This window comes from Paenibacillus tundrae, assembly GCF_030812775.1.
Taxonomy (GTDB): Bacteria; Bacillota; Bacilli; order Paenibacillales; family Paenibacillaceae; genus Paenibacillus; species Paenibacillus tundrae_A.
Genome location: NZ_JAUSTI010000014.1, coordinates 115,344 through 165,751 on the forward strand (window position 1 = coordinate 115,344; position 50,408 = coordinate 165,751).

Below are 50,408 nucleotides of genomic sequence, written 5' to 3' on the forward strand. Positions count from 1 at the left end.
GACGGTGTGCTGATTAACGTTCCAGCCTGCAAACAGTTGTGTGTTTGCCGTGATCGCTGTAGACGCAAAGTCGAAGATCTGTGTTTGTGCTGCGTCTCTATACCAGCTAGTAAATGTGTACCCTGTCCGTGTTGGAGCGGCTGGTGCACTCACTGTGGAACCATAATCCACCAGAACAGAGCCTACCTCCGTACCGCCTCCACTATTGAAGCTAACTGCGTACTGGTCAATACTCCACCCGGCGTACAGCTGCGTATTCCCCGTTATCGCTGTACTAGAAAAATTGAAAAGTTGTGTACGACTAGCATCGGTGTACCAACCTGTAAACGAATAGCCCGTGCGCGTTGGAGCAGTTGGTTCGCTAAGCGTGGAGCCGTGATTCACCGCGACATCCGCCACGGCCGTACCACCGCTACTGTTAAACCTAACCGTGTATTGGTTAACAATCCACTCGGCGTATAGCTGCATGTTCTGCGTTATTGCCGTATTTCCAAAGTTGAATGGCTGCGTGCGACCCGCATTTGTGTACCAGCCGTTAAATGTATGACCAGCTCGTGTTGGCGCTGTGGGTTCGCTAATGGTCAAACCATGGTTCACCGAAACATCTGCTACGGCTGTTCCACCACTACTGTCAAAGCTGACAATATACCGGCTAACACTCCAGCCTGCATACAACTGTGTATTCGTCGTAATCGCCGTATTCGAAAAATGAAATGGCTGCGTGTGCGCTTCATCGCTATACCAGCCGGTAAATGTATACCCGGTTCGTGTCGGAGCGGCCGGCTCAACGGCATGATCACCATAATACACATTTTGCGTGGCCACGCTTGTTCCGCCGCCGCTATCGAATAGAAGCTGACGTGGTGCATAGTAGCTGAATGTGATCGTTGAACGATTATTAGCCGCGTCATTGACGATCAGCGTATAACTACCTTCCTGACCGACCTGACCTCCGCTCACAAATGCCGCACCATTCAATGTGGCTGTTCCATCGCTAAAAATAATCGTCGGCGGCACCGTGTAACGCCCACCATTCGTTACTCCACTTACGGTTGGCGGTGTAAGGTCAATCATAAATTGAACCTGCGTCGAACCGTAACTGTTCGTCGCCAGCAGCGTATAGCTACCTTCCACAGTCACCGCTGTTCCGCTCGTAAACGAATGGCCATTCAGAATCGCCGTGCCAGAGGTAAATACGGGATTGACCGTGCGATTGTAAATCCCTCCATCGCTAACACCGGTTACAACAGGTGGTACAGGTTGCTCTACCTTGATTTGAACCGTCGAATACCCTGAAGCAAATCCATTCTCATTGTATGTGCGGACTGTAAAGCTATCATTACCGTAATAGGAGTTTGAAGCCTGATAAATAAAACCCATATTATCTTGACTAACTGTCCCATGCTGCGGCTGAGTGCGTAACGAAACTCCCTTAGCATTAGCACTATCGGGCACATTACCCATCAAATCCGAAAAGTTAATACGCAACGTCTGTCCAGTGGCTACGGCATAAATCGTATTTGTTCCTGCGACTGCGGAGGGCCCTCCTCCTCGATCACCACGAGAAGGATATAACCCCACACCATCTACAGTGTAATATTGAAAATTGTAAGGATTATTTCTCAAATCTGGGATAGCAAATGTACTCCGTCCATCGCCACCAAATTTCCATCCTACGAGCGCAAAAAGAGCTTGATAATTCTGTAAGCTTAACGTTCTCCCATCGCTAACACTCCAATTGGTCCGCATTGGAACAAGAAATGGTATGGTCTGTCCTAGTAAAACTGCACTATTTTGATTATTCCTGATATCCGTTCCGTTCTGACTACCCATCGATCTTGCCGCAACAGCAAAGTGTAATGGTTGATTTCGTAGCGGTGCACTAATACCGGGCAAAGTGAATTTTTGACCATCCTGTGATCCAAACACATCACTAATAACAGAGTTCAGCTGAGGATAACTCAGCGCGTTATATGTGCTCCCATCCAGCTTGAGCCAACCATCAGGCGAAAAAGTATACGGGAAGATACGCACTTCACCTGCATGCGCCATAGCAGTTCCGCCGTTTTCGCGTGCAGGAAATAATCCTGTAGTAGCTATGTAATAGCCCATTCCGTCAGGTACGGGAAGTGATGTGAGATCCGGTAACGCAAAGTCAGACTTCCCATCGCCCCCATAACTCGTACCAAGCAAAGAATACAGCGCCTGATTATCTTGAATACTCATCTTTTGTCCCGCAGCAAACTCCCAACCGCGCGGCACAAAGCTGTAGGGAAGTAGTTGTATCTCTCCTAGATAATTTTCATACCACTCTTCCGCGTGCGCTGACCGTGTTGTTCCTAATCCTGCCGATAATGCAGTAAACACTAGCACAAAGACCAGCGTGATCTTCCAAAATGCACGACAGGTATACTGAATCACTCCAAAGTCTCCCCCTTTATTCTTTTTGATATTTCCTCATGCTAAGTACAGTTCTGCCAAGCCGTAAAATGAGGTTTGTACTCTGATGTCTAATGATCTGAAGCAAAGGCGGCTGGTCTACTTCTGCTAGGTCTTGAAGAACTTGCATTTTTAGAACAGCTTACAATCCCCGTCAGCATGCGATTTTTCCGTAGCGTATAACATGATTACGCTTAGTTTACTTTATAGATCAGGAAAATAATATAGCAAATCGTTAGCTATCCAGACTTTATTTTTTTGCACATTTTTACATTTGCAATGATATTAATCACAATTACAACTCTCATTTTCCAGTACGTTACAACGCAAGTTGCTCATATCCAGCTGCATACACTTGCTCACCTGTAGAATCCCATATTATGATGGTATAAAGTCCAACAGAACAAAGGAGTATCTCTATGTCTACGCAGCGCCGTCTCGAAACTGACGCCGATTTCCAGGAAGCCATGACCTCAAAACATAAAATTCGGGTATTCAAAGATAACCACCAAATTGACTCTGGAGGTGTTATCATCCGATTTGACGAGAAGACGGTCGTTGTTCAGTCCAGTGTCAGTGAACTGGCCTATCACTCACGTACCGAATGTGAGTTGTTCGAAATTCGCAAATAGTCCTATATAATTAGCTACATTCAATACGTTATATATTTTAATATTTCAAAGCTATAACATCAAAAAAAGGTTCCATGCAGTCAACCCATTGACTGCTGGAACCTTTTTGCTAATTTATCATCTTGTTGTATGCTTCGTTTCATAAGTCTGGATCGACCCAGCCTGTTCTTACCTGTTCCGAGTTATATGCCGTCTCCAAACTGCCAGCAATTCAAACTTAACGTGCCGCAGGCATACGATTGAAATAATCGCTTCGCTGTGCGAGACATATCTGCTGTGCCCATTGCGTAGAACAATGGCGCTAGATGTTCCATGCCATAGGACGGAACGGCCGTCCGCGCATGAGGAGCCTTTTTTTCATACAAAAACAATTCTCTGGTATTCCACTGCTCTAGACGCTCCCCAAGCCAGTCATCGAACTCTAAGGCCCAGTCTTGTGGCTCATCATCCTGTGCCAGCATTCTCAGATTATGAACCGTTCCACCACTACCGATGATCAGCACGTTATCATGCCTGAGCTGCTCCAGCATACGTCCAATATCATACTGCTCTTGTGGAGAACGCAGCGAGTCTACCGATAAGGCAATAACCGGAATGTTGGCTTCGGGGTACATATGCAGCAGCGGCACCCATACGCCGTGATCCAGTCCGCGTCCTCGAACAGGTCGATGAGGCAAGTTGCTACGTGAGAATAACGCACAAATCTCGCTCGCAACATCGGTTTGCCCAGCTGCAGGGTAATGTATGTCATACATGGCTGGAGCGTATCCGTAAAAATCATGCAGGGTCTGATGAGACTCATCCATCGTCACCGAAGGCTCGGGACAGTCCCAGTGTGCAGTAAATACAACGATGGCCTTTGGAGCCGGCAGCTTGTCTCCAAGCTCGTTCAAAAATTGAGTGTAGTCACTGCTCTCCACCGCCAGAGTGGGAGAACCATGCGCAATGAATAGTGCGGGTAATGTCATTGCTGCCAACCTCCAGACACGGATAGGATGTTTACCTCTCTATTTTACCCCGAAGGAGGCGCTTTTCCAAGTTACTCCCCGTGACTTTTGACTTAGATCATCCAGTGCTGCCAATCCTGTTCGATCTTCTGACGCTCACCCAGCCACTCTCTTGTCCGGGTAATCAGTTGTTCCCGCTCCTTACCTGAAGAGAAAGTGTGGTCTCCCTGGAAGATAATCTCCTTATCGCAGCGACCTTCCTGGCGCATCCAGAATACCTTTTGATATAAGAATGCGTAGTCAACTGGAATGATCTCATCTGACGTTCCATGAACGACTAACACATCGCCGCCAAATTTGACAGCCTCTTGAAATGGTTGATGCTCTGCCAGTGACTCGAAGAATTTCGGTGTGAATTTATATCCTAGGTAGTCAGCCGCACCGTGCTTCACACCTTCATCGTACACTTCCCGTCCAGTGATCTTCACAATATCATTGAATGGATAACCTACCGAAGACCACATCACAAGATTCTTAACGCGTTTATCACGAACAGCTGTCAGCAGCGCCACTGCACCACCTAAACTATGACCAATCAAAGTCACTCGGGTTGGGTCTACATCACTGCAATTCACAGCATAGTCCAGTACAGAGCGAGTTTGAGCAATCATAGACTCCAGTCCTTCAGCCCCATACTCGCCACTGCTCTCCCCGCAGCCAACATAATCGAAGCGCAGCACCAGATACCCATCCTCAGCCAGCTCACGAGCAGTTTTGACAAAAAGACGATCCACCCCGATCCGACTACCCACGAAACCATGGCAGATGACAGCCAGAGGAACCCGCTGTTGGTGATTGGCCTCCTTAATGTCCTTAACCACTGGATAATGTATCGTGGCTGTTAATTCTTCCTCTCCATGGCGAATGCTGATCTGACGCTCCATGCCGATTTCCCCTTTCCGTTCCCTGACTATATATGTTCTCTTTTTAATTATATATAAATCCGATAAGTTTAGTGTGTATTAAAGTTGTAATAGTATATTATCATCTCAGAACCTCCACGTCAACCTGAGCCCAGTCCTCTTTTCATTGGAAAGTATAGCGCCTACAACGGCCACTCTTTATTGTTATTTTATCGACATGCACGCCGCAAATGTACACATACAAAAGAGGCTCCAACCAGGCAACCGATTTGCCTGAGATGGAACCCCCTGGAGTCACACGGATCTAAATGAAGCTCATTCATCTATGCTGCGTTTACTCGTAACTTCGCCGGAACATGGCATGTGTCTCCGTCTGTCCCTGCCACTCGTGCTCACGTGCAAAATTAGAACTCTCCCAGAAGCTTCCCTCTTGCTCATTTCCTTCTGTAAGTTCATCTGACACCTCAGTATCCTCCGTTAGTTGCTCCAAAGGAACAACCTCATCCATCACACCGCGGGAATTACTGTTCATCAGTAGTTTTCGCGTTAGATCATTGTTGGACTGATTCATCGTATTCACACTCCCATTCTTAGGTTTTCGTTTGGAAATGCTACTATTGTGGTGGAATCAGGCTTCCTTTATTCACAATTCACACAATCGCAATAATATGAGACGAGAGATCAGACATGCATACGCATAGCAATACTGAACCATGGGGAAAATAACAAAAATGGCTACATCTCACACCTCCCTCGTGCCTTCTGGCGAAAGGATTGAATGTTATGGAACAGTGTATAGAATGGATCCGTGCTCACGGTAAGCTGGTGTTATTATGCACCTGTGTTATTCTCGCCTGCATTTGGATATGGAAGAACCATGAACAGCTATTTTATAAGGAATGACTTTGCGAAAAGACAGCCCTTCCCGTATACTAAAATACCGTTAGGGTTTCCACTTCAGTGGGAACGGAAATGGGTTTAGACAGGGGGAGCAAGCATTGGGGATTTCCTATAAGAAGCTAAGAGAAATACAGAATCGGCAAATGACCGAATTGAGTCGAATGACACCGGATAACGTGAAATTGTTTAACCAGATCAGTACCATTGCGAGAAGCACTACTGCAGATGAGAAAACACAGGAAGAATGGATTTTGTCTGCGGGAAAAGAGATCGTTCAGGCTCAACAAGATGGACGCTCTGCCCATGAGCTATATGGAAGTGATTTAGAGGCGGCTGTACATACCGGACTTGGTCTGGATGAGGAAGAAGATAACGCAACCTCCGAGCAGCCAAAGAGCCTTGAAACGAATAGCACACAACCACAGCAACAGAAACAACCACGCACGCCGAAATGGTATGCGATGATTGCTTGGGCATCTGTGTCCTTTATCCTGCTGATTCAAGGCGGAGCTGGTTTAATTATTGGTTGGACAGATGGTGATATAGAGCCGTTTAGTCATATTAGTCTTTTCTCGATCATCGTGGCAGCGGTAGGTGGTATTGCCCTTGTAGAGATGCTACGCCGTCTAGCTGAGCGACCAGATGATCAAGGTGCGGATCGAAATGCTGTACCGAAAATCAATTTACGTGGGATCGTTATCTACCTTGCTGTCGTTGTGCTTGTCTTGTTTGTGGGATACCCACTCCGTGATAGCTTGCCCGTATTTAATCTCGCACCGTGGGTTAGTCTAGTGATTGGTATCGTTGGTCTGGCGTTGTTGCGCCCTCTCTTTGGTCAAAAGAAGGGGTAAGCCACAAATGTAAACCGGATACCGGAAGGTATTGTAATGGTAGTCCAGATAAGAAAAGGAGCCGTAATGGCTCCTTTTTGGTTTATCTATTTTGGATCGTCACCCGTAATGAGATAAAAGGACGAATGATACCTTTTTAACCTTAACAGGCTAAATTGTTTACGAGGTTTATCTCACGCCTCTAGTGGTGACTATCTTGATTAGCCTTCAACTGATTGCGCTGTTTGAGCTCCTTGCCGGGGGTCTCCCCGAATTCACGTTTGAACATACGGATAAAATAATTCACTTCCATGCCGATCATCTCAGCCGCTTCTTTAACACTAGATCGAGGGTGATCTTGCAGCCATTGAGATGCTTTTTGCAATCTGAGTCGCTGCATGTACTGATGCCCGGTTACCCCATGCTTCTGATGAAATAAACGATTCAGATGTTGTACAGAGTAACCTACCGCTTCCGCAACATGCTTCAACAACAGATCCTCCTGATAGTGTACATGCATCAACTCAATAGCACGAGCAAATGCCCCACTTCCCGGATCATTCTCCTTCTCTGCAGTTATTATGGAGGTTTGACACCCTTCTACCGAGCCTGCTTCGTCATGAGATACCCAGCAACGTGCGATATCCAGAATAAGCTGATATATCAAGGCGGAGTTGTTCCAGCCATCTGTGCGTCCTTGATCTGGTGCATGCCAGATATCCGTCATTCTTGACCAAAATTGTTCCATATCCTTCAGATTCCGAGGTTCCGAAGGTAGTAACCCAACGGCATGAAGCACTGATCCAGCAGACTCTCCTCCAATACCGATATACCCAAGTTCCCAGCCAGATTTGGAATGAGGCATATGCTCATAAGCTACCCCAGGTTCGGTCACAAACATTTGCCCAGCATTCACTGACCAATCTCCCTTACCGGGAATCTTCAATTTCCCCATGCCAGTGCGTGACAAAAACAGTTGATACACCGGAAACCCATCAGGTCTGAGCTGCGGCTTCTCTTCATGTGTTCCAACGCAATACAAATACAGCGGCAACCGGGAATCCGGCAAACCAGTCAAGCGAAATGCGAGCATTCCATCATTCCTTTCGGACATGTGCTTCTCGTGCCTATTCCTCCTATTATCCCTTTGTTTGTCTGACTCGACAACCAGCCTAAGGAACCTATTTGGCGACATAATCTGATGGTCTGATCCAAAACGAAAAAACTCCCTTCAGAATAAAGAAGGAAGTCTCTCTTTGGTACCTTTTTAGATTAAATACATATTTATCATTGAAACTAACGTTGGTGTAGATCCTATTGTACTGACAGATCTTGTAGTTTAACTTTATTCGATGGATCAGAGAGCGAGTTTTGGTTCGCTGTCGAATTATTAGCCACAGATAAGATATACACTGTGTATTCTGATCCAAGTTCAATTTTATTTCCTTTGGAGTCGATCGTATTGTTATCCAATACAATTTCTCCCGAAGTAGCCTCAGATGGAGTTATGGTTTTGAAAGAGCTGGTCACTGCTGAAGTCTCATTGAATGTCTCACCGTCTTTAACAACAAAAAACTTATACTCCGAAATCCCTGCTCCTGGCACTGTAAACTTCACCTTGAGGCTCGCAGTTCCCGTACTGGTATTTTCGGCATTTGCTATAGTAGCTTTTTCAACCGGAACCTGAACAGGTGCCTGTTTCTTTGCATTTATTTTCAATGAATTAGAAACCAAGCTTGACTCAAGTTTGCTGTCAGATGATTCGGACAAGATGTACAACGTGTAAGAGTCTCCTGGCACAATTTTCTGACCATAGACATCAAGTAAGTCACTTCCAAGTGTAATAGGATTACCTTTAATTTCCGCGTAATTTTTAGTGTTTGATTTTGCAATTGTCGTCGCCATACTGACACTCAATTCACTTCCAGCCGGAGCAACCATTACTACGTAACGTCCAATCCCTTTTTTCGAATCTGGTTCCCTATATGTTAAAGTAACATCAGTTAAATCCCCATTAGCTTGATCCACATCTTTAACTTTAACCTCCGTAATGGTTACGGCTCCAACTCTTGTGTTGTCCGTCAATCTAATGGTTCCTGATGGAGATGACAACACATTAGCAATGGAGTTGTTACTACTCACTGCCAGTACGTAGACTTTATAGTCCACACCATTAATTATTGGGTCACCATCGACTGTCTTAGAATCTCTTAAGAAGTTAACCGTTAGGTTTGATCCTGTTTTGCTAACAGCTCTGTAATACGAACCACTCAGTGCATTGGCATTTCCCAGATTGAAATTACTATTCGCTCTTACCACAAAAACGCGATATTGGCTTAAATTCGTCTCATCCGTGGATCTACTGAACGTCACTTGCAAGTCCCTGCCGTCTCCATTATCCGCAACATCTGCTGCTTGAACACCAGTTGGTGCAGTCAGCGCAGTATTCTTAGTAAGTGTAATCGGTAGAGAATAACCGGACAGTGAATTCTGGCTAGAGTTCCCACTGCTGCTTACCGATAAAACAAACACGCGGTAGCTTACACCTTCTCTAATGGTTGTACCATAGACATCCCTTAGACCAGAAGAAAGTGTGAAGGTCTGATTACCTCCTGTTTTGTTCACTTGTTGATAATAAGATGACGCATTCGCTGCATTCAGCGTAAAGCTGCCTACATTACCAGAAGGAACAACGAACACACGGTACGATGATACTCTGGATTCATCTGTAGCTCTGGTAAACGAAACACGTAGATCTCGACTATCCCCATAATCACTTACATCGGCAACCGTCAGGTTACTTACCGCCCCTGCATTCCCATTGTTCGTCAATCTCAGCACGGCTGAGGAAGAAGACAATATATTGGCTGCACCATTGTTACCTACAGCCAGCACGTAGATCCGATAATCCTGTAGGTTCGTCACATTATAACCGCTCGTATCCTTCATTGAAGAAGGTAGCGTTGTCGTAATGTTATTGCCTGTTTTGTTCACCGTATAATAGAAGTTAGATGACAAATTATTGGCTGTGGTCAAGTTAAAGCTGCTGGATACCGCATTACGCACTACAAAGATACGGTAGCTCGATACCTTAGATTCATCCGATGAGCGGTTGAAGCTCACTTGAATATCGCGCCCATCTCCATAATCCGAGTTATCTTTGACCTGTGTAATGACAGGAGCTGTTGTAGCGTTAACTCCCAGTGTTAATGATGCAGACGCAGCGGACAGTTTATTGTCTGTTGTTGCCGCATTGGTGCTCACGGACAGAATGTAGACAACGTAGGCTGTGCCATTTTTGATGATTTCTCCAGATGTATCTCGCGTGGATGAGCTGAACTGACTCTTCATCGTCTGCGTATTTGCTTTATAGATAATCGTTGAATTGGAGTTACTCACTTTGTTCGCTGCGGCTAGACTAAACGAAGAAGCATCCTTCGCTTTCACTACAAATGCACGATAATACGTAATGTTCGACGTATTGCTCGGTTGCGTGAAGTTAATCTCCAGATCGCGTCCATCGCCGTAATCACTAATGTCTGCTGCACGCAAGCTAGTCACAGATTGAACGGCTGTCTTCACTGCGGATAATTTCAACGTTTGAGAAGACCAGCTGAGTGTATTTTTATAGTTATTGTTGTTATTACCTACTGTAAGTACATACAAGCGATAGGTTTCATTGGAGTTCAACAGATCCCCATTCACATCTCGCGTCTGTGCGTTGAGTGTCAACTTAGGGTTATTGCCATTCGGTGTTATGGATGTATAGTTTCCAGATGGTACGGCTGTTGCCGAACTCTCGTTGAAGCCATTCACATCACGGGTTTTGACCAGCATGACACGATAGGCTGATACAGCTCTTTCCGAGGTTGGACGTGTGAAACTTACGGTCAGATCGCGCCCATCTCCATTACTTCCGGATACAGAACCGTAAATATTCCATGCTGAATATTGTGTATCGTCTACAGGAGGTGCTTCCGTTTTCTTAATATCTACCCGCTGCATACGGGAGTTCCAGAATACTTTTTCCCCAAATGCTTCGCTCACAAATCGAATCGGAACCATCGTGCTTCCTTTAATCGTATTGGCAGGTACATCCAGTGCTACGGCTTCTCCGTTAATGTAAGCAACCTTGGAACCCAGCGTCAGTGAAACTTCCTGGTCTCCCCGCGTCGCCTTAATGGTTTTCGTTTTGTTCGTATACTGTACTTTGGCATCCAATCCTTCGAAGATTGATCTTAGTGGAACCAGTACACGCCCAGCCTTCATTACAGGTGCCTGAGCTGAAGATATCTCTGCATCATTGATATAAATGCTAATTCTTGCAGCAGCATCCATAACCGACGTTGGTAGTGCTGACATCAACATAGCTGATACCGCCAATGCTGACATCACCTTTTTCACTTGATTTCCTCCCGCTTTCCTCATATCCCAATATCCCCATTCTTATCATTAGTGAACTGCAAAATGTATTCATTTCATCACAATTAATTCCTGTAATTTCCTGTGTACATCTATGACGTTTGGACAAGTGAAAAAGTTTCCACCCATCCAAAATATATTTTTACAGAGATTCCCTTCCACCTTCTACCTCTCAAAGGTTAAAAATAACAGAACTTTTTGTCACTATTCCGAAACAACATCTCCATTCAAATCGTTTATGTTAGAACAAATGGAATTATTGGATTTCGACCTACTTACACTTTTCTAATCTACGGGAGGTTTACACAGATGATACCTTCGTACCCATCTGCCAAACGTAACGGATTGCGTTTCATCATGACAGCAACAGCTCTAGCACTGTTGATTCAATCCGGAATGGCAAGCACAACAGGAATCGCTGCCGCCGCTTCATCTCAGACTGAGGCCAAAGTAACGACTAATAGTTCTAAGGCAATCTATACAACATTTCAATCCAAGCTTAAGCAAAAGAACGGTTTAATCGCTGCAGACGCCTATCTAACGAACCGAATCACACAAGTAACGTCGCACCATCTAACCTTGATGGTATTGCAATTAGAGAATGCTCGGTTGAAGTCATTAACGACGATGACAGACCGCATGCTCGTTCCTAATGTGCAGGACAAGATGATGAAGATTTATCAATGGAACGATACTTTTACGAGTTTAATGGGGCGTACTCAGGATACCAGTCTACAGACCCTGTTAAAAGAAGCACGCGATAGCGGTTACAAACTCGTTATGATTGAAGGTTCTCTTTACCCCATCATGAACTACGCTGCCTTCCAAAAATATATTAACTTGAAGCCTGACATTTCGAGCTACATGAATATAATGGCTGCCGAAACTAAGAAGATCCCAGCAGAAGACGGTGGACTACTCATCGGGTATCAGGAAATATTGCTTCGAGCTCGTAATCAAGAGCTATTTCTAGAACATCATCCAACATCGAATCGGGTGAAGCAAGTGCAGAACCTATTTGATAGCTATACCATGTATACCTTCTACGGACTGAATAACACGCCGTTATTTGATTACGAGACGAATAAAATGGTGCCTAACGCACAGAAAGGGTACACCGCTGTCATTCAGCGACTGGCGACTACAGATAGTCCTTTTCTAGATAAGCTTGCCGCCTTCATGGATGTGGTGCGTGAAGCAAAATACGAGAAAACGACGGCTGTTGAAGCCTGGCTGGACATTAATGTTCCATTACCAAACAACTCTAGTCACTATACTTACTCCTTACGGGGAATAAGCAGATAGGTAGATAGGACTTATTCAGTTTGATTTCTGCACTTCTTGTCGCTCTTTTACCATTCAAGCTAGCTTAAATTTTGTTGTCCAATTATAACGCCACTTCAATGCTCCGTGTAGCTTAAATGTACACAAAAAAACCGCGACAGGCTTCGACCTATCGCGGTTTAATTTGGTTTTAATTTAGTTTTGATTTTAAATGTATAATTCATTTTAATTACGGTTAATTTGGCTTAACTAGAGTATAATAATTCGCTCTCCCATTCGTCTGACTACTACACCGGCTTAACCATATGGCTGTACTCATGCCCTGCAATAATAAGCACATCATCCTTGACGTAGCCCTGTCGTTCATACAGCATCAAGGCACGGCCATTATCTTGCTCTACAATCAGGGATACTTGCTTGTGCCCAAGAGTGCGCCCCTTCTCTTCAAAAGCAGCCATCAGCGCTCTCCCGATGCCCTGCCCCTGATATGCTTCGCTGACGGACAACGTATCCAGATAATACTCACCCGGACGTGTCTCTTTGACTAAAGCATACTTCTCATCCTGACTGCGCCCAGGTCGATTCCGAATCGGCTCATCCAGCAGATCTGCTTCATTTCCGTCATAGGCCACTAGAATCCCTGCCACGACTTCATCTTGTTCCATGACCGTCACATTACGATAGCTGATCCGATTATTCTCTTGCACGAAGAACTGTCGCAGAATACGCATCGCTTCCTCATGCTCACCTTTACCCGCCAAGGCATAAGCAATGTCACCAATGGCCTGGTATAGTAACGGAATAACCTGATCCACATCCTCTTTGCGTGCTGGTCGGATCATAGAACGCGGCTCACCAGCAATGATCGACATATTGGAATCATTCATCAGATTAACATATTGAACAGATTAAGATTTTTGTTCAGTTCCGTATAAGCAATACCTTTACGGTTCATGCGTTCAATCAATGGGTGGTAATCTTCCTTGTGTAACAGTTCGATGCCCACCAATGCTGGTCCATTTTCTTTGTCATGCTTCTTCGTATATTCAAACCGCGTGATATCGTCATCCGGGCCAAGGACTTCTTCCAAGAATTCACGCAGAGCTCCTGCACGTTGCGGGAAATTAACCATGAAGTAATACTTCAATCCTTCATAGATCAGGGAACGTTCTTTGATCTCCTGCATCCGGTCAATATCGTTGTTGCCGCCGCTAATGACACATACTACAGTCTTTCCTGCGATCTGCTCTCGGTACTGATCCAATGCAGCAACCGCGAGTGAGCCGGCAGGTTCAACAACAATTGCATTTTCATTGTATAGCTCCAGGATGGTTGTACAAGCCTTACCTTCCGGGACTTTCACAATATCATCGAGCGTTCCACTACAGATATTGTAGGTGAGATCACCGACCCGTTTAACGGCTGCACCATCCACAAATTTATCAATGTCATCCAGTGTAACCACTTGTTTGCGGAACATGGCTTCACTCATCGATGCAGCACCAAGCGGTTCAACACCGATAATACGTGTTTCTGGACTTACTGTCTTCATATACGTTCCAACGCCAGCAGCCAGGCCGCCTCCGCCAATCGTTACGAATACATAATCGGCATTTTCATCGAGGCTCTCCATAATCTCCATTGCCACTGTACCGTTGCCTGCAATAATCTTCGGCTGGTCGAACGGATGAATGAACGTCATCCCATGTTCATCACATGCACGCATAGCTTCAGCATAGGCATCGTCATACGTGTCTCCAATCAGTACTACCTCAACATTGCTGCCTCCGAAGCGACGTACCTGCTTTACCTTTTGGTTAGGTGTCGTGCTAGGCATGAAGATTTTGCCGTGGATTCCAAGTGCATTACATGAGAAAGCCACACCTTGCGCATGGTTCCCCGCACTTGCACAGACAATACCTTTCTCCATCTCTGCTGGAGTAAGGCTACGAATCATGTTATAAGCGCCCCGAATTTTGAAGGAACGCACGACTTGAAGGTCTTCCCTTTTTAAATAAACATTACAATTATATTTGGCCGACAATACAGCATCCCGTTGTAGAGGTGTCCGTACAATGACTTCACGCAGCACATGATGTGCGCGTACGATATCTTCCATGCCTACACCGACATGCCCGGGACTCATGGTACCCGTTGGTTCCACTGGTTTCATCTGATCTCCACACTCCACTTATATTGGCTGCAATGCTCTGGCACTGCTCTCTTTTTTTATTATTGTATCACTTTTGCTCTATTGTTGCGCCTGAGCTCACATTATTTATCATTCGTACAATTTCATCAGTAATGACCTGTGGATCTGTATACATAACCGTATGACCGGACTGATCTGCGCCAATCCATCTTGCATTGGATAGTTTGCTCACAGTCTGACGATGCGCCGCAATGAGAGCAGGTCTAATCTTTCCCTCTCCCTTGCCCGGTTTCGTACCTGAGATCACACTGACCTCAAGATCACCTAGAACTGGTGGTTGTGACAATAGTGCTGTCATATCATCCAGAAACGTTTTGCCTTCGGCAAGCATCGTTTTTGCTGCCTGTACAGTGAAATCTTCTTTGAGATGATCTGCTACAACATCATCAGGCTGAACCTTTCCAGCCTTACTTCCGAGCAAGCGATATAAGCCCGTATGAGCCATGATGGGAATAAGGAAGCCATTCAAGGCAAAGCTTTTTTTAGCTAGGCTGGAGAAATACAATTCGCAATGTTCATCTGATGGGTCAACCAGTACAATCCCTCGTAGTTGGGATGTATTAGTAGCTGCAGCAGCTCGCACAATTGGCCCGCCCCAGCTATGCCCAACAAGAATGAACGGGCCTGCTCCAAGTGCAGACAGCAAATCTCCCAAATCTTCTGCCATTCGGTTCAGACTGCGCGGAGCAGAATCTACTTCACTTCGTCCCGCCCCTGCTCTATCATATACGACTGCGCGTGCATGCTCAGCGATAACTGGCGCAACTAAGCCCCAGGTAGATCTTGATAGCCCCATACCAGATTCGAATACCACTGTCAGTTCGCCTGATCCCTTGGACATATAATGCAGCTTGCGACCATCACGAGTCTGAATATATGCACTTGAACCAAACGTATGTAAGCTAGGACGATGATCCATATTTCCCCTCCCGTTTATCTATATAGTCGTCTGAATCGAATCTAATTGAAAATGATTATCAGTTAATTATAAAATATTCTTCACTTTACGACAAGCATAGCACAGCTCACCATTCTCTTCTCTTTTCTAAATTATCCAGCTCATATTATAAAAAGAAAGAGAACCCGATCCATCATTGGATCGGGTTCGAACTTATGATACATTCATATAATACATCCACTCATCCATGGATATCATGCTGCCACAACAACGATTATGCTGGAATGCCATGATCCTTGTTGTTCAGTTTTTCCAACAGTTCGTTCATGTCCTCTTCGCTCATAGCCCCGCCACTAAAGGCAACGAGAGCACGTAGCGGCATATATTTCATCATGGCATCCATCATATCTGCATGGTCTCCAGCATCGTCACCGCCAAAGCCACTTGCTTCCTGGAATTGCTTCAATGCCTGCTCCAGTAGCTTCTTATTGGCAGGATCGCGCTGAATATCGCCAAGTGTACTATTACGTGTATACGTTGGGATAAAGGTCGCCGTCGATTCGACGGTCACTCGTGTGTGTAAATGAATGTCCCGGGAAGAACTGCCGACCTGAATCTCGAACTCTCCCGTCTCTACATGCCAATCCTTCATGTCCACATTATAATAAGCGAACGAGCGCTTATCCAGAGTGAAGCCAATCACCTTCGACTCGCCTGGCTCCAGCTGAATTTTGGAGAATGCCTTCAACTCCTTGGCTGGACGAATGACGGTGCTCTCTACATCATGGATGTAGAGCTGTACGATTTCTTTACCGGCTCTGTCCCCCGTGTTGGTTACACGAACACTTACCTGTACCTCATTCTGATCCGTCAATTCCGTCCGATTCACGGTGAGATCAGCATATTCAAACGTCGTATAACTCAGACCGTATCCAAAAGGGAACAAGGGATCAATCTGCTTGGTGTCATAATATCGGTATCCTACAAAAATCCCTTCGCGGTAATCGACCCGATCACCTTCACCCGGGAAATTAAGATAAGACGGATTATGACTGAGCTTCGCAGGGAACGTCTCTGCGAGTTTACCTGATGGGTTCACCTCACCGTACAATAGATCAGCAATTGCACCACCAACGGCTTGACCACCTAAATACGCTTCAAGCACAGCTTGTACCTTCGGCAACCATGGCATTTCAACAGGTGAACCGTTGCTTAGGACAACAATGACACGAGGCTGTACCTTAGCCACTTCTTCAATGAGGCGAATATGGTTGTCTGGTAGGCGCAGATGTGAGCGATCATACCCCTCCGATTCATAACGGTCTGGTAGTCCTACGAATACAATGGCAGTGTCTGCCTCTTGAGCCGTCTGAATTGCATCAGCCATCAATGACTCGTCCACATCATCCGCTTCAATTCGGTACCCTGGTGCATAGGTGAGCTTCACGGCTTCACCTGCCACACGGGTCATCTCATCCACAATATCATCTACTTGAGTTGGATTAATATGAGAGCTTCCCCCTCCCTGAAAGCGAGGTTTACGTGCAAAGGCACCGATCAGTGCAGCAGAACCTTCGCGTTGTAGCGGTAAGATGCCCTCCTCATTTTTCAGCAATACCATACTCTCCGAAGCGACCTTCCGCGCAAGCTGATGATGCTCCTCTTTGTCATATGTTGCATTTTCCTGCTTATGATCCACCGCTTTGAAGATCAGTGTAAGCAATCGCTCCACTGCTCGATCCAGCTTCTCCAGAGACAGTTCACCGTTCTCTACAGCATCAATGACCTTACGTTCACCAATTCCGCCGCTTGCCGGCATCTCCAGTTCCATTCCTGCCGCCAGCGCATCCGCACGTTCGTTCACAGCACCCCAGTCTGACACAACAATGCCTTCATGACCCCATTCGTCTTTGAGGATATCCGTAAGCAACCATTCATTCTCACCTGTATAGGTTCCATTGACCTTGTTATAGGAGTTCATTACCGTCCACGGCTGAGCATCCTTCACCGCACCCTCAAAGCTCGCAAGATAAATCTCACGTAACGTTCGTTCATCTACAACAGCATCAATCGACATGCGTCGCTCTTCCTGATTGTTCACAGCAAAATGTTTCAATGACGTGCCTACATCCTGACTCTGTACTCCCTTAATATGACCCGTGGCCATACGTGTGGACAACAAGGGATCTTCGGAAAAATATTCAAAGTTACGCCCACCTAATGGTGAACGTTTAATATTAACACCTGGGCCAAGCAGGACCGCCACGTCTTCCGCCTGACATTCTTCACCAAGCGCAACCCCGACTTGACGCGCTAACTCAGTGTCCCATGAACTTGCCAGCCCTGCCGCAGATGGGAAACACGTTGCTGGTACACTCGCCGTCAGACCCAGATGATCCGCACTGGAATCCTGCTTACGTAACCCGTGTGGGCCGTCCGTTACCATGATGGATGGGATACCGAGACGCTCCACCCCTTTCAGATGCCAGAAATCGAGACCTGAGCACATGCCCGCTTTTTCTTCCAAAGTCATCCGCTGTACCAATTCTTTGATGTTTCGTTCCATAATAACCCCTCCAGTTCATGATCTGTTATATAAGATAAAGCATACATGGTTTCGTAACGCACTTTCAAATGTTTACCCCATTCGCAACGTTTACATAACGGTGATGCGTATTCTTTTGTCTAAAAAAAGAAAAACAGCCTGATCTCTAAAGATCAAGCTGTCTAACTATCGCTCTCATAGAACTGTTATTCCTAATTCAATATCCGTCATCTCGTAAAGCTTCACGCTTGAGACGCAAACCATGCTGCCGCAGCTTCTGCCTCGGTACGTGTAAGCTGATGTCCCTGACGCTCCCAGTGCATGTGGACTGTTGCTCCAGCTTCGCTTAGCAAGCTCGCCAGCTCCTCCGTTTCCCGTTTAGGAACGATGGGATCATTCTCTCCTGCACCAATGTATACCGGCAAGCCTTTCAGATCAGGCAACTCAAGTCCGCGCAGTGGCACCATAGGATGATGCAAAATAGCCCCTTTGAATACATCAGCCTGATGGAAGATTAGGCTTGCAGCAATGTTTGCTCCATTGGAGTAACCAAGGGCAATAACATTAGCGCGGTCAAAGCCATATTTCACAGAAGCTGCATCAATGAACGCGCCAAGCTCTGCCGTCCGTGCGATCAGATCTGGTTCATCGAATACCCCTTCAGCCAAGCGGCGGAAGAAACGAGGCATCCCGTTCTCAGATACATTTCCACGTACCCCCAGAATACCGGCCCCTGGTGCAATCATCTCAGCCAATCCCACCAGGTCATTTTCTGTACCCCCTGTTCCGTGAAGCAGAAGCAACGTCGGTGCATCAGGCTGTGAGCCTGCTTTATAGATATGTTTCATTGTATTAATCATGATTTTGCATCTCCTTTCCATTCCCGTACTTGAATTGGTGGCAACATCTGTTCAATCTGCTCACGTTGTGGTTCGTACCATTCAGGCAACATTAATTTCTCACCCATGCTCTCTTGTGGTTCGTCCCGTGCAAATCCTGGAGGATCGGTAGCCAGCTCGAACAATATACCTCCCGGCTCTCTGAAATATACGGCGTTGAAGTACTGACGGTCAATGATCGGCGTTGGATAATAACCAGCTTGCTCCAGATCTTTCTGTACTTGTTCATGCTCGGTGTAGTCTTTAGCGCGCCATGCAATATGGTGTACCGTTCCAGCTCCACCGATTCCGCGCTGGATTCCTGTCGATTGAATGTCGATGAGTTGACCGATATCTCCGGTAGCACGTAAGCGGATGATTCCATCCTCTTCACCGACTTGCTCCAGACCAAGCATCGTTTCCAGCACATCAATTGTTTTCTCAGGTACATGAGTGAATAATACCGCACCTCCGAAGCCTTTGATTGCATGCTCTGGCGTCACACCATTAAATGTCCACTGACTAGGCTGACCTTCTTCACGTTCAACCAATTCCAGCAGCAGACCACCTTTATCGAAGAAACGAATGTACTGCTCGCCAAACCGTGTTTTATTTTCAAAAGGGATATCAAAAGAAGTAAGACGTTCTTTCCAGAATGGCAGACTGCCTGTCGGAATGGCATAGACCGTAACCCCTGTCTGACCTGAACCAATCACGCCTCTTCTTGCTTCTTTCTGAGGGAAAAATGTGATGATCGTTCCAGGCGCTCCGCCTTCATTCCCGTAATACAGATGATACACATCGGGTGCATCGAAGTTAATTGTTTTTTTCACCAATCTCAGTGCCAGTACACCGGCGTAAAAATCAACATTTTTCTGTGCATCGTCTACAAAAGCGGTAACATGGTGAATTCCTGAAGTTCTGAACATAACATCCACTCCCTTATTTTTGTTGGTTGTTCATTTGATTTTGAAGTCGTTATTTATTCTCACTGCTGTTTTATTGCAGTTTGTTCTTATTGCATTTCTTGTTACGCGTTTTATTGCTTGTTCTTACTGCTGTCCATCATTACTTTTTGTTATTTATCTTTAATTTAAGATTATTTAAATTTATATTAATCCATCCCCATCCAAATTGCAAGCATTTGTTTTAAATTTAAGATTTATGTCCTTCTTGAAACGTGTTGTGCATCTTCATTATTCTAATTTGTCCAAAACAAAAAGACAGATTCCCGATGCAATCGGAAATCTGTCTTAGTTACCCTATTTCTTCATTACGGGATAACCCGGTTCTAAAGAAGTTACATTTTGAATTTCAGTTATACCAATTTCAATCTCTTTGGTGGATTCACCAGATCCTTGTGTTCGTACTCATCCTTGATATCGCCAACGATTTCTTCCAGAATGTCCTCCATCGTAACCATACCGACAGTTTCGCCTTGCTCGTTATGCACGGCAGCAATATGAACGCGACTCTGTTGCATCTGAATAAGAACATCCTTAATTGGGGATTTCTCTGAGAATTTAGGCATGTCATGAACAAAGGTGTTCATGTTGAACTCTCGCCCTGCTGCCACACTTGTCAGCATCTCTTTGGTATTGATGAATCCGATAAAATGCGATTGATCTCCACCTGCGACAACAGGATAACGTGTATATTCATGCCGGTTTAGAACTTCGATCATGCGATCAATAGGCATTTCCTTTTCCAGCGTAACGATTTTTTCTCTACGAATCATAATCTCTTGTAGGAGACGTTCATCAAAAGCAAAGATATTTTTCAGATAGTCGAGCTCAGTCTGATTAATCTCTCCGCTCTCATAACTCTGAGCCACGATGAGCTTCAACTCCTCCTCGGAGTGAACAGTATCGTGCCCTGCTGGCTTAACTCCAAAGATACCAAGCAGAAGACGAGCAGCACCATTAAGCGCGTAGATGAACGGGTTCATGATCTTACCAAACCAGTACAAAGGTGGTGCTAACAACAGCGTCATGCGCTCAGCAAATTGAATTGCAAGCGTCTTAGGCGCCAACTCACCAATAACAACGTGCAAGAACGTGATGATGGCAAGCGCAATACCATAAGATAACACAGTAGATAAAGCCGCTGGTACTTCTAAGCGGTCAAACAACGGATGTAACATTTTCTCTACGGTAGGTTCACCTAATGCCCCTAACACGAGAGCTGTAATCGTAATCCCCAACTGACAGGCAGAGAGGTAATAATCCAGATCATGTGCGACCTTCTTAGCAAGTACTGCTTTCTTATTTCCCTCAGAGATCAATTGATCTATTCGAGACATTCGGACTTTGAGAATTGCAAATTCGGCTCCTACGAAGAATGCAGTCAGTCCGATAAATACCGCGACCAAAAATAAATTCAAGGCTATTATTCCGTCCAATGATTTCCCTCAGATGAGGGATTCACCTCCAAGTAAATTATATTTCATGTGTTGAACTCCATCATTCAAGCGTTCACTTTAAAATGGCCTTAATCAGATACACTGCTGGTCGGAACTTCAACTTCTGCCCCGTTAGTACGCTCCAGTAATACCTGCTTGATCTGATAATTATCGGTTTCAACCACCGTCCAGACATAGTCGCCGTGCTCAACGGTATCTCCGTTATCAACGCGAACTCCTTTTTGGAACTGAATCCAGCCTGCAACAGTATCCATCTCTTCATTACCTTCGAAATTCAAGCCAAACTGTCTCTCCAGTTCGTCTAATAGAACACGACCGTTAATGAGGTACTGGTTCTCACCCGTCTCTTGGATATCTGCGACTTCGTCGGCATCGAATTCGTCACGAATTTCACCAACGAGCTCCTCTAGAATATCCTCCATCGTCAGGATTCCCGACGTACCCCCATATTCATCCACGACTACAGCCATATGCACTCGTTCTTGCTGCATCTTGATCATCGCATCCTGGATACGGGTAATTTCCGAAACGAAAGGAATCTCACGAACAAAATGCGAGAGTTGATATTCTCTGCGAGTAACCATGTCAGGCAAAATCTTCTTCACATTGACCATGCCCACAATACGGTCTTTATCGCCCTCTTCGACGACAGGATAACGCGAGTAGTTGTGCTCATCTAGAATCGGAATGATCTCATCGTAGACCATCTCCTGATCCAGTGTAACCAATTCTGTTCTCGGTACCATAATATCTTTAGCTACGCGCTCATCGAACACAAAGACATTTTCCATATAAGAAAGCTTAGTTCGATTCGTCTCGTCGCCTTCATAGCTCTGACTCATAATTATCTTGATCTCATCTTCCGAATAAGCCTGTTCGTGACCTGCTGGCTTCACGCCGAATCCGCGAAGGATCACACGCGATGTGCCATTCAAAGCCCATATGAAAGGATACATAATTTTACCGAACCAATACAGCGGCGGTGAGAGCAGCAACGTCAATCTTTCCGAAAATTGAATTGCGAGTGTTTTGGGTGCCATTTCACCAACAACAACGTGAAGGAATGTGACTAGAATAAAGGCGATTGCATATGAGGCAACCGACGATACGGCAGGCGATACACTCAGATATTCAAATACCGGATATAATAGTCTCTCCACCGTCGGTTTACCCAAGGCACCAAGTCCCAGAGCCGTAACGGTAATACCAAGCTGACAGGCCGATAGATAATAATCCAAATCGGATACAACTTTTTTCGCAAGAACAGCCTTTTTATTTCCTTCCAAGATCAGTTGATCTACTCGTGACGTACGAATCTTAACAACTGCGAACTCGGATGCAACGAAAAATGCGGTTAATACAATCAAGATAACTAGTAATGCTAAATTAATAATGGTAATTATGTCCAATGATTTCCCCGATTCTCAGGGATTCACCTCCAGAAATAGTTACAGCGTTATCCATTAACCTTGTTAATTCCATAACAGCTGATATTGTTAACATGCTTCTTTCCACTGCAATTTCATGCGTATATAAAATCGATAATGATGAACTTACACAGGCTAACCATGGCTTTGTAAGTTGCAAAAACAGGAACTAAGGATGTCGTAATCAAGAAACCTTTGTACGCCAAACAGGGTTAACCCTCATGCTGTCAATGGTTTCCCCGATTTACTCCACCTTAATTCTCCATTTGGACAGTTTACAATATCGCCTTCCCAATAGATATCCACCTCCCTTCTTGTTCATTCCTGTTTCAGAAAAGTATACCACGTTCTGATCCCAACCATCCAGTTGCACGTTATGGTTTGTAGTCATTCACGATATGTATTGTTCACAAAATAGTCTATATGTATGAAGATTCAACCATCGAATTGTGTATTTATACAATATCTACCCTACGTATTTATTCCTTAAACACCTCTATTTATGCTATATCTGTAGAACGAATGTATATGTATTTTGAGATTTTACGTGTGAGCTGAACCTTCTCCCAATTTCGTATACTCTATGTATACGCAACAAAAGGCTCGCAGGATGCATACACTTTGCTATCAGCGTATTTCCTACGAGCCTTTATTATTCCTTGTTCTATTAAACCAATGCTTTGGCAGCTATATCAGACCGTTGGTGTTTACCTTCAAAACAAATGAGCTCCGCTTGCGCGTATGCTTGGTCTCTGGCCTCACTAATGTCTGCTCCCAGACCAACAACACCCAAGATCCGTCCACCATTCGTTACCCATTCACCTGATTCATTGCGTGCTGTTCCCGCATGGAACACGATAGCATCCTTGGCTTCGTCCAGTCCTTCAATGCGTACACCCTTGGTATACGGACCTGGATAACCACCGGAAGCGAGCACGACACATACAGCCGCTTCATCGCTCCAATCAATCTCGATCTCAGCCAGCTTGCCATGAACCGTTGCCCAGAAAATGTCGAACAGATCAGATTTCAGACGCGGTAACACAACCTGAGTCTCGGGATCACCAAAACGAGCATTGAATTCGATCGTTTTAGGTTTACCATCAGGAGAGATCATCAGCCCAGCAAACAGAACTCCCTGGAACGGACGTCCTTCAGATACCATCGCTTTCGCCGTAGGTTTGATAATGGTCTCGACAGCTTCTTCAATAATAGAAGAATCAATGTGTGGCAATGGTGAGTATGTACCCATCCCCCCAGTATTAGGCCCCTGATCGTTATCGAATACAGGCTTATGATCCTGAGCTGCAGCCATTGGACGAACCGTTTCCCCATCAACAAAGGCGAGAATGGACATTTCCTGACCGGCAAGGAATTCTTCAATAATAACCTTGGCACCAGCCTCTCCAAATACCTTGTCCACCATAATGCTGCGCAGCGCCTGATCCGCTTCTTCCCGTGAGTAAGCTACAGTTACACCTTTACCTGCCGCAAGCCCATCCGCTTTGATTACCACAGGAATGGATTGCGCATTCAGATAAGTCTGTGCTTGTTCATAATTATCGAACTTCTCGTATGCTGCAGTTGGAATGTTGTATTTATGAAGCAGATCCTTCATAAATGTTTTGCTACCCTCAATCTCAGCAGCATTCCGACGTGGACCAAACACTGGAATACGTGTGTCATCAAATGCATCAACAATCCCATCTGCAAGTGGATCATCTGGTCCAATGACAACCAGACCAACCTTTAGCTCTACAGCCAGCGCGGTTAGTTTATCAAATTCATGCACCCCGATTGGGTGACATTCGGCTAGCTGTGCAATACCTGCATTTCCCGGAGCACAGTAAATTTTATCTACCTTTGGACTCTTCGCCAATGCCCAGATCATCGCATGCTCACGTCCTCCGCCGCCAACTACCAGAATATCCATCGCTTCGTTTCCCCCTCATGAATGATGTTCGTTAATATAATTAATTCAACTACATTAGATTGAATTATAGTTATTTACACTGACCACTCCGATGACAGAACAACCCTACAATCGCTGTTATCCCCAGATTTTTCTGATTCCTTTTTCAAAGGGAAAATCCGGGGATAGCTTATGCTTCCGATGTAGCTTTCTGTAGAAAGCTTTCAGCCGAAGCGTATGCTTTCGAAGTAGCTTTCTTACAGAAAGCTTTTAGCTTCGCTTCTTCACGTTATTTCTGTCCTCTCCGCTCTTGTGTAAATGTTTAGTTCAATCTATATATGTTAACTGATCTATTATCCTATCCGTTCTTCTCCCAAAACGAGGATGAACAAGCGGATTCGCTTGTTCATCGTGGTTGGTATTACTGTGTAATCTTAGTGTTTGAAGTGACGAACGCCTGTGAACACCATAGCAATGCCATACTCATTTGCTACTTTGATCGACTCTTCATCTTTAATCGAGCCGCCAGGTTGAATCACAGCCGTAATGCCTGCTTTGGCAGCCAGTTCAAGGGTATCTCCCATTGGGAAGAATGCATCGGATGCTAAGATTGCTCCCTTAGCTTGCTCGCCAGCCTGTTCAATTGCAATTTTGGCTGCACCGACACGATTCATCTGTCCAGCGCCAACACCTACCGTCATGTCATTTGCCGCGAGTACAATTGCATTAGACTTCACATGTTTAACCACTTTCCAGCCAAACAGCAGTTGTTTCAGCTCTTCTTCGGAAGGTGCACGATCTGTCACCACGTTCAATTCGCTAGCTTCAATGGAATGTACATCCGATTGTTGTACAATCATACCACCATCGATGGATGTCACCACGAATTGACTTGCACGATTGCGAGCCGCATTCAATTCACCCGTTTTGAGCAGTCGAATATTTTTCTTCTTCGTCAAGATCTCAAGCGCTTCTTGTGTGAAGTCAGGAGCCAGTACGATCTCCAAGAAAATCTCACTCAATTTAGCTGCGGTATCACTATCGATAATGCGGTTAGCTGCAACAATCCCGCCAAAGATCGAGGTTGGGTCTGCTGCATATGCTTTGCCATAAGCTTCATAGATACTCTCGCCGACACCTACGCCGCAAGGATTCATATGTTTTACTGCCACTACAGCAGGCTCTTCGAATTCTTTCACGATCTGCAATGCTGCGTTGGCATCATTGATGTTATTGTAGGACAATTCTTTACCATGCAATTGCTCGGCTGTCGTTAACGTATCCTGAGCAGCAAGCGGTTTACGGTAGAATGCCGCCTGTTGATGTGGATTTTCGCCATAACGTAAATCCTGGAGCTTTTCGTAAGTAACGGTCAAACGCTCTGGCAGTGGATCACCATTCACATTGGACAGATAATCTGAGATAAGTGCATCATAAGCCGCCGTATGACGGAAAACTTTTGCCGCAAGCCGTTTGCGTGTCTCCAGCGTAGTATCACCACTGTTACGTACTTCCTCCAGCACTTGGCTGTAGTCAGCAGCGTCTACTACAACACTGACAAAAGCATGATTTTTGGCTGCCGAGCGGAGCATAGTTGGACCACCAATATCGATGTTCTCGATGGCATCTTCATACGCCACATCCGGTTTTGCAATGGTCTCCTGGAATGGATACAGATTAACAACAACCAAGTCGATGTAGCCTAAGCCGAGTTCTGCCATCTGACGTGTATGCTCTTCGTTGTCACGAACAGCAAGCAATCCACTATGAACTGCGGGATGCAATGTTTTGACACGTCCGTCCATAATTTCCGGGAATCCAGTTACATCCGAGATTCCGATAACAGGTACGCCTTCCTTCGACAATAGGCTGCTTGTGCCCCCTGTCGAAATAATCTCTACACCCATTTGCGACAGCTCGCGGCAAAAGTCCACGATGCCTGTTTTATCCGATACGCTGACCAGCGCTCTTTTGATACTCACAATATGCTCCTCCTTTAATGTCCCATAGCTTCGCGTTTCATGACGAAACACAGCCGATTTATTTCCCGAGAAATATCACAAAATGCGTACCAATATTCGACTTCTGTTATATATGTTGAACCATGGTGTTTACACGGAACACTCCGATGACAGAACAACCTTGAGAGTAGCGGTTATCCCCAGATTTTTTTGATTCCCTTTTCTCAAGGGAAAAATCCGGTGATAAGCGTATGCTTCCGATGTAGCTTTATTGCAGAAAGCTTTTAGGCGAGCGCTTCGCTTTTCCAGGTTTTTTCTGTCCTCTCCGTTAACGTGTAAAAAGAGGCAACTTATATCAAACCGGTTTGTTAACGGTGACGTGGCGTCCGTTTAATTGGATCAGACCCTGAGCAAACCAAGAAACAACTTCTGGATACAACTGTTGTTCGGCAGCGTGAATGGACTTACTGATGCTTTCCGCTGTAGCTCCGTGCAAAACCGGTACAGGATGCTGGGCAATAATAGGCCCTGTATCCATACCTCCATCCACAAAATGAACAGTCACACCTGTAATCTTCACACCGTACTCTAATGCTTGTCCGACAGCATCTTTGCCAGGAAACGCTGGAAGAAGTGAGGGATGAATATTAATCAATCGTCCAGCATAGCGATCCACCACGACTGAAGTGAGCAAACGCATATATCCGGCAAGAACGACCAGATCTATATTTTTCGCTTCTAACACTTCAACGATCTCTTTCTCGTAGGCTTCTCGTGAATCATAATTCTTCGGAGTGAAGAGATGGCAATCCACGCCAGCATCCTCTGCCCGCTGCACGACACGTGCAGCAGGTTTATCACATACCAGCAGTTCAACGGATGCATTCAGCCCACCGTTCCGCACTGCATCAACCAATGACTGAAAGTTACTCCCTTCACCCGAGGCAAATACAGCAATCCGGTAATTCGTCATTAAACATCCGCTCCTGTGAAGGTTACTCGCGCATCTCCTTCGGTAACACGGCCAATGATGTACGCTTCTTCACCAGATGATTTCAGTTGTTGCAGAGCTTCCGCGGCATCAGCTTCATTAACAACCAGCACAAGACCGATCCCCATGTTAAATGTTGTGAACATATCACGGTTAGAGACATTGCCCTTCTCCTGTAATAGGTTGAAGATCGGCAGAATTGGCCATGAGCCGTAGTCGATATCCACGTTTACGTTACTTGGCAACATCCGTGGGATGTTCTCAATAAATCCACCACCAGTGATATGAGCCATACCTTTTACCTTTACATTCTCCAGCAAGGACAACAATGGCTTTACATAAATCTTCGTAGGCTCCAACAGCGCATCGCCCAGCTTACCACCGAGCTCCTGCACTTCGTCCTGCAAACTCAGTCCAGCTTTCTCCAACAGCAGCTTACGTACCAAGGAGAAGCCGTTGCTGTGTACACCACTGGATGCAAGTCCAATCACCGTATCGCCAGGAGCGATAGTAGTACCGTTGATGATTTTTGCTTTGTCTACAATACCTACGGTAAATCCGGCAATATCGTACTCACCTTCACTGTACATCCCCGGCATTTCAGCTGTTTCGCCACCAATCAGCGCGCAGCCGGACTGATGACAGCCTTCTGCAATCCCCGCAACAATCGCTTCAATCTTCTCTGGAATGACTTTGTCACATGCCAGATAGTCGAGAAAAAACAATGGCTCTGCGCCCTGTACGACAATATCATTCACACACATGGCTACCGCGTCAATTCCAATCGTATCGTGGCGATCCATAGCAAACGCGATTTTCAGCTTCGTTCCTACGCCGTCTGTACCGGAAACAAGTACCGGCTCATCATACTTATCCTTGTTCAAGCCGAACAGAGCACCGAATCCACCCAGGTCTGTCATGACTTCCGGACGGAAGGTACGTTTCACATGCTTTTTCATCCGTTCTACCGCTTCGTTTCCTGCCGCGATATCGACGCCGGCGTTTTTGTATGCTTCTGACACTACCATCGCACCCTTCATCTGGTTCTATATTTCATTCCAAATATCGTATTTATATAAGTTCAACTAATGAATGTTTACACTTGCCACTCCGATGACAGAATAACCTCCGATCGCTGTTATCTCCAGATTTTTTTGATTCCCTTCTTCAAAGGGAAAATCCGGAGATAGCTTATGCTTCCGATGTAGCTTTCTGTAAGAAAGCTTTTAGCCGAACGCTTCGCTTCTTCAGGTTATTTCTGTCCTCTCCGTTCTCGTGTAAAAAGTTTAGTTGAACTTATATATTATTGTTTCATCTCTAATAAATGGTTCTGTACCAACTCAAACCCTGCCACGCCGAGCGTAATATACTGACTGTATTCTGCCGGTGAGAGATTGCGTATATACTCATCTCCATCGTACAAATGTCCCGCACATTGAAATATTTGCAGCTCCTTCTTCGCAGGAGTTAACGGAATGTTACCGATGATTCTCCATGTTCCATCTTTCAGATGTGCCGGTGACGTGAAGATCACGCTATTCTTTCGCTGCATATAAGGATAGACAAGAAATTCGCGATCTTCAAAGCTTACAGTTTCGTCATGCTGAATGCTCATCACGCCGAATGAAAATGCCTTTTTGAAGCGGCCTCTCAATGCACTTACGACCTGACATACAGCCAAACGCCCATCATGCATCGGAATCAGAAAAATATCGCCCTCATTATAGCTTTTTCTTCCCATAAGCCTAATCTCCTAACAACTACATCCGAATTTTTCTTCGCCATTGAAGTCGAGACGAGTTGGATAATCATTATCGAAACATGCAAGGCATAGTCCGCCCTTGTAGTCATCCTGATTATCTCCCTGAATGGATGTAATCAATCCGTCTGGACTAAGGAATGCGAGAGAGTCTGCGTTGATTTCACGGCAAATCTCTTCCACCGACAGTTGTGAGGCGATCAATTCGCGGCTATCCGGTGTATCAATCCCGTAAAAGCACGGATTTTTGAACGGCGGAGATGTAATCCGCACATGCACTTCCGTAGCTCCTGCGTCACGCAACATATTCACGATCCGGCGGGATGTCGTACCACGCACGATGGAGTCGTCAATCATAACTACACGTTTGCCTTCAACTACACGGCGCACCGCGCTCAGTTTCATCTTCACACCTTGCTCCCGTAGCTCTTGGCTCGGTTGGATAAATGTCCGACCTGTATATTTATTTTTGATCATACCCATCTCATACGGAATCCCCGTCTGTTCAGCGTATCCAATCGCTGCCGAGATACTGGAATCTGGTACCCCCGTAACCAAGTCCGCATCTACAAATGCCTCAATCGCCATACGGCTTCCCATCCGTTTACGGGCAGCATGTTGGTTCGCACCATTCATGTCACTGTCCGGACGAGCAAAATAAATATATTCCATCGCACACAGCGCTTTGCGATGTTTATGATGATCAAACCGATCTTCATGCAATCCGTCGGCATCCAGTACAAGCAGTTCGCCTGGCTCAATATCGCGGATTAGTTCAGCACCAATCGTTTCAAGCGCACAGGTCTCGGAGGCAAACAGATAAGCGTCCCCTAGCTTACCCATTGTCAATGGACGCAGACCATGCGGATCAGAAGCGACGAGCAACTTGTCGTTCGTCATAATCAAGAACGCATAGCCACCCACGATCCGCTGAAATGCATCCTTCGCCGCTTCCACCAAACCTTTGGAAGAACGGGCAATCAGATGGGCAATGACTTCCGTATCACTTGTCGTCTGAAAGATTGAACCGCTCTGTTCTAGTTCACGGCGGATTGTCGGTGCATTAACGATATTACCATTCGTCGCAACGGCCAGATCACCGTCACGGTATTTGAATACCAATGGCTGTGCATTGGTCAGCTTGCTGTCACCGCTCGTTGAATACCGAACGTGCCCGATTGAGATATCACCGGTTAGGGTCTGCATCAGATCCTTCGTGAATACTTCCTTCACGAGTCCCATGCCGCGATGGTAGTTAAACTGATTACCATCGCTTACACACATTCCCGCACTTTCTTCGCCCCGGTGCTGCAACGCATGCAGACCATAATAGGATAACGAAGCGGCCTCAGGGTGTCTGAACACCCCGAAAACGCCGCATTCTTCCTTTAATTTGTCGAGTCCTTCCTTGCCGGATCCTTCATTATAATAATCACCTGTCCACAACGGCCCTGTCATCAGTTCATGAGACATGGAATCGCATCCTCCCAGACCTGAGTCAAACCTCCTACAGGTTCGTTCACAGCTGATCTTCCGTTCAATTCAATCGTGAGATTACTTCCTTCTACACGTCCAATCACAGCTACAGGCACTCCGCGTTCACGTACAAATGCTTCAAGCTTACCTGCTTGCTCCGGCGAAGCCGAAAGCAAAATACGAGACTGGCTCTCACTGAAGAGTGCATGATCGCCGCGAAGTGCAGTTTCCACGTTCACTTGTGCGCCTACATTACCGCTAATGCAAGATTCAGCCAGTGCAACCGCAAGACCACCCTCAGACAAGTCATGTGCCGAACGAACAAGTCCGGATTGGATCGCTTCAAGCACGGTGCTAAGCAACACTTTTTCCGTCTGCAAGTTCAGCTCTGGTGGACGGCCTTCTGTCTGACCATGAACGGCGTATTGCAGCTCGCTGCCGCCCAGTTCAGCTTTCGTGTCACCGAGGAGGATGATGACATCTCCTTCGGATTTGAATGCTTGTGTCGTGATATGATCCGTGTCATGAACGAGACCTACCATACCGACAACTGGCGTTGGGTAGATGGAGCCTTTGGCGTTTTCATTGTACAAACTTACGTTACCGCCGATGACTGGTGTATCCAATACGCGACAAGCTTCAGCCATACCGTCTACTGCTTTTTCCATCTGCCAGAAAATATCCGGTTTCTCCGGGTTACCGAAGTTCAGGTTGTCCGTAATCGCGAGTGGCTCTGCACCAGAACATACAATGTTACGCGCAGCTTCACTTACCGCAATTCTTCCGCCCACTTCTGGATCAAGATATACATAACGTCCGTTGCAATCCGTTGTCATCGCAAGACCTTTGCGCGTTCCGCGAATTGTCACCACTGCTGCATCCGAACCTGGACGAACGGCTGTGCTTGTACGCACCATGTAATCGTATTGATCATAGACCCACTTCTTACTTGCCACCGTTGGCGAAGCGAGCACTTGTTTCAACGCACCACCGAGATCCGACACTTCGTCGTAACGAAGCGTGTCGATGGAAGCACTCGCTTCATAGTACGCAGGTACAGAAGATGGCTTGTCATATACCGGACATTCGTCAACCAGTGCCGTTACTGGCATATCGCCAACCACTTCGCCATGGTGGATCAGTTTCAGACGACCATCATCCGTAACTTTACCAACCTTGGCACAGATTACGCCCCAACGTTCAAAGATTTCCATCGCCTGTGCTTCATCCTTCGGCTCAACCACGAACAACATACGCTCCTGAGACTCAGATAGCATCATTTCGTAAGGGGTCATGCCTTCTTCACGCTGTGGCACCTGATCCAGATATAGTTCCAGACCGTTACCTGCTTTACTTGCCATCTCTGCACTCGAACATGTTAAGCCCGCAGCACCCATATCCTGAATACCCAGCACGATGCCTGTATCAATTAATTCCAGACAGGATTCCATAACCAGTTTCTCCATGAATGGATCACCGACTTGAACCGCTGTACGTTGGGATTCGGATTCTTCGGTCAATTCAACCGAAGCAAAGGTTGCTCCGTGAATTCCATCACGGCCTGTTGGCGGCCCAACATAATACACCGGGTTACCTACACCTTTAGCTACACCGCGCTGAATTTTATCATGATCAATCAGACCCACACACATGGCGTTAACCAATGGATTACCTTCGTAGCTCTCGTCAAACATCACTTCACCCGCAACGGTAGGAATACCGATACAGTTACCATATCCCGCAATACCTGCTACAACATGCTCGAACAAATATTTAACGCGATCGCTCTCCAGCTTGCCGAAACGTAGGGAGTTCAGCAATGCCACAGGTCTAGCACCCATGGAGAAAATATCACGGATAATGCCGCCTACACCTGTCGCCGCGCCTTGGTAAGGCTCAACTGCGGAAGGGTGGTTATGGCTTTCAATTTTGAAAACAACGGCTTGGTTATCTCCGATATCGACGATCCCCGCACCTTCACCCGGTCCCATCAGGACACGCGGGCCACTTGTTGGGAAGCGACGCAAGAGTGGTTTGGAATTTTTGTACGCACAGTGTTCCGACCACATTACACTGAAGACACCAATCTCTGTGTAGTTTGGCTTACGTCCCATGAATTCACAGATCAGCTCATATTCACTGTCCGACACACCCATTTGGGCGTAAAGTTTATGTTCTGCGACCTGTTCTGCTGTCGGTTCCTTAGCGGATAGCTGCTGCGTCATGCTTATCCCTCCATGCTTTCAAAATAGATGTAAACATACGTTTGCCGTCTTCTAAGCCAAGCAATGAATCTACTGCGCGCTCTGGATGTGGCATCATGCCGACCACGTTTCCGCCGATATTGCTGATTCCCGCGATATCGCCAAGGGAACCATTTGGATTGCTACCATACGTAAATACGATCTGGTTGTTTGCTTGCAAGCTTGCAAGTGTCGCATCATCGCAATAATAGTTTCCTTCACCGTGTGCAATTGGAATAATAATCTCTTCACCTTGCGTATAGTCACGTGTAAATGGTGTATCTGCATTGGCTACTTTCAATACGGTATCATGACAACGGAATTTCAGGGATGTGTTACGGATCAATGCACCTGGAAGCAAACCAGCTTCAGTCAGGATCTGGAATCCGTTACAAATGCCCAGAACATATTTACCTTGTTCAGCAGCTTTGGCTACCTCGTTCATTACAGGTGCGAAACGGGAAATGGCGCCGCAACGCAGGTAGTCACCATACGAGAAACCACCCGGAACCAGAATGCAATCATAAGCCGATAGATCTGTAGCCGTGTGCCATACATAATCAACCTCTTGTCCAATCGCGTCTTCTACTGCCTTGTAACAGTCGATGTCGCAGTTGGAGCCAGGGAACACAAGAACTGCAAATTTCATGAGATTAACCCTCCAATTCGTAGCGGTAATCTTCAACAACGGTGTTCGCGAGCAGCTTCTCACACATCACTTTCAATCGTTTCTCCGCTTCTGCACGATCTGTCGTATCCAGGTTCAGTTCCATGACTTTACCAATCCGTACACTTTCAACTTCATTGAATCCCATCGAATGAAGGGCTCCTTGAACTGCTACGCCTTGCGGGTCGAGTACGCTTTGCTTAATAGTGACATATACGGTTGCTTTGATCATGATCCTTATGTTCCTCCTCAGTAATGAACGGGATAAATGCTTTATGCTGTTAAAAAAATGATTGGCCTTGGGTGGTGGGCTCCGGGGCGGATTGTTCTGCAGGTCGCTGTTGTCCCCAGGTTTCTCTGATTCGTTTAGCCCGCTCTGCGGTCAAAACCCGGGGACAAAGGCGAACGCTTCGCTCCTTTACGAACAATTCCGCCCCTCCGCCTGATCCTACGGCGCTTTTTTGAAAGGCCTAAAACCTTTACGTTGCACGGTGGGTAGTGGCTGAGATCAAACCACTTTCGTTAAACGATTATAGATATCGACGTATCTTGCAGTTGTCGCCTCCACAACCGGCTCAGGTAATGGATCTGGCTGGCTGTTTTTGTCCCAATCCGTACCAGCAAGATACGTACGAACCGGTTCTTTGTCCATGCTGTCGATTTCGATATCAAGCGCATAGTTTTCTTTAGCCCAGAAGCGGGAAGCATCTGGCGTAAAGATTTCGTCGATCAAAATGACTTTGCCATCCACCATACCGAACTCGAACTTACAATCTGCTAGGATGATCCCGCGCTGATCACAGTAATCACGAGCGAATTCGTACAAGCGCAGGCTTTTTTCCTGAAGTTCGATAGCCAGCGCATCTCCAACCAGTTCCTTCATGCGATCCATTGGAATGTCTTCGTCATGCCCAACGTCGTTTTTAGCTGCTGGCGTGAAAATGGGAGAATCCAGCTTCGCGTTTTTGCGAAGTCCTTCCGGCAGTGTAATGCCGTTGACCTCACCGCTTTTCTCATATTGTCTCCAACCGCCCCCGGTGATATATCCACGTACGACGCATTCGATATCAATACGCTCCGCTTTGCGGGTAACCATGATACGGTCTTTGAGCAGTTCAGGGTCAGTCACAATGTCCCCCAAACGGTTCACATCCGTATGAACGACGTGATTGTCCATCATATCGCCCGTTAGCTCGAACCAATAACTACTTAGCTTATTGAGCACATTGCCCTTTTCAGGAACCGCAGGTTCTAACACATAGTCAAAGGCGGAAATTCGGTCTGTAACCACGATCAAAAAATGTTCACCCAGATCGTACAATTCACGTACTTTTCCTTTATATAACAAAGGAGCTTTAACGAGATCCGCCGCAGTGGACAACGCCATGTTGGCTCACCTTCTTTCAGGAGATATAAGGCTATAAACGAAAATTCCCATGGTCCATACTTCACTCCGCTGACAGAACAATCTTCCGATCGCTGTTATTCCCAGATTTTTTGATTCCACTTTTTCAAAGTGAAAATCCGGGAATAGCTTATGCTTCCGATGCAGCTTTCTCTCAGAAAGCTTTCAGGCGAACGCTTCGCTTCTTCAGGTTTTTTCTGCCTTCTCCGTTTCAGCGTGAACACATATTCAACTTATTTTTAGGATAAGTATTAGTTGTTTAAACCAAGCTTTTTGAAGATGGTATCTACATGCTTCAGGTGCCATGATGGGTTGAATGCATCTGCAATTTCTTCCTCGCTCAGCACTTCTGTAATTTCAGGTGTAGACTTCACGATGTCCTGGAACTGTCTTTGCTCTTCCCAAGCTTGCATCGCACGTGGTTGCACCGTATCGTACGCTTGCTCACGGCTGAAGCCTTTGTCGATCAGCTTCGTCATAACGCGACCCGAGAACGGTACACCGAAGGTGCGCTCCATGTTGCGTTTCATGTTCTCAGGGAACACCGTCAAGTTTTTCACGATATTACCGAAGCGGTTCAGCATGTAGTTTAGCAACATGGTTGCATCCGGTAGGATCACGCGTTCTACGGAAGAGTGTGAGATATCGCGCTCATGCCAGAGCGTTACGTTCTCATATGCAGAGACCATATGTCCGCGAATGACGCGGGACAAACCTGAGATGTTTTCACTACCGATTGGATTGCGTTTATGCGGCATTGCGGAAGACCCTTTTTGACCTTTAGCAAAAGCCTCTTCTACTTCTCGGAACTCACTCTTTTGCAGTGCACGCACTTCAGTAGCGAACTTGTCCAAAGAAGTTGCAATCAATGCCAATGTAGCCATATACTCCGCATGACGGTCACGCTGCAATGTTTGTGTGGAGATCGGTGCTGGCTTCGTGCCTAGCTTCTCGCAGACAAACTCTTCTACGAATGGATCGATGTTCGCGTACGTTCCAACTGCACCGGAGATTTTGCCGAACTGCACATTGTCTGCTGCATGACGGAAACGCTCTAAGTTACGCTTCATCTCTTCATGCCACAATGCCATTTTCAAACCAAACGTTGTTGGCTCCGCATGTACCCCGTGTGTACGTCCCATCATTGGTGTGTGCTGATATGCTAGTGCTTTCTCACGCAGAATTTCAATGAAGTTCACGATATCGCGTTCCAGAATCTCGTTGGCTTGACGAAGGACATATCCCAATGCCGTATCTACTACATCTGTAGAAGTCAGTCCGTAGTGCACCCATTTCCGCTCCGCGCCTAGACTTTCCGATACTGTACGTGTAAATGCGATAACGTCATGACGTGTTTCCTGTTCAATCTCATAGATGCGATCGATATCAAAAGATGCGTTCTGACGAAGCAATGCTGCTTCTTCTTTCGGGATGACTCCAAGCTCTGCCCACGCTTCACAAGCACAAATTTCAACTTCCAGCCATGACTTGAATTTGTTCTCTTCCGTCCAGATGGCTCTCATTTCGGGTCTGCTATAACGTTCGATCATGAATTTATATTCCTCCAGAGATTAGTTTGTTCAATCCATTGCAATCCTTCTTCGACATCCTGACAGAGCAGATTGACATGCCCCATCTTTCTTCCTGTTTTTGCTTCAGATTTACCATATATATGAAGCTTGGGAATAACCCCGAGTTCCATCGCTTCTGTGTCTGATTGACCCATCCGATCGATGATCCCTTCCAGGTGCTCGCCAAGCACATTGACCATAACCACAGGACTTAGCAGTGTTGTATCTCCAAGCGGCAATCCACAAATGGCACGAATATGCTGTTCAAACTGTGAAGTTGCACAAGCTTCCATCGTGTAATGCCCCGAATTATGTGGTCTTGGAGCTAGCTCATTCACGTAAAGTCTTCCATCCGCTGCTACAAACAGCTCAACCGCGAGCAAACCAACTGCTTGCATCGATTCTGCAACGGCCGCCGCCAATCTCTGTGCCTCCAGCTGAATTTCTGTTGGTACCCTTGCTGGAACAATGGATGTATGCAGAATATTGTCCACATGAATATTCTCGGCTACCGGGAAAGTCTTGATCTCCCCTTGCGTACTACGCGCGACGACTACCGAAATCTCGCAATCGAACTTAATGAACTGCTCCAGCACCAATTCCGCACCTGTGGAGGCAAGCTCTTCGTAAGCTTCAACCGCTTGGCTAGCCTCGCGAATAACTCGCTGGCCTTTGCCGTCATACCCACCGGTTACCGTCTTCAGCACACATGGGATACCTAGTTCTCGAACAGCCGCTTGCATGGTATCCAAATTGGTAATTTCCCGATAAGGGGCAACGCGCACACCCGCCGCTTCAATAGCCTGCTTTTCACGTAAACGATGCTGCGTAGTATAAAGTAGGGTACTTCCCTGAGGCACGTAGGATTCACGCTCCAGAAGAGCGGCAACACCAGCATCCACATTTTCAAACTCGTACGTGATCACGTCGCATTGCTCCGCCAATTTCCTAGCAGCAGCTTCGTCGTCATAACCCGCTTCAATCTGATGGGCAACTTGTCCACAAGGTGCATCAGCGACAGGATCAAGCGTTACAAACCGATACCCCATTGCCGTCCCAGACAACGTTAGCATACGTCCGAGCTGGCCACCTCCCAGAATACCAATCGTCGTCCGTCCAGGAAGCAGTACACGTTTGGCTTCGTTAGCCGCCTCAGACTGCTTATTTGGCATTATCATAGCTCATCACTGCTTTCTAACACTTCACGTTTAATTCGTTCTCTGCGAGCTTCAGCACGATTCCGAACTTCCTCATCAAAAGCACCGATGAACTGAGCGGCGAGTAATCCCGCATTCGTCGCCCCTGCTTTTCCAATGGCAACGGTAGCAACAGGTATTCCGCCAGGCATCTGAACAATGGACAAGAGGGAATCGAGACCATTTAATGTTTTGGACTGCACAGGCACGCCGATCACAGGCAACATCGTTTTGGCTGCAACCATGCCAGGTAAATGTGCCGCCCCGCCTGCACCCGCAATGATGACCTTGAATCCTCGATCGATGGCTTGCTCTGCATACTCAAACATTAAATCTGGTGTTCGATGAGCGGATACCACTTTTTTCTCATAGCCGATTTCTAACTCATCAAGCACCTCACACGCATGCTTCATCGTTTCCCAATCTGACTTACTGCCCATAATTACAGCAACTTGCACTGACATGAATACATTCAACTCCCGTCTGAGCTTTTTGGATAATATCACGTTCCAGCATTCCTTTTTGGTTCCACCCTCATGCTCATGGAACAAAAAAATCCGCTACCCGCGAAAACATACATTTTCTCCGGACACCGGACTCCAAGAAATACGTATCCCACATTTGGGCATGCCAAAAGGGGCTTGCTGTCCGCACTTTAATTCCATGCGACTCTCAGCCGTATCTCCTCGTAGTCCGGAAATTTACGGTTCCCGGGTAGATACTTCCGGGCCCTATCCCCGGCTTTATACGAGCAAATCTCTATATTGCAAAATTCTAGGTTCAGTCTCTTGCAAACTTCGTTTATAATCTAATAAAATCTTCAACAGCATTCGTTCCTACTCGACCTTATTCTCACCTGATCGACACATCTAACATTTTAACAATCCCCTACAGCGAATGTCAACTTAAAGACGAACATTTAACATATTGACAAATATAATGTTCGGGAATTACTCATTTCAAAGCATTCTACTAACCATTTCATTCCATAAAAGAAAGCCGGCTCCTCTTCAATCTCTCGAAGACTACCGGCTTTTCCATTGAAGTGTTGTACACTTCTACACTATTTAACGATAAGCACTGGGATTTGAGCATGCTGCACTACATTATGGCTGACACTACCCAGAACAAACTCGCGAATTCCGCCCAAGCCGCGACTACCAATAATAATGATATCCGAATCGTTCTCTTTAGCAAAATCAAGTAACACTTCGGCTGCAGCTCCTTGGATTAGATCCACATTAGCCGTTACACCAGCAGCCTTAATTCGCTCTTTCGCCTCATCGGTCGTTTGTACCGCAAGATTGTAATAATCATTGTTAAGAGATGGCGGTAGTGGAGCGAGACCCTCCCCAATAAATACACGCGGGAAATCAAAAGCATGGATTACATCAAGTACAGCATCTGGTGAAGCCTTGGCGAGTTCAATCGCGCGATCAAGTGCTTTATTTGAAGCTTTGGAGCCGTCATAAGCTACTAAGATTTTGGAAAATAACATGTGAATCCGTCCCTTCCTTATATATGTAGAACATCCGAAGCAAGCCTCGGGGTAACATCCTAATGCGCTTTAAAACCTTTTACTCCATGTCATTCTTTAAACGTTCCAGAGCTAAGATGAACCATTCATAAGAATAAATTTACATATTAACTTATGTGAGATGGATCGAACATGTACACTATGATCTAAGAATAATTAGCCAGAAAAAATTGGATCCAGTGACGGTTCATCTCCTACCATTACTGAAGAAAGTAACCATACATTACTGCATTCAGAAACAAAAGCAGAGGAATACCGATCGTGAAGCTCGGATGCTTCGTTTTGTGCCTTTTGCGATACATGGCGATCCAGACTCCAAGCGCACCACCAATGAATGCAAGCAAAAACAATGTACGTTCAGGTGTACGATCTCGACGTTGCTGTGCACGTCTCTTGTCATCGGACATCACCAGATATCCTACTACATTAATAAATATAAACCACAAGATAAGTCCAGTTTGCATATATTTTAGCAGTCCCCCTATCCCGGGACATCTCCCTGCCTCCATTATAATCCTAAGACTGGCACATGTTCAACGCGGGAAAGGGAACTGCATTAGACTGCCTATCTAGGACTCCTGTTTGGGTATCCCGTTTAGACTTGGTACTCGTTTTGCTGCTTTCTCCGGACGCACAGCGATACTCTCTTCACGGATACTGTCTTTATTTTGCTGATTATGGCGTTTCTCTGGTTTGTTATGCGGCATATGGGTATCACCTCCTAGGCTTACGTTGCCTGAAAAAGGAGGATCTTATACGAGGATGTGCCTACGCTTGGGAAGTGGTACGAATTCGCTTATCCTGTCTGTCCAAAAAATTGTAAAGTGCCCCATACAGATTAGCATCGTTCCTGAACGTACAAGCCGTAATCTTAGGACTTGCCTTATGAAATGGATTCATTTGTTTTAGTTCATCAATCGCCCACGCCAGACGCTCCAACAGAACAGGCTGCGCACTGATTCCTCCCCCAATGGCGAACAGCTCAGGATCTAAAATATATTGCAGATTCATAATCTGTACCGCTATATTCAGACAATAATTATTAAAGATTTCAGTAGCTTCCGGATCCTGTTGGTTGATAAACTCAAATACCGCTGCTCCATCGGTAGGATCTTGCAACCCTTTCTTCTCACCAATCTGCTGAACCATTCTTACTGCGGAACAATCCAGACCAAAATACGTAGCTTCTTTTGTCACAGGATCAATCTTACTCATGATGTAGCTTACTTCTCCTGCAGACAGATTAGCCCCTCGTTGCAGTTTACCGCCCACAATAATCCCTGCACCAATTCCACTTCCCAGCACGAGCACAATGGAGTCTTTCGCGTGTTTAACACTTCCCAGCCATAATTCTGCAAGTGCAGCACATTTCCCATCGTTTTCAATTGAAACGGTGATATTATAACGATCTGCAAGAAGCTTCGCCAAATTGACCTCATGCAAAAATGGAAAAAATCCGCCGTGATAAACAATGCCTGTTTCCACATCTATCGTTCCTGGACAACTAATTGCGATGCCCTGGAGGGAACTCAGTTCTCGCCCATCAATGATAGAGTATAGAACTTCCTCCAGTTCCTGAAGATTGGTTCTCCTAGTGGGTTGCTTGTCTTTATGTACGATATCCCCACTAGAGCTCATCAAAGCATATTTCACAAACGTTCCGCCTATATCCAATACTAAATACATCCTACCTACCCCTTGCCCAAAAGTTGATTTGAAAAAATAGTCTTGTCCCCAGCAATCACTCACTGGTGAACAAGACTGTCTGATTGTGTTATTGCTGCTGTGCTCTTCGATATTCAAGTTCAGCAATAATTTCATTATGCGGTTTCTCGAATTTGAAGAAAGCCATAATCAAGATTGAAAGAGCACTCAGAATAATAGGTAACCAAATATAACTGATCGTTATTGCTGTCAGAGCAGATTGAGTCTGTGTCTGGTTCGCTACATATCCTCCTGCACCAAGCATCCAAGCTGGGATGGCTGCACCTAGACCTGATCCTAGTTTGATCCCAATGCCTGAGGCAGATACAAGTAATCCCTGAGCACGTATTCCTGATTTCCACTCCCCATAGTCTACAGCATCCGCCATCAGAGTGAATAACAACCCCGCTGGAAGCCCCAATCCAATTGCGGAAATGACCGTTCCTGCAAGGATCATACTAACCTCAGCACCACCAAGCCAGATCATCAACAGACCGATAATATTAATGATAATTCCTGCAATTACAACTTTACGCTTACTGAAAAACTTGGTTAAGAATGGGACTAATAGTATGCCAATGAGTGTCATCATCCCAAGCGTATTGACCGTCGTCACTAGATCCTTTCTCCCTAGATTGTACGTAATATAATAGATCCCTGCGGAGAGCTTGATAATATACATTGTGAAAAATACTAATCCAAGCAGCGCAACCACGACCCAAGGTTTGTTTCCTTTGAGCGCTTTCAAACCTTCCCGTAGTGGAACAGCTTCATTCCCAGAAGCACTCTGTACTCGTTCTCTTGTGTTGAAGAAGGTGATCAAAAACATAATTACACCAACAACCGAGAAGATTGTCATTGTATAGAAGAAGCCTTTTTGCTGATCTCCTCCTCCAAAGTACGCGACTAGTGGCAGCAAGCTTAAGTTCACAATCAGACCACCGATCTGACCACCGAACATACGAAATGTATTGGCGACCGTTCTCTCTTGAACATCGCTGCTCATACTAGATAACATCGTAGTCAGTGGATTATTGACCGCTGCATACAAAACACTAGAGGCAATATAGAAAATATAAGCATATACCAGTTTGCCTGATTGACTCAGGTCAGGCCCCATGAACAACAACACTGAAGATAACGCAAATGGAATACAGAACCATAATATCCATGGTCTCGATTTACCCCACTTGGTATTGGTTCGGTCGATGAGAACTCCGAAGATGGGACTATCAATCATGTCTACAAACCGCACGATTAACATCATCGTACCTACAGCAGCAGCTCCCAGACCAAAAACATCAGTAAAATAAAAGGTGAGATACGTTGTGATTACAGTATAAATGAGGTTAGAAGCAACATCCCCTAGACCGTAACTAACTTTTTCTTTCAACGGTATTTTATGGGTCTTGCTAGATTTACCTGAATGGATCTCCGTTACCCGTCTTACGACTTCTTCGTGAACAGCCATATATGTGCCCTCCTTAATTAAGCGTTTTCATTGTTGTGAGTGTAAGCGTTCATTCCTCGCTAATTTTTTAATTCCCATAGAATTGAGAATTCGCTTATACTTATGTACTCCATATTAGAAAGCGCTTTATTTTTCTAATTGAAATATAAATCAATTCTATATATATTTATGGTATTAATTTGTGATAAATGGTATTAATCGCGTATTTAACGAGGGGGCTATACTGATGTTATCTGACCCACATCTTCAATGGATCTTCCATTCCATCTATGACTCTACCCGTATCCCAACTTTTTATATTACGGATGGTTCGGAACTGCTACATGGCTTTACCAGCACTCACACCTCTAAGTCCAACCAAACAAAGCTATCTAGAGAGCTCGTGGTTCATCTTCTCTCCATTCCTCTCTACAAGAAAATTCATCTTGCCTACATTAACAAACAAGCGGATAAATTGATCCTCATGCCGATCTCCACGAAGGAGGGGCAGGGTCGCCTCATTTTATGGCCTAATTCTCAGAAATTCTTAGATAGCAATATGATCGATCAACAACTTGATACAACTGGATCAGCGGTAGATCACAGGCAGTTAATCAGTGCGGCTATACTGGCTCACTACCTATTGCATAATGAAATGTTAGATCTGGAGCAGGTCATTGAAGACAATCAGAATGTGGTCAACAACAAAACGGAGGATGTGCTTGATCTTTCATTGCTTGAACAGCGGGAAAATGGCTTGTATCATAAATCGTATTTATCGGAGAGGAAAATTTTTGAACAAGTTCGTCTAGGAAATAAGAAGAAGATGTTGCTCTACCTGAAACAACATATGGAGATTAACGGGGTGTACGGCATATTATCCAAGAACGATAGTCTTCGGAGTAAAAAGAATCTAATTATTTCGGCTATTGCCATAGGAACTCGGGCCGCTATTGACGGTGGATTATATTCGGAGGTCGCTCTTACCCTTAGCGATACATATATACAACAAATTGAGGGTGTACCTCGGATTGAATCCATCCACCCTTTTCTCGAAGACATTCTTGTTGATTTTACCGAACGAGTAGAGAAGGTTCATCGCGCTCACTTTTCCAAGGATATCCTGCTATGTCAGGAATACATTTTCAATCACCTTTATGATGATCTCGATCTAGATGTACTTGCCAATCATCTTCAAATAAGCCCCTCCTATCTCTCCCGTAAATTTAAGGAAGAGACTGGAGAGGCTCTGAAGATTTTTATCCAGAAACAGCGCATTGAAGAAGCGAAGAATCTCATTGTTTTCTCGGACTATCAACTCAGTGAAATTTACCCCTTATTGAATTTTTATGATCAGAGTTATTTCATTAAGGTATTCCGGAAGCATACAGGGCTCACACCTAAACAGTATCGTAACCGTTTTGTAGTCAAACCATCTCAATAGAATTCAATGTGGCGATTGGTATTCTAAGGATTCTAAAATAGATGGAGGCTCCTGCACCTTTAGTTCCCTTTCTTCTCCATAGCCGCCTTCAGCAGATCTCCGAGATTGGAACCGATGGATTCCTGTTTCGCATATTGTTTCACCAGTTTTTGCTGTTCGCGTTTGTTCACATGCTTCTTGTCCTTATCCAATGTTTCGGTGATTCCACATGGCAGGCATTGTACGTATAGACCCGCTTTGCCTTCCTTGATCTCCATCTTTTTGTGACACTGCGCGCAGCGGCGGTTCGATAATCTCTTCTCTGCCGAGCGGCGATAACCACAGTCCTCTGTAGGACAAACTAAGAATTTGCCGCGTTTTCCTTTTTTCTCAAGTAAACGTGCATTACAGTCAGGGCAGTGACTATTGGATACATTATGAGGCTTATATTCGGCCTTACTGCCTTTAACCGTTGATACTAGTTCTTTCGCCATCGAACGAATGCTGTCGAGGAAGGGTCCTGGCTTGCCTTGTCCGCGAGCAATTCGCTCAAGTTCAGCTTCCCAGCGTGCGGTCAGTTCCGGAGTACGAAGCTGCGGAGCGGCAAGCTCAATTAGCTGTTTTCCTTTACCTGTTGGATGCATGCTGTTGCCTTGACGATCAATCGTATCGGAGCTAACCAGCTTCTCAATGATATCTGCCCGTGTAGCTGGTGTGCCAAGCCCATGCTTCTCCATCTGCGAGAGCAGAGCTGCTTCGGTGTACCGTTTAGGCGGCATCGTCCGCCCACTCTTCACATGACAACGCTGAACGGTTACAGCCTGTCCTTGCTGCACATCAGGCAGAAGCACACGCTCCTGGTTAGCATCATCATCTGTACGGTCATCGTCATCATCGCTATAATCTCCGCCATATACTTCACGCCATCCACTGTCTTTCACGGTTGTGCCTTTGGCATGGAATGAATCGTTGCCAACCTGAACGGTGATTGCTACAGAATCGTACCTCGCTGCTGGATAGAACAAGCTGATGAAACGACGCACAATGAGATCATACAGTTTACGTTCCTCTGGACTAAGCTGATTCAATAGCACGGTCTGCTCTGTCGGTATAATGGCATGGTGGTCTGTCACTTTACTGTCGTCCACGATGCGCTTCGTGATATTTAGGTTTTTGCGCAGCAAAGGACGTGCGATAGAGGCATAAGGACCAATAGCTACACTCTCCAGCCGCTCTTTCAACGTACCCACCATGTCAGAGGTCAAATAACGGCTGTCAGTACGCGGATACGTAACGAGTTTGTGCTGTTCATACAAGCGCTGTAGAACATTCGATGTTTGTTTGGCAGAGAAACCGTATTTTCTGTTGGCATCTCGCTGTAGCTCTGTCAGATCGTACGCTAGTGGATGCGGCTCTACCTTTTCACTTTTCTTCACTTGAGCAATCGTGCCTTTACGCCCTTCGATCCGTTGCTTCAATTGTTGCATTTCCTGTGGGTCAAAGATTCGAGAGTCCCCGCCACTTGCCCGCCAAACAGCCTGAAAACCGCTCAGTTCTACCGTCAGTGTCTCATATTCTTGAGAGCGGAAGCCGTTTATTTCATTTTCTCTATCCATAATCATGCCCAAAGTTGGGGTCTGAACACGACCAGCTGATAATTGGGCATTGAAACGAACAGTCAGAGCACGCGTTACATTCAGTCCAATCATCCAGTCTGCTTCCGCACGGCAGCGTGCAGATTCATAGAGACGATCGAATTGACTGCCTGGCTTCAGCGATGCAAATCCATCCTTAATCGCCTTATCTGTCTGAGAAGAAATCCACAAACGTTTAAAAGGCTTCTTCCACTGTGCCATCTGCATAATCCACCGAGCCAGCAATTCTCCCTCACGCGCGGCATCTGTAGCGATGACCAATTCGCCAACATCCTGACGTTTCATTAATTGCTGTACCGCTTTGTATTGATGATTCGTTTCCCGAAGCACTTTAAGCTTGGTACGCTCCGGTAGAATCGGTAGATCTTCTAGATTCCATGTTGCATACTTTTTGTCGTAATCCTCTGGCTCTGCAAGACCTACAAGATGGCCAAGTGCCCAGGTTACGATGTATTTTGGCCCTTCAATATAGCTTTTATGTTTATCACGCGCTCCCATAACTCTGGCTATTTCGCGTGCGACAGACGGTTTTTCTGCGAGTACCAATGTCTTCACTTCATATCTCTTCCTTTCTGGCAAAACGTTAAGAGGTTTTTCAAACTGACCTTTTTGAACATGTACTCAAAGTTCTGCTGTTTCTATTTTTCCATTATATCATTTCACAGTGGAGGTATGCTTTGCGCTTCTAAATCAGCTCAATACTTCTTATACCCGATACTTCATATAACATTGCTTACAACCAAATGCGTTATATATGTTATATGTATGTTACATTTTTAAGGAATATATAAATTTATATCTTTTATTAGCACATGAAAACAAGAGTATTTGTAAGAAATCCTCACGTAAAATTATTATGTATACGTTTTTTTCGATAAATATTAACATTGTAAGATTACCTAACATGCATATAGAATGTGCAAAAGCATATGTTCACAAATTACTTACACACATCAACTGAGACACAGGAAGGGAGCGTGGATGCATGACTTATCATGGATCTGTATTTAGAAAAGGTGGAGCATTGTTAGTAGCAACTGCTGTCGTCACTACAACTTGGGGAGGGACTGCGGTACCTTCAGCGTTTGCTGCAACTGCAGCTCCGACAAGTAAAACATCTACAGCAACGACCTCCACTGCCAAAGCACCAGCTACTGCCGCAACATTCGTAGGAGCCATGGAAGAAGCGGCTACACTTGCAGGTGTGCCCTTTACGATGGACAAGCTCTCCGGCACAACCATAAAGCGCAAAGATGCTGCCGTAGCCTTGCAACAATGGCTTAACCTCGACTCTGCTACAATTTCCTTCAAAGACGTGCCCGAACAAGCTGATTATGCTGATGCTGTAGCCGCTCTGAATGCTGCTGGGTTGATGAAAGGTTATACCGATACCCTCTTCCTACCTCATGCCATACTTACGGAGAACGACGTCGCTGTATTAAAAGACCGCATATATAATTACATAAAACCGTTCGTTCTGGAAGAAGCCACAATAATGGATCTCCAGACGGCGATGACGCAAGGCAAACTGACATCCAAAGAGCTCGTACAACAATATCTGGATCGTATCGAAAAATATGATGATCAAGGCGTTAGCCTCAAAGCTGTCCTGACAATAAACCCAGATGCACTGCAAATCGCTGAGCAGTTGGACGAAGAACGAGCGGCTCAAGGTGCCCGCGGGCCTCTGCATGGCATCCCAGTCTTAGTGAAAGACAACTTCGATACCAAAGATATGCCAACCACTGCCGGTTGTATCTGTCTGAAAGACTCCATTCCCGCTCACGATGCTGAACAAGTGAAGAAACTCAAGACAGCAGGAGCTATTATTTTAGGTAAAACGAACCTGCACGAGTTCGCATTTGGTATTACGACATCCAGCTCCCTAGGAGGACAAACGCTTAACCCCTATGCGCTGGATCACTATCCAGGTGGTTCTAGTGGCGGAACAGGCGCTGCAATTGCTTCAAACTTCGCTGCTGCCGGCTTGGGTACAGATACAGGTGGCTCCATCCGTATTCCGTCCAGCTTCAATAGTCTCGTAGGTATTCGCCCAACGATCGGACTATCCAGTCGTGAAGGTATTATTCCACTGGCGTTGACGCAGGATGTTGGTGGACCTATGGCTCGTACAGTTAGTGATGCTGCGATAATGCTGGATGCTACTGTAGGTTACGATAAAAAGGATGTGGCTACTGCTTACGCTGTAGGCAAAATCCCTTCCAGTTACACAGACTTCCTTGATGTTAATGGATTGAAAGGCGCACGTATTGGTATAGCTCCAGAACTGATCCCAAGCACCAAAGCAGAGGAAAAGGCTGTAGCTGACGTCATTCACAATGCCGTGGAGGAACTTAAATCACTTGGTGCTACCGCAGTTCCAATCTCCATCCCGAACTGGGCCGAGATTAATAAATACCCAAGCCTTAGCGGGTACGAATTCAAATTCCAGTTAAATGACTACCTTGATTCTTTAGGCGAGGATGCTCCTTATCACAGTCTATCTGAGATCATCGCTTCTGGACAGTTCGATAAAGCGCAAGAGCAATCCATGAAAGCGCGAGATGCACGAGAGACGTTAGAGACGACAGAATATAAGGACATCGTCCTAAAACGTACTCAAGTTACACGTGAGTCACTACTGAAAGTCATGGCGGATCATAACCTGGATGCCATTATCTATCCTACATCCACACAGGCTGCTGGCCTTATTGGTGAAGGACAAACTTCCGGTGGTAACAACCGACTTAGTCCATTCTCCGGTTTCCCGGCAATTACAGTCCCAGCAGGATTCACAGCTGACGGCCTACCTGTAGGAATCGAATTCCTGGGACGTGCGTTCGATGAAAGTACTCTCATCAAGCTCGCTTATAGCTATGAGCAAGGTACTCATCACCGTCAAGCGCCTAAGCTGACGCCGTAACTTTTTTACCGATTTAGTCCGCAGCTACTCTGCTATCATTATATTTAGTCATATGTGATTGACCAGCTTTATTATTTAAAAGATACACATACTAAACTATGGCTTATGGTAATGTAGAAATAATAATGAAAACACGCGATTAATCCATTACCCTATATGTCTGATCAACAACTCATACTCAAATTAGGGTTAAATGATATCACGGAAAAAGTATTACCGAAAAATAGAAAGCTGGGGTACTGCTCTACATTGAGCGGTACCCCAGCTTCTTCGTTATAATGTAATGACTGTTGCTTGAAACTAGGCTCTGTCTGGCACGCCCCATTTCAGGACGAGACCCGAATAAGTTAAGCCACCTCCGAATCCGAACAACGCCACTCGTTGGCCATGCTTCAGTTTTCCTTCATCCACTGCTAGCTGCAACGCAAGCGGGATGGACGCAGCAGATGTATTCCCCCGGTATTCCATACTGGTTAACGTTCGTTCCAAAGGAATCGGGCCACGCTCGCAAACTGCCTCAATCATTCTCATATTGGCACTGTGTGGCACAAACCAGTCAATCTGCTCAGGCTCTAGTTCTGCCTTCGTGATGAGATGGCTTAATTGTTCGGGAATCATGCGCACAGCCCATTTGTAGATTTCTCTACCGTTTTGAACAAGGCTCCCCTCGACCTTCAAAGGTAACCCGTTCATCTCGGACGACAAACCACTCTTATATAAATGAACCCCGCCTTCTCCGTGTGTTCCTGAGATTGCTGCCATAAAGTCGCCTTCTTCATCAGATCGTTCCACTAAAAAGGCACCAGCTCCATCCCCAAATAACACACAGGTTGTGCGGTCAGTGTAATCCGTAATTTTAGATAAAGTCTCTGCCCCAATCACGAGCACCTTGCGATACATCCCACTTGTTACCAAGCTATCTGCCATTTGCATACCATACGTAAATCCTGCACAAGCAGCATTTAGATCAAGTACTCCGGTATGCGGAATGCCAAGATTGGCCTGTACTCTGGAAGCTGAACTTGGAAAGGCATATTCAGGTGTGCTGGTTGCAAATAGAATCATATCCACATCATTTACGTTAACCTGGTAACGACCAATCATATCTTCGACAGCTTTTGTAGCCAAATCAGATACATATTGGTTTGCATCGGCGATTCGGCGTTCTCTCATGCCAGTACGCTGTACAATCCATTCATCGCTCGTATCAACCATTTTCTCCAGATCAGCATTACTTAGGATGCGCTCTGGCACATACGTTCCGAATGCAGTGATTATTGCTTTGGATTGATTCATACTAGCACCTCCGTTAGTGTTTTTATTATTATAGCACCTACTATTAGTATCTGGTACTAAAAAATATTAAATAGCGGTGATCATTCCAAAATGGAATATAACAAGAGCTATTCATTTTAAATGAGAACGACCGTTTTGATCTATAATCCAACCATTTTGTTACTATATCTCAAAAAGCCCTTAAGCATTCATAACCCGATTTGGGATAGTTTGAATTTAATCTTATGGTTACGGGTACTTGCACGGTCTTCTAATCCGACATGAGGTTTACTACATAAATACAAAAAAACAGCCCAATCCAAGATCAGGCTGTTCCAAAACATAAATAAAAACCACCACCGAATAACATCGGCAGTGGTTCTTTGCTTGGCGGCGTCCTACTCTTCCAGGACCCTGCGGTCCAAGTACCATCGGCGCTAGAGGGCTTAACGGTCGTGTTCGGGATGGGTACGTGTGGAACCCCTCCGCCATCGCCACCAA

The 50,408-nt window shown here is 45.7% G+C and carries 39 protein-coding genes, 1 rRNA gene and 1 riboswitch (1 of these 41 only partly in view); of the genes, 5 read left to right on the top strand and 35 right to left on the bottom strand.

The genetic code is table 11. The features are described from left to right. Nucleotides 1–2,421: the 5' portion of an InlB B-repeat-containing protein gene (locus tag J2T19_RS21505; protein ID WP_307219396.1), read on the bottom strand. 2,376 nt of this gene lie to the left of the window's left edge; only the first 2,421 of its 4,797 coding nucleotides appear in the window; it begins with the start codon at nucleotides 2,419–2,421; the stop codon falls past the left edge of the window. Nucleotides 2,422–2,858: 437 nt separating this feature from the next. Here J2T19_RS21505 and J2T19_RS21510 point away from each other — a divergent pair, with 437 nt between their 5' ends. After that, complete coding sequence (locus tag J2T19_RS21510) at nucleotides 2,859–3,071, top strand: hypothetical protein (protein ID WP_307219398.1); 213 nt, start codon at nucleotides 2,859–2,861, stop codon at nucleotides 3,069–3,071. 182 nt (nucleotides 3,072–3,253) lie between these two features. Here J2T19_RS21510 and J2T19_RS21515 read toward each other — a convergent pair whose 3' ends face one another. The 3 genes from J2T19_RS21515 to J2T19_RS21525 all read right to left on the bottom strand — a co-directional run bounded on the left by J2T19_RS21515 (nucleotide 3,254) and on the right by J2T19_RS21525 (nucleotide 5,512). Then, nucleotides 3,254–4,039, bottom strand: coding sequence for a DODA-type extradiol aromatic ring-opening family dioxygenase (locus J2T19_RS21515; RefSeq protein ID WP_307219400.1), 786 nt, complete (start codon nucleotides 4,037–4,039; stop codon nucleotides 3,254–3,256). 92 nt (nucleotides 4,040–4,131) lie between these two features. Next, nucleotides 4,132–4,962 carry an alpha/beta hydrolase family protein gene (locus tag J2T19_RS21520; RefSeq protein ID WP_307219402.1) on the bottom strand — a complete coding sequence of 277 codons (831 nt, stop codon included), beginning with the start codon at nucleotides 4,960–4,962 and terminating at the stop codon, nucleotides 4,132–4,134. Nucleotides 4,963–5,275: 313 nt separating this feature from the next. Further along, on the bottom strand, nucleotides 5,276–5,512 hold the full coding sequence (locus J2T19_RS21525; RefSeq protein ID WP_307219404.1) for a hypothetical protein: 237 nt from the start codon (nucleotides 5,510–5,512) through the stop codon (nucleotides 5,276–5,278). Between the two features lie 427 nt (nucleotides 5,513–5,939). Between J2T19_RS21525 and J2T19_RS21530 the strand changes: the two genes are divergently transcribed. Then, nucleotides 5,940–6,692: a DUF1129 family protein gene (locus tag J2T19_RS21530; RefSeq protein ID WP_307219406.1), complete on the top strand. Its 753-nt coding sequence runs from the start codon at nucleotides 5,940–5,942 to the stop codon at nucleotides 6,690–6,692. A gap of 181 nt (nucleotides 6,693–6,873) precedes the next feature. On the opposite strand, the gene J2T19_RS21535 is transcribed toward J2T19_RS21530, so the two are convergent. Next, complete coding sequence (locus J2T19_RS21535; RefSeq protein WP_307219407.1) at nucleotides 6,874–7,785, bottom strand: AraC family transcriptional regulator; 912 nt, start codon at nucleotides 7,783–7,785, stop codon at nucleotides 6,874–6,876. Between the two features lie 200 nt (nucleotides 7,786–7,985). Then, entirely contained in the window at nucleotides 7,986–11,075 is a 3,090-nt protein-coding gene (locus J2T19_RS21540) for a copper amine oxidase N-terminal domain-containing protein (protein ID WP_307219409.1), read from the bottom strand. Nucleotides 11,076–11,402: 327 nt separating this feature from the next. Here J2T19_RS21540 and J2T19_RS21545 point away from each other — a divergent pair, with 327 nt between their 5' ends. Then, the gene (locus J2T19_RS21545; protein ID WP_307219412.1) at nucleotides 11,403–12,398 is read left to right on the top strand and encodes a hypothetical protein; all 996 of its coding nucleotides are present in this window, start codon (nucleotides 11,403–11,405) and stop codon (nucleotides 12,396–12,398) included. 266 nt (nucleotides 12,399–12,664) lie between these two features. On the opposite strand, the gene J2T19_RS21550 is transcribed toward J2T19_RS21545, so the two are convergent. The 26 genes from J2T19_RS21550 to J2T19_RS21675 all read right to left on the bottom strand — a co-directional run bounded on the left by J2T19_RS21550 (nucleotide 12,665) and on the right by J2T19_RS21675 (nucleotide 42,652). After that, entirely contained in the window at nucleotides 12,665–13,249 is a 585-nt protein-coding gene (locus tag J2T19_RS21550) for a GNAT family N-acetyltransferase (protein WP_307219414.1), read from the bottom strand. A 14-nt stretch (nucleotides 13,250–13,263) separates the two neighbouring features. Then, nucleotides 13,264–14,550: a threonine ammonia-lyase IlvA gene (gene ilvA, locus J2T19_RS21555; RefSeq protein WP_307219416.1), complete on the bottom strand. Its 1,287-nt coding sequence runs from the start codon at nucleotides 14,548–14,550 to the stop codon at nucleotides 13,264–13,266. A 67-nt stretch (nucleotides 14,551–14,617) separates the two neighbouring features. Continuing rightward, nucleotides 14,618–15,508: an alpha/beta fold hydrolase gene (locus J2T19_RS21560; protein ID WP_307219418.1), complete on the bottom strand. Its 891-nt coding sequence runs from the start codon at nucleotides 15,506–15,508 to the stop codon at nucleotides 14,618–14,620. Between the two features lie 253 nt (nucleotides 15,509–15,761). Continuing rightward, nucleotides 15,762–18,053, bottom strand: coding sequence for a beta-glucosidase family protein (locus tag J2T19_RS21565; RefSeq protein ID WP_307219420.1), 2,292 nt, complete (start codon nucleotides 18,051–18,053; stop codon nucleotides 15,762–15,764). Nucleotides 18,054–18,274: 221 nt separating this feature from the next. After that, nucleotides 18,275–18,880 (bottom strand): alpha/beta hydrolase, encoded by a 606-nt coding sequence (locus J2T19_RS21570; protein ID WP_307219472.1) that lies wholly within the window; start codon nucleotides 18,878–18,880, stop codon nucleotides 18,275–18,277. A gap of 8 nt (nucleotides 18,881–18,888) precedes the next feature. Further along, complete coding sequence (locus tag J2T19_RS21575) at nucleotides 18,889–19,839, bottom strand: ring-cleaving dioxygenase (RefSeq protein ID WP_239290755.1); 951 nt, start codon at nucleotides 19,837–19,839, stop codon at nucleotides 18,889–18,891. Between the two features lie 389 nt (nucleotides 19,840–20,228). Then, complete coding sequence (locus J2T19_RS21580) at nucleotides 20,229–21,311, bottom strand: hemolysin family protein (protein ID WP_307219423.1); 1,083 nt, start codon at nucleotides 21,309–21,311, stop codon at nucleotides 20,229–20,231. 89 nt (nucleotides 21,312–21,400) lie between these two features. Further along, nucleotides 21,401–22,741: a hemolysin family protein gene (locus J2T19_RS21585; RefSeq protein WP_251383984.1), complete on the bottom strand. Its 1,341-nt coding sequence runs from the start codon at nucleotides 22,739–22,741 to the stop codon at nucleotides 21,401–21,403. Nucleotides 22,742–23,426: 685 nt separating this feature from the next. Next, the gene (gene purD, locus J2T19_RS21590) at nucleotides 23,427–24,692 is read right to left on the bottom strand and encodes a phosphoribosylamine--glycine ligase (RefSeq protein ID WP_307219426.1); all 1,266 of its coding nucleotides are present in this window, start codon (nucleotides 24,690–24,692) and stop codon (nucleotides 23,427–23,429) included. 413 nt (nucleotides 24,693–25,105) lie between these two features. Further along, nucleotides 25,106–26,653: a bifunctional phosphoribosylaminoimidazolecarboxamide formyltransferase/IMP cyclohydrolase gene (gene purH / locus J2T19_RS21595; RefSeq protein WP_307219428.1), complete on the bottom strand. Its 1,548-nt coding sequence runs from the start codon at nucleotides 26,651–26,653 to the stop codon at nucleotides 25,106–25,108. 334 nt (nucleotides 26,654–26,987) lie between these two features. After that, nucleotides 26,988–27,605: a phosphoribosylglycinamide formyltransferase gene (gene purN, locus J2T19_RS21600; protein WP_307219430.1), complete on the bottom strand. Its 618-nt coding sequence runs from the start codon at nucleotides 27,603–27,605 to the stop codon at nucleotides 26,988–26,990. Continuing rightward, nucleotides 27,605–28,645: a phosphoribosylformylglycinamidine cyclo-ligase gene (gene purM / locus J2T19_RS21605; RefSeq protein ID WP_307219474.1), complete on the bottom strand. Its 1,041-nt coding sequence runs from the start codon at nucleotides 28,643–28,645 to the stop codon at nucleotides 27,605–27,607. Before purM ends, purN begins: the two co-directional genes overlap by 1 nt. 281 nt (nucleotides 28,646–28,926) lie before the next feature. Then, nucleotides 28,927–29,364, bottom strand: a complete 438-nt coding sequence (locus J2T19_RS21610) for an immunity 26/phosphotriesterase HocA family protein (protein WP_307219432.1) — start codon at nucleotides 29,362–29,364, stop codon at nucleotides 28,927–28,929. 12 nt (nucleotides 29,365–29,376) lie between these two features. After that, nucleotides 29,377–30,855, bottom strand: a complete 1,479-nt coding sequence (gene purF, locus J2T19_RS21615; RefSeq protein ID WP_056692989.1) for an amidophosphoribosyltransferase — start codon at nucleotides 30,853–30,855, stop codon at nucleotides 29,377–29,379. Continuing rightward, a complete protein-coding gene (gene purL, locus J2T19_RS21620) occupies nucleotides 30,840–33,083 on the bottom strand; it encodes a phosphoribosylformylglycinamidine synthase subunit PurL (RefSeq protein WP_307219436.1) in 2,244 nt (747 codons plus the stop codon). Before purL ends, purF begins: the two co-directional genes overlap by 16 nt. Beyond that, nucleotides 33,061–33,750, bottom strand: a complete 690-nt coding sequence (gene purQ, locus J2T19_RS21625) for a phosphoribosylformylglycinamidine synthase subunit PurQ (RefSeq protein ID WP_307219438.1) — start codon at nucleotides 33,748–33,750, stop codon at nucleotides 33,061–33,063. Before purQ ends, purL begins: the two co-directional genes overlap by 23 nt. A 4-nt stretch (nucleotides 33,751–33,754) precedes the next feature. Next, the gene (gene purS, locus J2T19_RS21630; RefSeq protein WP_017690695.1) at nucleotides 33,755–34,000 is read right to left on the bottom strand and encodes a phosphoribosylformylglycinamidine synthase subunit PurS; all 246 of its coding nucleotides are present in this window, start codon (nucleotides 33,998–34,000) and stop codon (nucleotides 33,755–33,757) included. A gap of 276 nt (nucleotides 34,001–34,276) precedes the next feature. Beyond that, nucleotides 34,277–35,155: a phosphoribosylaminoimidazolesuccinocarboxamide synthase gene (locus J2T19_RS21635; RefSeq protein WP_307219440.1), complete on the bottom strand. Its 879-nt coding sequence runs from the start codon at nucleotides 35,153–35,155 to the stop codon at nucleotides 34,277–34,279. A 269-nt stretch (nucleotides 35,156–35,424) separates the two neighbouring features. Beyond that, nucleotides 35,425–36,723, bottom strand: coding sequence for an adenylosuccinate lyase (gene purB, locus J2T19_RS21640; RefSeq protein ID WP_307219442.1), 1,299 nt, complete (start codon nucleotides 36,721–36,723; stop codon nucleotides 35,425–35,427). Next, nucleotides 36,720–37,916, bottom strand: a complete 1,197-nt coding sequence (gene purK, locus J2T19_RS21645; RefSeq protein WP_307219444.1) for a 5-(carboxyamino)imidazole ribonucleotide synthase — start codon at nucleotides 37,914–37,916, stop codon at nucleotides 36,720–36,722. The genes purB and purK overlap by 4 nt, the downstream gene beginning before the upstream one ends. Before the next feature lie 2 nt (nucleotides 37,917–37,918). Beyond that, nucleotides 37,919–38,404 carry a 5-(carboxyamino)imidazole ribonucleotide mutase gene (gene purE / locus J2T19_RS21650; RefSeq protein WP_307219476.1) on the bottom strand — a complete coding sequence of 162 codons (486 nt, stop codon included), beginning with the start codon at nucleotides 38,402–38,404 and terminating at the stop codon, nucleotides 37,919–37,921. Between the two features lie 205 nt (nucleotides 38,405–38,609). After that, nucleotides 38,610–38,711: riboswitch (purine riboswitch) on the bottom strand. Between the two features lie 292 nt (nucleotides 38,712–39,003). Next, the gene (locus J2T19_RS21655; RefSeq protein ID WP_307219446.1) at nucleotides 39,004–39,438 is read right to left on the bottom strand and encodes a universal stress protein; all 435 of its coding nucleotides are present in this window, start codon (nucleotides 39,436–39,438) and stop codon (nucleotides 39,004–39,006) included. Between the two features lie 239 nt (nucleotides 39,439–39,677). Next, nucleotides 39,678–39,941, bottom strand: coding sequence for a DUF1294 domain-containing protein (locus J2T19_RS21660; protein ID WP_056693006.1), 264 nt, complete (start codon nucleotides 39,939–39,941; stop codon nucleotides 39,678–39,680). 105 nt (nucleotides 39,942–40,046) lie between these two features. Beyond that, nucleotides 40,047–40,184 carry a hypothetical protein gene (locus J2T19_RS21665; protein WP_200956133.1) on the bottom strand — a complete coding sequence of 46 codons (138 nt, stop codon included), beginning with the start codon at nucleotides 40,182–40,184 and terminating at the stop codon, nucleotides 40,047–40,049. Between the two features lie 61 nt (nucleotides 40,185–40,245). Continuing rightward, nucleotides 40,246–41,163: an ROK family protein gene (locus J2T19_RS21670; RefSeq protein ID WP_307219450.1), complete on the bottom strand. Its 918-nt coding sequence runs from the start codon at nucleotides 41,161–41,163 to the stop codon at nucleotides 40,246–40,248. An 88-nt stretch (nucleotides 41,164–41,251) separates the two neighbouring features. Continuing rightward, nucleotides 41,252–42,652 (bottom strand): glycoside-pentoside-hexuronide (GPH):cation symporter, encoded by a 1,401-nt coding sequence (locus J2T19_RS21675; protein WP_307219452.1) that lies wholly within the window; start codon nucleotides 42,650–42,652, stop codon nucleotides 41,252–41,254. Nucleotides 42,653–42,878: 226 nt separating this feature from the next. Here J2T19_RS21675 and J2T19_RS21680 point away from each other — a divergent pair, with 226 nt between their 5' ends. Continuing rightward, the gene (locus tag J2T19_RS21680; protein WP_307219454.1) at nucleotides 42,879–44,075 is read left to right on the top strand and encodes a helix-turn-helix domain-containing protein; all 1,197 of its coding nucleotides are present in this window, start codon (nucleotides 42,879–42,881) and stop codon (nucleotides 44,073–44,075) included. Between the two features lie 59 nt (nucleotides 44,076–44,134). Here the strand turns inward: J2T19_RS21680 and J2T19_RS21685 are convergent, their stop codons facing one another. Then, on the bottom strand, nucleotides 44,135–46,264 hold the full coding sequence (locus tag J2T19_RS21685) for a DNA topoisomerase III (RefSeq protein WP_307219456.1): 2,130 nt from the start codon (nucleotides 46,262–46,264) through the stop codon (nucleotides 44,135–44,137). Between the two features lie 430 nt (nucleotides 46,265–46,694). Here J2T19_RS21685 and J2T19_RS21690 point away from each other — a divergent pair, with 430 nt between their 5' ends. After that, nucleotides 46,695–48,632, top strand: coding sequence for an amidase family protein (locus tag J2T19_RS21690; RefSeq protein ID WP_307219458.1), 1,938 nt, complete (start codon nucleotides 46,695–46,697; stop codon nucleotides 48,630–48,632). Nucleotides 48,633–48,932: 300 nt separating this feature from the next. On the opposite strand, the gene J2T19_RS21695 is transcribed toward J2T19_RS21690, so the two are convergent. Both J2T19_RS21695 and rrf read right to left on the bottom strand, forming a co-directional pair. Continuing rightward, nucleotides 48,933–49,928: a ketoacyl-ACP synthase III gene (locus J2T19_RS21695; protein WP_307219461.1), complete on the bottom strand. Its 996-nt coding sequence runs from the start codon at nucleotides 49,926–49,928 to the stop codon at nucleotides 48,933–48,935. A gap of 364 nt (nucleotides 49,929–50,292) precedes the next feature. Next, nucleotides 50,293–50,408, bottom strand: a 5S ribosomal RNA gene (gene rrf / locus J2T19_RS21700).

Bases quoted from the DNA above. Each gene is read 5' to 3' on its own strand.
- J2T19_RS21510 (WP_307219398.1), top strand. From the start codon at position 2,859: ATGTCTACGCAGCGCCGTCTCGAAACTGACGCCGATTTCCAGGAAGCC.
- J2T19_RS21515 (WP_307219400.1), bottom strand. From the start codon at position 4,039: ATGACATTACCCGCACTATTCATTGCGCATGGTTCTCCCACTCTGGCG.
- J2T19_RS21520 (WP_307219402.1), bottom strand. From the start codon at position 4,962: ATGGAGCGTCAGATCAGCATTCGCCATGGAGAGGAAGAATTAACAGCC.
- J2T19_RS21525 (WP_307219404.1), bottom strand. From the start codon at position 5,512: ATGAATCAGTCCAACAATGATCTAACGCGAAAACTACTGATGAACAGT.
- J2T19_RS21535 (WP_307219407.1), bottom strand. From the start codon at position 7,785: ATGTCCGAAAGGAATGATGGAATGCTCGCATTTCGCTTGACTGGTTTG.
- J2T19_RS21545 (WP_307219412.1), top strand. From the start codon at position 11,403: ATGATACCTTCGTACCCATCTGCCAAACGTAACGGATTGCGTTTCATC.
- J2T19_RS21550 (WP_307219414.1), bottom strand. From the start codon at position 13,249: ATGTCGATCATTGCTGGTGAGCCGCGTTCTATGATCCGACCAGCACGC.
- ilvA (WP_307219416.1), bottom strand. From the start codon at position 14,550: ATGAAACCAGTGGAACCAACGGGTACCATGAGTCCCGGGCATGTCGGT.
- J2T19_RS21560 (WP_307219418.1), bottom strand. From the start codon at position 15,508: ATGGATCATCGTCCTAGCTTACATACGTTTGGTTCAAGTGCATATATT.
- J2T19_RS21565 (WP_307219420.1), bottom strand. From the start codon at position 18,053: ATGGAACGAAACATCAAAGAATTGGTACAGCGGATGACTTTGGAAGAA.
- J2T19_RS21570 (WP_307219472.1), bottom strand. From the start codon at position 18,880: ATGAAACATATCTATAAAGCAGGCTCACAGCCTGATGCACCGACGTTG.
- J2T19_RS21575 (WP_239290755.1), bottom strand. From the start codon at position 19,839: ATGTTCAGAACTTCAGGAATTCACCATGTTACCGCTTTTGTAGACGAT.
- purD (WP_307219426.1), bottom strand. From the start codon at position 24,692: ATGGATATTCTGGTAGTTGGCGGCGGAGGACGTGAGCATGCGATGATC.
- purN (WP_307219430.1), bottom strand. From the start codon at position 27,605: ATGACGAATTACCGGATTGCTGTATTTGCCTCGGGTGAAGGGAGTAAC.
- J2T19_RS21610 (WP_307219432.1), bottom strand. From the start codon at position 29,364: ATGGGAAGAAAAAGCTATAATGAGGGCGATATTTTTCTGATTCCGATG.
- purF (WP_056692989.1), bottom strand. From the start codon at position 30,855: ATGTCTCATGAACTGATGACAGGGCCGTTGTGGACAGGTGATTATTAT.
- purL (WP_307219436.1), bottom strand. From the start codon at position 33,083: ATGACGCAGCAGCTATCCGCTAAGGAACCGACAGCAGAACAGGTCGCA.
- purQ (WP_307219438.1), bottom strand. From the start codon at position 33,750: ATGAAATTTGCAGTTCTTGTGTTCCCTGGCTCCAACTGCGACATCGAC.
- purS (WP_017690695.1), bottom strand. From the start codon at position 34,000: ATGATCAAAGCAACCGTATATGTCACTATTAAGCAAAGCGTACTCGAC.
- J2T19_RS21635 (WP_307219440.1), bottom strand. From the start codon at position 35,155: ATGGCGTTGTCCACTGCGGCGGATCTCGTTAAAGCTCCTTTGTTATAT.
- purB (WP_307219442.1), bottom strand. From the start codon at position 36,723: ATGATCGAACGTTATAGCAGACCCGAAATGAGAGCCATCTGGACGGAA.
- purK (WP_307219444.1), bottom strand. From the start codon at position 37,916: ATGCCAAATAAGCAGTCTGAGGCGGCTAACGAAGCCAAACGTGTACTG.
- purE (WP_307219476.1), bottom strand. From the start codon at position 38,404: ATGTCAGTGCAAGTTGCTGTAATTATGGGCAGTAAGTCAGATTGGGAA.
- J2T19_RS21655 (WP_307219446.1), bottom strand. From the start codon at position 39,438: ATGTTATTTTCCAAAATCTTAGTAGCTTATGACGGCTCCAAAGCTTCA.
- J2T19_RS21660 (WP_056693006.1), bottom strand. From the start codon at position 39,941: ATGCAAACTGGACTTATCTTGTGGTTTATATTTATTAATGTAGTAGGA.
- J2T19_RS21665 (WP_200956133.1), bottom strand. From the start codon at position 40,184: ATGCCGCATAACAAACCAGAGAAACGCCATAATCAGCAAAATAAAGAC.
- J2T19_RS21670 (WP_307219450.1), bottom strand. From the start codon at position 41,163: ATGTATTTAGTATTGGATATAGGCGGAACGTTTGTGAAATATGCTTTG.
- J2T19_RS21675 (WP_307219452.1), bottom strand. From the start codon at position 42,652: ATGGCTGTTCACGAAGAAGTCGTAAGACGGGTAACGGAGATCCATTCA.
- J2T19_RS21680 (WP_307219454.1), top strand. From the start codon at position 42,879: ATGTTATCTGACCCACATCTTCAATGGATCTTCCATTCCATCTATGAC.
- J2T19_RS21690 (WP_307219458.1), top strand. From the start codon at position 46,695: ATGACTTATCATGGATCTGTATTTAGAAAAGGTGGAGCATTGTTAGTA.
- J2T19_RS21695 (WP_307219461.1), bottom strand. From the start codon at position 49,928: ATGAATCAATCCAAAGCAATAATCACTGCATTCGGAACGTATGTGCCA.